Below are 57,671 nucleotides of genomic sequence, written 5' to 3' on the forward strand. Positions count from 1 at the left end.
TGACAAGTGAAATTTTACAAGGCAAAACTTCGCCAAGCAGTCGTGATAAATAGCAACCTAGGCAAGAATTATGATATAAAAATTTTACTTCCTATTACAACCTATCAGGATAAATTTAAAGACATTCCATTTTTTTATAAATTAAAAGATTCTGTTGAACTGGGACTGGATAATGTTTCTGCGGTTAACTGCTTTCAAGTGAAGTCATTTTCTAGTGAGAGATTTAAGCATAAACTCGGCAAGGTTGATAGCAAAACGCTTTATGAGCTTCAAATTCACTAGCATTTTCTAAAAATATCTCTTAACAATACCGAATTTATCGGCATTTGAGTGGCATATTGTACCTTGGTACAATTGATTAAACTTCCGTAGCTAGGTATAATCAGCTAACTTTTTTAGTAAGGAGAGAAAATGGCAACACAAGTAGGGATCGTCAAGCAGGCGACCGGTAGCGTTATCGCAGTAGATGCGAATGGCAACCAAAGAATTTTACACGTAGGCGATGCTATTTTTATGGGCGAAGTCGTTAAGGCGCAAGCTAATGCTAGCACAGTCTTATCAATGGATAACGGCAGCGAAGTAAGCGTTGGTGCTAATGATGTTATAGCTATAGATAGTAGCGTATCACAAGGTCAAAGCTTTGGAGATGAGTCAGTTGTGGCTGATTTATCTGATTTACAAAAAGCTATTTTAAATGGTGCAGATTTAACAAATTTAGAAGAAACTGCAGCAGGCGGTAACGCAGGTAGTGGAGGTGCAGGTGGCACAGCCCAAATAAATCAAGCATACTTTGCTGATGGCGGACACTACTCAAACATAAATGTCAGATACAGAGAACTTGGAGATAATAACTTTGGTGAATTATCGCCATTTAACGGCGTAGATGGTGCTCCAGGTGACGGCGAAACGCTAGCTACAATAGCACCTATAAATCCACCAAGGGTTATATCAATTGATAACAAACATCCATCAGCTCCAACAAACGATACTACACCAGCTATTAAGGTGGACATAGATTTTGGTAAAGTACCTGCTTTATTTGATAATAATGGTAACTTTATCCCAGCTGACACGACAGATAATGGCGATGGCACTTGGACTTTAATACCAAAAGATGCTATTGATAATCCAAATAATTTAAATGTAGCCGCAACCGATCCAAATACAAATAGAGAGTCGATCCCAGTGCCTGTTAGACCGAATATTGACGTAACACCTCCAAACCTAACAATCGATCTAATCAAAAATGGCGATACAACAGTAACTGGAAAAACAGAACCAGGTGCACAAGTAGAAGTAACATTCCCTAACGGAGAAAAAGTTTCAGTTACAGCTAATGATGATGGTAGCTACACAGCACAAATTCCAGATGGTGTAACTCTAAGCGATGGCAACAAAGTAACAGTAGTCGCAAAAGATGAAGCAGGCAACACAACAACACCAGTAGAGACAACTATTGATAGAGTAGCGCCAGACGTAAAAATAGACATAATCAAAAATGGTGATACAGCAGTAACTGGAACAACAGAACCAGGTGCAAAAGTAGAAGTAACACTTCCTAACGGAGTTAAACTACCACCAGTTACAGCAGATGAAAAGGGTAAATACTCAGCAGAGCTTCCAAAAGATTTAGTATTAAAAGATGGCGATAAAGTAACAGCAGTTGCAACAGATCCAAGCAACAACACAACAAATACACCATCTCAGACAATCATTGATAGAACTGCACCAGTTGATATAGAATTTGCAACTGAAATAAGAACAGGTGATCACGTAAATCCATTTGGTAGACCAGTAACTATAACACTACAAGATAAAGAAGTCGATGCAGATAAATTTGCTATTAAGATTAAAGATGAAAATGGCAATGTTCTATTTGACTTTACAAGAAATATATCAACTGATGGCAAAGCAACATTTACATTCTACACAAATGGTGATGATCTACCACGATTACAAAACATCAACCTAGAAGTTGTAGCTATGAAAAATGGCAAACCAGCAACAGACAACTCAGGCAATGAAGCTAGAGTTAGCAAGGTATCAGAGGCTGTACAGATTGAGGCACCAGTTATCACAAAAGCTCAAGATAATGTAGGTAGTAAAACAGGTGATTTAACAAGTGGAGCAAAAACAGATGATACAACTCCAACTATCCAAGGCACAACAAAATACCCACACTCTACAATAGGTATATTTGATAAAGACGGTAACCTAGTAGGCGAGGGTAAAGCAGATCCACAAGGAAATTTCAGCATTGAGCTAAAAACTCCATTAACAACACAAGGTGAAAACCCATTAACAGCTGCTATAATCAACGAAAGAACCGAAAGCTTCTCAAACGATCCAGTTAAATCAGTATCAAACAAATCAGGCACATTTAATGTTAATGTTGATACGGATGCTCCAAACAGCATAACAATCGATCTAATCAAAAATGGCGATACAACAGTAACTGGAAAAACAGAACCAGGTGCAAAAGTAGAAGTAACATTCCCTAACGGAGAAAAAGTTTCAGTTACAGCTAATGATGATGGTAGCTACACAGCACAAATTCCAAATGGTGTAACTCTAAGCGATGGCAACAAAGTAACAGTAGTCGCAAAAGATGAAGCAGGCAACACAACAACACCAGTAGAGACAACTATTGATAGAGTAGCGCCAGACGTAAAAATAGACATAATCAAAAATGGTGATACAGCAGTAACTGGAACAACAGAACCAGGTGCAAAAGTAGAAGTAACACTTCCTAACGGAGTTAAACTACCACCAGTTACAGCAGATGAAAAGGGTAAATACTCAGCAGAGCTTCCAAAAGATTTAGTATTAAAAGATGGCGATAAAGTAACAGCAGTTGCAACAGATCCAAGCAACAACACAACAAATACACCATCTCAGACAATCATTGATAGAACTGCACCAGTTGATATAGAATTTGCAACTGAAATAAGAACAGGTGATCACGTAAATCCATTTGGTAGACCAGTAACTATAACACTACAAGATAAAGAAGTCGATGCAGATAAATTTGCTATTAAGATTAAAGATGAAAATGGCAATGTTCTATTTGACTTTACAAGAAATATATCAACTGATGGCAAAGCAACATTTACATTCTACACAAATGGTGATGATCTACCACGATTACAAAACATCAACCTAGAAGTTGTAGCTATGAAAAATGGCAAACCAGCAACAGACAACTCAGGCAATGAAGCTAGAGTTAGCAAGGTATCAGAGGCTGTACAGATTGAGGCACCAGTTATCACAAAAGCTCAAGATAATACAGGTAGCAAACAAGGTGATTTAACAAGTGGAGCAAAAACAGATGATACAACTCCAACTATCCAAGGCACAACAAAATACCCACACTCTACAATAGGTATATTTGATAAAGACGGTAACCTAGTAGGCGAGGGTAAAGCAGATCCACAAGGAAATTTCAGCATTGAGCTAAAAACTCCATTAACAACACAAGGTGAAAACCCATTAACAGCTGCTATAATCAACGAAAGAACCGAAAGCTTCTCAAACGATCCAGTTAAATCAGTATCAAACAAATCAGGCACATTTAATGTTAATGTTGATACGGATGCTTCTGATGTTGACGTAGTAGCCAATAGAAACGGCGATGTAAGCGTAGTAGTTTCAAACAATGATGGAGAGAGGCTAACCATATCTTACACAGCGACTGATGGCTCTAAAAAAGAGGCTGTATATACAAAAGGTGCTAACGGCGTATGGAGCACTACAAGCACTGATGCAAATATTGACAAAACATCAGTTGCCAACGCAAACGGCAACCAGGTTATTAACATCAAAGACGCTGGAACACAAAATGGCACAGAAGTTAAAGCAACTATGGTTGATTCGACTGGTAACGAAGGTAGCGATCAGGCGACAGCTAAAACTCCGCTTCAAGCACCTACTATCACTTACGGCGAAGACACCGACACTAACGGTTCTCTAACAAGAGATGAGTCATCAAAAGATGGCAACACAGCTAAAACTACAGCGACTGTTACACTATCTAACGAGGCAGCAGCTGGAGATGTCCTAACTATCAAAGATGAGTTAGGCAACGTGATCGGTAAATATAACGTAGTTGATAATAACAATGGCAACCTAGAGCTACAACCTGATAATTCAGTCGATAACAGCCAAAACAAAGTTGTAAATGGAAAATCTGTCGAAGTTCCTGCTACGTTTAATATAACTGGAAGCAACACAGATACATCTGCAAGTATCACAGCTGAAATTTCGACAACAGATGGAAGCAACATAACTCAAAGCTTGACAAAAGCTATTAGCACAGAAAAACTTGGCGATATATCACTTGACTTTTATGAGGGCGATCATAAAATGCCTTATGAGGATTGGCAAAATGGCGGTGCCACAAAAGAACAAGCTAAGTCTGACGGCGATATTAAAAACGCAACAGCTAAGATCACGCTACCGACAAATATTGCTACTGGCGATGTTATAAATATCAAAATAACTGATAATGTAGACGGAACAATATCTGGCACAACTCTAACGCCTAATGTTGTGGATGTTTCAGTTAAAGTTACTAAAAATGCTGACGGCACATTTACATTTACTGAAACTACAAACACAGGTAAAGTGGGCACTAAAACGATAGCACCTAGCAACGGTTCTATTGTGCTAGATGTAGAAAAAGTTCCTACACACTCTCGTGATGAAGTGGTAAATAAATTTAAAGATAGCGGACTTGGAAATAGTCAATTTAGCACGAGCGTCAAAGTAGATCTAGTTGGAAGCGGTGGTGAAGTTAGATCAGCTACTAAGTATCATCAGATCATGAAAGATATGAATGAACTTAAGATCAGCTACGAGGACGACACTAACAAAGATGGCACACTATCTGTGACAGAGAATTTCAAAGACGGCGATACGACTAAGACAAATGTCATAATCGACCTACCTTATGCTGCAAAAGTAGGCGATGTCGTCAATGTGGAATTTAAAGTTGGTGATGAAGTCAAAGAAAATAAAACCATAACTATAGATGCGGATATGAAAAAAGCCGATAAGATCACACTACAAGCTCCTGTCGAGAGTGGTAAGAGTGCTGAAACTAGTGTATCTATCACAACTAAAGATGATAAGGGTGTCAGCCAAACTCACAAAGCTAACGCAAGTGTAAATGTAGACGCCGACACAGCCCCTGAAAAACCTGTCATTACAGAGATAACAGATGATGTGGTAGGTGGAGTTGCAAATGGCAAGATAGGTAAAAATGGTGTTACAAATGACGCTACTCCAACCATCAAAGGCACTGCAACAGCAGGAACTGAGATCAAAGTATATGACGGCAATACACTAATAGGCACTACAAAAGCTGATAATAGCGGCAACTGGACGCTAAGCACATCTGCTCTAAAAGATGGCTCACACAACATCACAGCTGTTGCTGAGAGCCTAACTGGCATAAAATCTCCTAAGTCTGATGCTTATGATATCAATGTAGATACAAAAGTTGGTATCGAGATCAAGGCTGACGGCGAAGTGGTAACCACAGACGCTGGTAACGCAAAACCTGTGGTTACCGTAGACGGAAAAGTTGTAACGTTAGAGAGCAATAATGGCAAACTTTACATACCAAAAGGTAGCCTAAATGCAAATAGTAAAATTTCAGCAACAGTGACAGACGAAGCTGGAAATACAGCGAAAGTTGATACAACAGTAAAAGTTGCTACTAAGTATGTTGATGCCACAGATGAAATTCCTGAAACACAAAATGGCTTAACAGGAAAAATGTGGTCTTGGGGCGGTGTTGCAAACAACAATCTATCAACATTTAATACACACGCAGATAATCACAATGTTGAGATTAGAAACCAAATTGCAAAAACTGGTAACGATTTAGGCACTACATATAGTGGTTGGAATATAGTAAGATCAGTAGCTCACAATACAACTCAGGTATATTCATTTGGTGGCACTACACTAGTTAAAGGTGCTAAGATTGAAAACGGCAAGAGCAAAATGTATGTTGAGTATTTAAGTGCTAATGGAACACCTGCTAGTGGTAACGAAGTTAAATTGATTGTTAAAGTAGATGGCAAAGAGGAATTTACAAGTGTTGGATGGTCTGGTTCTTCATCTTCAAACGGTGGCGGTTGGGTAAATAACATCATATTTGATGTTCCAAATCTAAACGGCAAACACGACGTAGAAGTAGTTGTTGGTGTATGGAATCCACAATATAATAGAGCTGTTGTTGGTATAATTGATGAAAATGGAAACAAAATTCCATTAGGTCAAGGTGGTGGTACAATAGAAACGAAAGTATATACTGAGCCATTTGATGATAATGGTTTAGTGTATGATGAGAACACTAATACTTATAAAAAACCTATTAGTGAAGTTTCGTTTGTTACAGATTCAAGCAAAACAGGCTATGACGTAGACGGCACAGACAACGTTGATACTATCGATCACTCAAGCTCTACAAAAGGCGAGTATATCGACGGCAAAGGTGGAAACGACACTATCAAAGCTGGTAGCGGAAACGACACCATAGACGGTGGAAATGGTGCTGATACTATAGACGCTGGTGCTGGTGACGATAAGATCGTGTTTGATCAAGACGATACCAAAGTAGACGGCGGAGCAGGTCGCGATACTCTAATCATCAATAAAGATATCGACTTTAGCAATATATCAAATTTGGATAATAAAGTTGAAAATATCGAAGCTCTACAACTAGGCGGTGATGGTAAAGCTGGTGCAGTTAAAGTTACGCTAGATGCCAATGCTGTAAAAGCTATCAAAGATAGTTCAGGTATCCTTGAGGTCAACGGTGATAGCGATGATGTGCTAAATCTAAAGGGCTTTAGTAAGCTTACAGGACAAAATGATAAGGCTGAACTAGACAAAGTCGCTCAAGACAACAACGTAGATCAGTCTACACACGATGTATATAAATCGACTTCGGCAGGGGAAACCGTGTATATCGAAGTTGATAAGATGGTCAAAGTAGAGGACGTCCAGTAGGGTGTTCTTTGATATTTGGGCAGCGTAAGTGTAAGTCCCAAATGCTTCTTTTGCTTGCCACCTCGCGTGGCAGGTTTATTTAAAAGGTTGCGTTTCACAGGGCAAAACCTACGAAGAAGCATTAGTTAATATAAAAGAAGCAACAGAGCTTTATTTGGAAAGTTTAGATGATGATGAGATAATTTTGCTTAAAAATAAAATTTCATCAATCGTGCCAATCGAAGCAGCCCTAAAATACGGCGTTTATAAAAGGTAAAGTTTTATTTTTTAAGCTCTAAAAGCTTAAATTGCAAAAATCTCTTAAGATTTAAGATGTTTCACGCTCTTTTTAGATCGAAACTTAATTAAGGTTCAATTGTGAAACGCTATCAATCTTTATTAGTTTCACACTCCCATTCATTGGCTTTAAAAATGCCTAAAATGTAAATTTTTCATCCACTATCTCATAAGGTATCGTGTAGCCTTTAAAAATAAAATCCCTTTTTGCTATCATCATCAAAATATAAAGATTTACGATACATAAATGGGTTATTCTCTATATTTTCTAATTTTTTAATTAGCTCTGATATAAAATTATTTGCTCTATCCTTGCTGTCTTGCTTGATATAACCATATATGCGTTTTAGTTCATCTTTAAACTGACTTTTAAAGATTACCATTGTTCTATCTCTGTTTTTAGCTCGTTAAGCGTAATAACTCCTATCCCTTGCTTTGCTTCATTAGCTCTTTTGTGTAGCTCTTTTTTTAGTGTCTGTTCGCTTACGCTTTGGAGCTTACCATTTATCACTATCTGATAGGCTTCATCGTTTGCAATAGTTTCTAAAGTCTGATTATTTGCTTTTGCTAATGCCTTGCTTATCGCTAGGATTTGATTTATGAGCGTTTCATTTGCTCTTAGTGTGATTGTTTGCATATCGTGCCTTTTGTGTTGATTAGGCTATTTTAATACTTGGTAGCTTATGATTAGCTTTTTAGTTCATTTATAAAAGCCCCCTACGCTAAATATAGAGAGCTTTAAATCCCTCTCTTTGTTTTAATAGTGTCATTGTTTCTTATGTAAAGCTTAAAAAATGGCTAACCTTGATTTTAAGGTTAGGCTGGTTAAATTATCAATTAGGGGGTTATATTGAGAGTTGAATTGTAAACAACTAGGGAGTGCATTAAGGGGTCGAAAACTTAAAGTTGTTTGTATGTCTTAGCCTGTGTTCGTTGCTTGTAGCTTAGATTTGATAGCTTTGTGAGCTTTTTGTCTATTTACTGGTCTTGCTTTGTGATTTTCACGATATTATCAAAATCCTGACACGCCTGAAGTATTTGAGCCCCTATGCGTTCATTACGTGTCAAATATCTATCTTTTGCATTGTAGCCTATAATAGGGGCGGTAGCTTCTATCCTAAAAAGCTTTTGAGCCAGGCTGTTTTTAAATGCTTTATCATAAATGCAAATTTTAGCAAGGCTTGGCAGCCAGTCAAGGCGGTTAAAAGATACTCTAAGCCGTTTTGTAAAGCTTCGTATCTAATGACTTCTATTGGTTTAACTTGGTTTTTTAGGTGGATACAATCGCTTAAAAAATCGAAAAATATACTTAGATTTGTAACTCGCTCCATTTATTCACTCCTTTTTTTAAATTGTCAATGTAGTCGCTCCAAAATTGCATTAATTTAACCCTTTCGTCTAATCTTTGACTTTTATCGTATACGGCTTTTACTTCGTTTCGTTCTTTATGGTCCAAGCAAAGCTCTATAATTTTGCTATCTAGCTTATGCACTGGTATTAACTCATTTAAAAGCGTGGACGCTGTATGCCTTAATCCGTGAAATACTAACTCGCTGCCAAAACCGAGCCTTTTTATAGTCGATATAATCCCATTTTAAACATCTGACATTATTGGAGCGTAAAAAGGTATGCACTCCAAAAAGTAAAGCCATTTGAGTGTGTATCGAGCCGTTATAGCTCTCTAATGCTCGTAAAAAATCGCTTAACCTTGACGGCTCTTTTATGCTTTTATAGTTCGTTTGTTTTGAAGTTATAAAAACGTCGCTAAAATTTATCTCTCTTATCGGGTTAGTTTGGATATAGTCTTTTGTAGTGCGTTTTTGATTTATCGTTTCTTGGTAGCGGTAAACAAAGGTCTTGCTAAGCCCTTGCTTGGTGCGTGAGATATTAACGTATAAAAATGGAGTGGAGCTATCTTTTAAAAGCTCTCTATCTTTGTCTAGTGGTATTTTGTAGCGAGGTTCTTATAATTAAGGCTTTTAAATGCCTATATTTTAGAATATTATAAATCTTTACAATTCACTATATTTAAGCAAATATCATATAAAAATGGCTTTTGGAAAGTTACTATTTGCAAAATGGTTTTGTTTTTCTTAGACAAAAAGGAAACCATAAAATTTATTTTAACGGCACAATTAGACAAGTTTTACCACACCATGCAGGCGAAATTTTACACCCAAAAATAGTCAAAGAAGTTTTGAAAATATTAAACAATAAAACACTAAAAATGTTTCGCCCAGAAGCAAAACCTGCTAGTTTCGTGGCATTAGTGATCGCCACATCACGTGGCAAGGTTTTTAAATTTAGGGCATATAATATATAATTAAAAAACATCTCAAATGAAATGAAATTATAAGGATAAAAAATGAATGCCGTAAATATCAATATGACATTAGAAGCTTCAAATTTTGAAAAACTACAAAGCTTCATTTTTGAAATTGACCCAAGTGCTGAAATTAGAGTTTCAAATTTAGAATTTAACATAAATAAAGATGATATTAAAAACTTAAAAGAAGTGGTTGATAGAGTGCAAAACGGCACAGAAAAACTTTATAGCTCAGATGAATTTAAAGCTATGAGTAAGCAAAAATTAAAAGAGCTTAACGCATTATAATGCAAATCATCTATACCCAAAATTTTCAAAATCGATTTTTTGATTTATTAGCTTATATTGCAAAACACAGCCTGCAAAACGCCGTAAATTTTGAAGCTGAAATTGAAAAAGATGAATACGACTACAATGCAATTTTAAAGGATTAAAAACGGCGGATTCTCTTACGAATGATGAGATACGAAAAGAGCGTCTTACACAAGTATTAGCCGATGGAAATTTGGATGAGCTTAGACACGCTTTGTTTGACATTGCTAGAAGTCGTGGCATAGAAAATGTCGCTAAAAAGGCTAATTTAAACAGAGAGTTTTATAAAATGTTTCGCCCAGAAGTAAAACCACGCTTTGAGAGTATTTTTAAGGCTATGAAAGCTCTTGATATAAAACTTGCTTGTGTGTGAAAAAGTTATACTATAAGCTCTAGTCGCTGTAGAATATTTTTGTTATCTTGCATAGATAGCGTCCTTAAAGAAATCATCTTGCAGTTTTTTAGCTGATGACGTTGTGCATATATCGACTGACTTTTTAAATTTATTCGAAATTTTTAATCTCAATTTGTCAAGATATGCAAATGACCCAAGACCGCCAAATTTTTCTAAGAATTTGCTGTTGGTAAGTAGTATTATGTCGATGTCCGAGTTTGTATCTGCGTTATCTTTTGCATAGCTTCCAAAAAGCCCTATCTCGTCTATGCCGTCATTTTTCAATCTTGATTTCATTTTGGACATATAATCTAGTATAGTTTCTTTTGTCAAAATAGCCATATTAAGACCTTGCGTTTTTAACTACCGTATCAATCAAAGAGTATGCAAAAGCCACAATGCCAAATATAATCGCTGAAAATACTAAAATTTCCATTTTTTACCTTTGTATTATTTTGGCATTATAGCATTATTTAAAAGTGTATTACAATAAACCAAGTGGAGTTTGGCTATTTGGTGTAAATAGTTAAATTGTGTTTAAAAATTGCAAGTATTTCTATTGTGTCACTGCTTATTGAAAAAGGGATTGTGTATCCTTTAAATATCAAATCTCTTATGTTTTCCCTATTGATTGCTTCATTTTTGCGATATGAATATGGCATTGTCGGCATCAGAGTATTTTTTAGATAGGCGGTTAGAAATTTCATCGTCAGAGTAAAATTTCAACTCGCCATTATCAAGTCGCTTGACTATATTTTTTAATTTTATCGTATCAGCCCTGCTTAGCTCACTTTGTAAGGCTTCAACCATATCATTATCAAGCTCTATGACGTTAATCTTTTCGCCAAAGAGCTGTTTCATAGAATTTATAATTTCACTCGTTAAAATAAAACCATCTTTTGCTTGAAGCATAACTGCACTTGCCATTTTTGCCCCTTGTTTTTTCAAAATTATATCATCATTCGTAGGAAAATAAAAACCGACCCCAAGCGGAGTCGGCTAAATTTTACGCTAAAGCAGCGTATATCATCATAAACAAGAATACAAGCCCTGTTATTAACATCGCAAAACCTGCTAGTTTTGCTATGAGTAAATATGAGCTAGATTTTTCGTTTTTATCTTTTAGCTTATCTAGCATTTGGTTTTTAGCTAGACGCTCATACCATTTTAAACGCTCTTGTTTTATCTCTTCTTCTGTTAATGAACCACTAAAGATAACCATATCCATAGGGAAGCGGTCAGCCCTAAAGTGGGTATTAAAGAAGTGTATCGCAAAGATAAATCCAGTCGCAAGCAACGCCTCATCTGAATGCACAAGTGTGCTTAAATTTATCATCCAGCCTGGCATAAAACTTGCAAAGAACGTTGGGAACCATAGTACAAGTCCGCTAAATCCGATGATAAACATACCCCAGAATACTGCTAAGTAGTCAAATTTCTCCCAGTATGTCCAGCGATCAAATTGCGGTCGTTCGCCTTTGCCTATAAACCACATAAAGTGTGCTTTCATATCCCTAAAGTCTTGCATTCGTGGCATTAGCGAATCCGCGTCAAACAGGCGTTTAAAGAATCCACTACCCTTTCTGGCTTGAACGATGATAATCTCTGCTATATGGCTAAAGAATACAGCAAACATAACAACAGCTGCTACGTGGTGTATTAGCGTTGCCATCTCTATACCGCCCATTAGATCTATCATACCAAGAGCCCACGAAGAGTCGTAAAATTTCTGTGGCAAACCTGAGAATGCTAGTGCTAAGAAGCTTGATGCCATAAAGAAGTGCTGAATGATATGTAATGCACTAAAGCGTTTTACTTTAATGGCGTCATCGTGTCTTGCCTCTTTTGCTTTTTTCCAAGCCTCTGGATTTTCAAGCCTTGTTTTTATAAGCTTGATAGACCAAAGCAGAGTGTGTAAGCCAAAGAATGCAAATACTCCTATAACTAGGCAGGTCATAAATACATACGCTGCGTGAAGTTCTGGGAAATTTCTACTATCCGTATGGTCAGCGTGAGCTATGAAGCCTGTGAAATTTAGATTTGAATTTGGGTGGCACTCGCCACAAGTTTTTACGCGGTTGTCAACGTGAATTCTTGAGCGTTCATTATCAAGTGGCAACACATCGTGAGCACCGTGACAATCAAAACACGCAGCCACTCTAATAGCGTCCCCCGGGCTATTTAGCAGTAGTGCTTTGCCGTGAAATGTCCTATGATAAAGCTTTTGCTCTTTTTCGTGACAAGTACCGCAGTTTTGCTCGCTGATCTGTTTTAGATCTTTGCTTACTCCAGCTTTGTCAACTATGTGTATAGCGTGACAATCGGTACAATTAGGTAGCTTTTGCCCCTCTTTTAGCTCCTTTGTCATCTTAGCTGAATGCACACTCATATCAAAGTCTTTTTTTACATCTTTGTGACAAGCTTTGCAGTTATCATTCACAAATTCTTTATCTCTAAAGAGTTTTTCAAGCTCCTGCTTTGACGCAAAGATTACCTTTGGTGAGCTATGGCAGTCACGACAAGCTGGCATATTGTTTGCAAAATGAAGCCTTGAGTGAATACCATCGTGGAAATTTGTTATTTCCTTTTGCGTTAGTTTATCCGCCTTTTTGCTTGACTCGGTAGCTCTACCTGAGATTACCCAGCCCTCTATGCCTTCTGTGATGAGGTATAGATTTTTATAGCCATTTTTTTGTGCTATGAGTGCAATGTCATTTGCACTAAACGATGATGAGTTTTGTCCGTAAAAAACAAGTGTAGCCTCTTTATCTTTTGGTAACAAGCCCAAAGTTGTGTTCTCATCTACGTTTATAGCTCCTGGTATGTGCCTTAGGTTGTAATTTTCTTTTGTTGTTGTGTCAAGAAAATATACATTGTTTTGCTTTTTTAAATTTTCAGCTTGGCTCATACTAATAGGAGTCATACCATCTATACCAGTGTTTAAATCAGCCGGCATAGACGCAAAGGCACTAGAAAAACTAAAAGCAATAAAAATGATAAGTCGGGCAAATTTTAACATATAGCCTTTCTCCTTTCTTTTATTGTTTTAGGGGCATAAAGCCCCTTTTGTGCCTATTTGCTTTTACCGTCTATGATCTCTTGTGCGTGTTCTACATATACAAGAGCTTCATTGACTAGTTTTTGAGCATATTGAGGTCCGTGAACACCCCAAGAGCCGTCTTTTTTGAGTATATCTAGGTTATCTTGAGCCTGTTTTGCAAGGGTTAAGATCTTAGATTTTTGCTCTGTTGATAGCTTTTTGGTTTTATCATTTATGCCTCTATCTACTTTTCTAAGAGCGAGTTCAACCTTAGCATATCCCTCTTTTACAGGGTTTTGCCACTTCATAACATCGTTGTAAATTCCCTCTTGATTTGTGTAGTGTAGCTCTTTTGGCAATGTTGATTGTATCGCACTATGGCAACCGCTAGCACCTGGTTTTACTAGGTTTGGATCCTCAAACGCAGTTCTACCGCAACTCCACATTAAATCCACATAGAAGCGTCCATTCTCACGTGATAATCTCCAGCCTTTTGTCTTTTTAGGATCTCTATCTTTGCCCTCTGGAGGGTTGATTGATTTTTTATCTTTATCAACTAAAATTTTCCAAATATGTGAAGCACGAACGTTGTCAAATCCGCCGTGATCAGGGTCTTGGATAGCTGGGAAGTTTTCACAACTCATCATATTTGGCATGTGGCAACCCGTACAGTTATCTTTTGCGTGAGGACCACCAAATTTAAACATCTCTTTTTGTGGCTCGTGGCAGTCTTGGCAAGTTTTTTTGATATTGCTTAGAGTGTATGGATCTTTCCAGTCGTTTTGTGTGACTTCGTGTGGATCGTGGCAAGTAGAGCATCTGATGCCTTTGTCATAGTGGGCAGAGTTATAAAGCTGTGAGCCCTCTGTTCCGCAAGACGGACAAGCTGATTTAAAGTAAGAGTTAAACGGCTTACTTGGATTTATCTTGCTGTCATCTTCGTGATATTGGAACCTTTGGTGACATCTTTCGCAGTTACTAGGCATACCAGCACCCCTTGCACCATATAGGTGAGCACCTGCTCCGTGACACTCCTCGCAAGATATACCACGTGATATAGTGTGTTTTCTTAACTCTTTTGCGTTACCAAGCGCAGCAAAGAACTCATCTTTTGACTTAAAGTCAAATTTGAACGTATGGCAGACTTCGCAGTATGCACTTGCTGGTTGGAATTTAAATTTCTTTTGATAGCTAGCACCATAAGAGTTCATACCCCATATATGTGAGCCGTTTCCGCCAAAATCCTCCATTTTTGTAGGGAAATTTGGGAAGATTTTTTGAATTTCAAGAGATCTCTCAGGTGTTATGTATTTTGTCCAGTTTACTGAGAACTGGTTTCCGCCTGCTACGATTTTTGAATTTGGATCATCAAGTGTTCCGTCAATTACGTGGTATGTTCCACGCACTAGCCATTTATCTAAAAAGCCGTATTTTGTGCGAGGTGTTCCAATAATTCCGTATGTATCATCAGGACGTATGCCGGTTGTTAAGATAGGTGTGTTTGTGCCATACATACCTTGTTTTGGATCGCCATTAACCTCTTCAAGCTCCTCAGGCCATCTTATGGTCTTTGCGTGGCGTGATTTGCTCCAAGCTTCGTATTGTGCAGGGTGGCACTCGCCACATTTTTTCTCACCTACGAATTTGTTTGGAAAGTCAAGGAAGCTTTCGTAAGCCAAGCGATATGTAACAGCCGTAGGTCGTCCAACTTTCTGCGCATACTTTTTACCGCCACCAAAGTCGACAAACTCCTCATCGCGGTCAGAAATTTCATATTTGCCGATGAGTCTGCCCTCTTTTTCAAATTTAAATACTGGGTGATTTTGTTTTAAATACTCCCAATAGTCCTTATCTCCCTCAACCACGTCTAGTAGCGTTCGTGGTTTGTAACCATCGTTTTGAAAGGTTTTTTCAGCTTTATCGTCTTGCACTCCTGTTTGGTTTGCATTTAGCCCCAAACAAAACATTGAAGCACTGAGCGCAAAGATACAGGTTGAAAGCTTTAGGTTAAACCAACTCTGTTTCATAAAACACTCCTTTGATTGATTTTGAAATTTTTGGTAGAAGCTACCATTTAAGCACCTTTTTTACCTCCAATTTGTTTTATTAATGCTTATTAAATGCGATTTTAATACTTTATCTATAAAAGAAAACTTAATAAGATTTAATTAGTATTAAAATTTAAGTTTAGTATTTTTAAAATTTTACTTTGTTTTTACTTTAACAGCTTTAAAAATGCGTTAAATACGATATATTTACCATATTTTTACGTTGCAAAATAAATTTTTAGAAATTTTATAATAGTGTGTAAATTTTTCAATATTGATACTTCTATGATAAATTTTACTATTTTTCCTTAAAGTAAATTGATTTTAAATTTACGTTATTTTTATCTATGAGATGTAGAATTTTCGCATATTAAAAATTTTGTATTTTAGACGATTTACGCTCAAAGGTTAAAATTTGAAAAGTAAAATTTGCGGTATAGATGAGGCTGGGCGTGGATCTTTGGCTGGGCCATTGGTTGTTGCTGGTTGTGTTTTAAAAAGAGAGTTTGATGAGTTGGCTGACTCTAAAGAGCTAAGTGCTAAAGAGCGTGAGAGAATTTTTGCAAAACTTCAAAACTCATCTAAATATCTTGTTGTTTATTTTGATAATGTTTTAATAGATGAGCTTGGTCTTAGCGAGTGCTTGAGGCGTTCGCTTGAGTGTATAAAAAGATATTTTGATGGCTATGAGTTGCTTTTTGACGGCAATACAAACTATAAAACAGGCATAAAAACAATGATAAAGGCCGATGCTAAAATACCAGCAGTAAGTGCAGCAAGTATCATAGCTAAGGTTAGCAGAGATAGGCTAATGAGTGCTTATGACAAGATTTATCCAGGATACGGATATGCTAAACACAAGGGATATGGCACAAATGCACATATACAGGCTATTGTAAAACTGGGGCAAAGCCCGTTATCTAGGCAAAGTTTTAAGTTAAAGCCAAAGCAGGGGAGCCTTTTTTAAGGTTACGTGTAGTAATATTTTATTAAGTTACGTGATATTAAAAGGCAAAAATGGTATTTGACTCAGTAAAAGGCGGTAGTAAAACTATATCTAAATTTATAGCTTTAATTATAATTTTTATATCGTTAGTGGCAATGTGCTTTGTGAAGTTTTTTGACTTTTTGCAAATATATACAAATTTGGACGAGCAGGTCAAAATAAGGCAAAATGAAATTTTAATACAAAGAAAACAGAGCCTAAAAAACAACGTTTACGAGATGTATTACGACATTAACAAAACCTATCAAGACGAGCTAGTAAAACTACAATCTGAGCTAAAAAGCCAAATTTATAAAAAAATAAATTCTAATATAGACAGCTTAGATAAGCTAAAGTCCATACTTAAGTCGTCAAATTTTGCGTTTTTAACACCAAATGGTGAAATTTTATCAGGCAAGTTAGAGGCTAAATTTTTAGCACCGACTCTGCTTAGTATTGTAAATAAAGATGACGCTATTTTCGTGGCAGACGATAGTGTTATTTATGCTAGTTTTTACTATCCTTTAAATATCGTTATCGTTTATAAAACGGATTTAAGTACCTTTAATTTAAATTTCATCCAAAATTTAAAACAGCGACTACTTGCTAGTGATATGTTTTTGCTAAGCAAAGAGGGTTTAAAACAGAGTCAAATTCTACAAGGCAATGCTAAAATTAGCGAAGATAGATTTAAAAGCATTATGGGCTTGGTAAAAAATTCTGACAAAGAGGGCTTTTATGTATCTCCAAATTTAGATGATAGTGGCGAAGTAATCTTTGCAAAAGATATAAACGCATTCTCGCTAGTTTTGGTTGCTAGAGCTAGGCTAAGCGATATTTATAAAACCATCGCAGATGAGAAAGCCAAGCTAAATACTGAAATTTTAAATCAGCTATTTTTATCGATTTTTTATTTTATAGCACTTTTATCAGTCGTGGCAATACTGGCATTTTTTGTGAAAAAATGGCTCTCAGATCAGTTTGCTAACTTTTTAAACTACTTTGATAAAGGCGGAAATGAGCATATCTCAAAAGATGAATTTGACTTTGATGAGTTTAGGGTTTTAGCTAACAAAATCAACTATCTAGTCGATGAAAAGATATGCCAAACAAAGCAAAAAGAGCAAAAAGCACTACTTCTAAGCCAGTATGAAAATACTCTAAACAGCTTGGCTATGGTGTTTAAATTTGATGATAAAAATCGCATAATTTACGCAAACGACTCACTTTGTATGGCACTAAAAAAGAGTAGGCAAGATATAGTCGGTAGCGATATTAGCGTTATTTTTGATAAAGTTTACAAAGATGAGGTGCAGAAATTATATAGCGATATTAAAAACGCAAAATCTTGGAGCGGAATTTTAACCATAAACGCAAAAGACGCTCAAAAATATGCAAAAACTACGCTAACTCCGCTCGTAGATGTAGACGGCTTTTTGGGCGAGTATCTTGCGATATGCTATGATATAAGCGATTTTATGAGTCAGCAAGAGCAGGTTAAGAGACATTTAAAAGATCCGCTAACAAAACTGCCAAATCGCCAAGCACTACTTGATCGTATTGCAAATAGCGATGAATACGCATTTATATCGAGTTTTGATATATTAAGATTTAAGCACATAAATGAGTATTATGGCTTTGATATGGGCGATCGCATACTTTTAGAGGTAAGTCGTCGTGTGCTAGAGCTTATAAAGTTTAAACACCTTGAGCTATTTAAGCTTACAAATGACAACTTCGCACTGCTTGGTAAGCGACACAAATGGGACGCAAATAGCTTTAGTGCGTATGCGAGAAATTTGGTAAGCGAGTTTAAAAATAGACCTATTATTTTAGATGATGTCAAATTTTCAATCGGTCTTACGTTTGGTATCTCGTCTGAAGTTTCAAATCTTATCAGCTCTGAGATAGCAAAGGACTACGCAAAGCAAAATCGCGAAATTGTCGCCATTTTTGATGATAAAAAGGATATGTTGCTTCATACTATAAATCTAACTCAAACGATAAAACGTGCTATAGATGATGAACGTATAGTGCTTTATAAGCAGGGTATTATCGATAATGTTAGCAAAAAGACTATAAAATACGAGTGCTTAATTAGAATGATAGATGATGACGGCAAGGTTGTTTCGCCATTTGAGTTTTTAAATATCGCAAAACACTCAAATTTATACAAAGAGCTTACAAAGATTGTCATCACAAGCTCGTTTGAATATTTTTCAAAAAATGACTTTAGCTTTAGCATAAACTTAGCGATAGATGATATATTATCTCCTGAAATTTTGGAGTTTTTAAAAGCAAAACTAACTGCATTTAGCGGTATTGGAGAGCGTTTAACGATAGAAATTTTAGAAGATGAGGGGATTAAAAATTTCCAAAAGGTAAATCATTTTATCAATGAGGTTAGGAAATTTGGCTGCAAGGTTGCCATTGATGATTTTGGCACGAGGTATTCAAATTTTGAGTATTTGATGAAGTTAAAAGCGGACTTTATCAAAATAGACGGCTCTATGATAAAAAATATCGATAAAGATAGCGAGAGTAGACGAGTGGTTGAGCTTATGGTCGAGTTTAGCAAACGGCTTGGTATAAAGACTATAGCTGAGTTTGTCCACTCTAAAGATGTTTCAAGTATTATTAGCGACATCGGTATAGATGCTTCTCAGGGGTTTTATTATGATGAGCCAAAACCGCTAAGCGCTTGATTTAATAAAAATTTTACATTTTTTTACTAAAATTGCGTTTTTGAAAATTCATATCAAGGTTATCTGTGATTTTTAAACGCAATAAATTTATTTTTAATCTCCACTTGCTTCTTACGTTTTTGTTTGCCTTGCCTTTGCTTGTAGTCACACTTAGTGCACCATTTGCACAATACAGAAACGAGATTGCACAGCTTATAAATTCCTATAATGTTAATATAGCAAAAAGTGACGCCCCTTATCTAAAAATGAGTGAAATTTTAGCTAAATTTAGCCAAAATTTTGGCACTATCAACCTAGTTGCCTTGAATATACAAAGCGATAAAAACAAAGCGGTCAAAATATCTGTTTTAAATGATAAGCAACTTCAAAAATTTTTCATAAATCCATATAACGGCGAAGCTGTTTTAGAAAAAGGCTCTAGTGTTGCTAAGGCGATACTCTCTGTGCATAGAAATTTAGGACTTGGTTTGCTTGAAAGCAAGGAGCTTTTAAGTCTTGGTAAAAATATAGTTGCTATTAGCTCGATAGGGCTATTTGTGCTGATTTTAAGTGGTTTTTGGCTTTATTTGCCTACCATAAAAGGTGGCATAAAAAAGGCTGGAATTTTAAATTTTAAACGCAAAGGTTATGGCTTTTTGTATCAACTTCACGGAGTTCTTGGAATTTGGCTGTCACTTTTGCTTTGCGTTATGTGTTTAACTGGGCTTTACTGGTCTTATGATTTTGTTAGAAGTGGTGTAAATACGGCATTTGGCGTTGACGCAAAGCCTGGTAAAAAACCGCAACCTAATGCCATTAAGCTAGAAAATTTTAGTCAAATTGATGAAATTTTAACTAGTGTTACGGATTTTAAAACTCTAACGATTTACGCAGAAAATGACACTCTTAAGTTTAAAAAAGATAACAACACAACTTTAAAAAAACCGACAAATGGGCTAAAATTTCAAACTCCACGCGATGTTAGCAGATTTTGGCTTAGTATTCATCAAGGAAGTATATTTGGCGAAGTCGGTAGAGTGATTTACTCGTTTACTAGCACTCTTTTTGTGCTTTTTGTCATTACTGGTTTTATGATGATGTCGTGGCGTTTAAATAGACGAGCTGGTTAAAATTTATGTTTTTTAGATAAAATTAGCCAAATTTTATTAAGGAAATATGATGGATAGAAAGAGAATTTACAACCCAAGCTCAAATGAAACGCTTAATGATAGACGCGTATTTAACGGCAATCCACACGGAATTTTAAATTTTACAAAGGCAAAATATGAGTGGGCGTTAAAGCTTTGGGACTTAATGGAGGCAAACACGTGGTTTCCAAAAGAGGTTGATACAACCGATGATGTTAGGGATTATGCCTATAATTTAACCGAGGCTGAAAAGCGTATGTATGATTTGGTATGGAGCCAGCTCATCTCAATGGATAGCTTTCAGACAAACAACCTAGCCGATAATATAAATCCTTATATTACAGCACCTGAGATAAATGCCTGTTTGGCACGTCAAGCCTATGAAGAGGCAAATCACAGCAAGTCTTATGCGGTTATGGTTGAAGCGATTTGTGATAACACCGATCTGATTTATGAGATGGAAAAACACGATGAGGTTTTACGCGAGAAAAACGACTACATTTCAAGCGTTTATGAAGAGCTTGCTGGCGATGTAACGGACGAGAAGTTGCTTCTTGCAATGGTGGCAAATCAAATTTTAGAAGGTATTTATTTTTACAGCGGATTTACCGCGATTTATGCCCTAGCACGTGCTGGTAAAATGCTTGGTAGCGCACAAATGATACGCTTTATCCAGCGCGACGAGATCACTCATCTTTTGCTCTTTCAAAATATGATAAACTCAGTCCGCAAAGAACGCCCTGACCTTTTTACGCCAGAAGTTGAGACTAAAATTTATGATATGTTTAAAAAGGCTGGCGAGCTTGAAATAAAATGGGGCAGATATATCACGCAAAACCAAATTATGGGCTTTACTGATGATATTATTGGCGAGTATATCCATTATCTAATAGATCAACGCTTGGTGGCGATTGGCTTAAAGAGAATTTATAACGCAAAGCACCCGATAAAATGGGTTGATGACTTTGCAAAATTTAACGACCAAAAGTCAAATTTCTTTGAAGCAAAAGTTACAAACTACTCAAAAGGTAGTATAAGTTTTGATGATTTTTAAAACTTTATAAAATCTTTGTAAATCCTTTTTAAGGGTTTGCATTGATTTGTCTTGCAAAATTTAGTATAAAATTTATCGTATCTTTTACATTTTTTTGGATAAATTCCATAATTTTACTAAAATTCTCACTTTCACCTACGCTCTCTAAAGCCTCATAATACTCCGTCCTATCATCTTTTTTTATAATCGCCATAGGGTATCCAGCCTTAAGTAGCTCCGTATTTAGCAAAAGCCTTGCCGTCCTGCCATTGCCGTCGATAAATGGATGAATTCTTACAAATTTAGTATGAAGCACGGCTCCTCTTATTATCGGATTTAGATTTTGATTTAGTGCCTCATCGTGCCACACCAGCAAGTCTTCTATGCTCTTTTTTATCAAAAAAGGCGGAGTGGTTTGATAACTTGCTCCAGTTATAGTCACTGGCGCCTTTCTATAAATTCCTGCGTTATCTGAATTTTCGGTCCCCTTTAAAAGCAAGTAGTGAAAATCCAAAATATCTTTTTCACATAAAATTGACTTTTGACGTACTAAATTTTCTAAAAATAAGATAGCCTTTTGATGATTTATGATATCTAAGTGATCCTTAAATGGCTTTCCCTTTGCCGTAAGTCCATTTTCAAGCAAAACTTTAGTTTCGTATATGGTTAGGGAATTTCCCTCTATTGCGTTACTCTCTTGATTATAAACAAGCATTAAATGCCTCTTTAGAGAATTTGCGGTTTCTTGTGGCAGGGGTCTATAATTATCAAGCTCTCTTTTTAGCTCTTTAAGCTCGTTATCTATTTGATAGTCATACATTGTCATTTCTCTTGAAATTTTACCTTAAATTGTATCGTATTCTAATTACATTTGTGTTTTTTGTAAGGTTGTTTAAAGTAAAATTAGCATTTAAATTTTATTAGGATTTGATTTTGACGAGTTTAGAACAGGTAAAATGTAAGGCACTGGCTGATGATATTGCAGATAATGTGGAGCTAACTCCAGCCGTGTTTGACGCATTTGCAAATACTCAGCGTGAAATTTTTGCCCCTGTTGCTCGTTACGCTTATAGTTTAGACGCACATCCAATAGAGGGCGACCAGTGGATTAGCTCACCCCTGACGGTTGCAAAGATGACATTAGCACTAGAGTGTGAAAATGTCGATAACGTCCTAGAAATCGGCTGTGGCAGTGGCTATCAAGCGGCGATTTTATCAAAACTGGCTCACAGAATTTTTAGCGTGGAGCGGATACAAAAACTAGCAAATGAAGCTAAAAAACGCTTTGAAAAAATTGGTATAAAAAATATTCACGTTCGCTTTGATGACGGAAATATCGGCTGGATTAAGTATGCACCTTATGAGCGTATAATGCTTAGCTGTGCTTGTAAAGTCGTGCCAGATAGGCTTTTTGATCAGCTAAAAGAGGGCGGAATTCTCGTAGCTCCCGTAGAAAAAGACGGCAAACAATACATCTGCAAATACACAAAAATAGACAACAGCATAACAGAATACGTGCTAGATCAGTGCTATTTTGTCCCACTTCTTGACGGCACTCAATCTTAAACACTTACTTTATTAACTAACAATTTTTTGTTTTATTTATACTAGACTTTTTATTATTTTTATAAAAATATACTTAAAATATAAAAAAATAATCCATAAAATATCTTTTTTGTAGAAAAATTTTATAAAAATAAGTATTTTTTATACAAAAAATTATATTTTTTATTTTAATTTAATAAACAAAGTTATATTATTTTCTTAAATAAGCTTATTAACAAATCCAAAATAAAGGATAAACAATGGAGTTTTTACAATTAGTTTTATTCTTTATCTCGGCTCTTGTGATGTATATAAGACCTGAGAAAAAGGGAGTGGCGGTGTCTTGCGCGATTGTTGGATGTGCTTTGTTGGTCGTGCTTGAATTTTATGTGAATTTATGGGTTGTTATGCCTATTGGAAATTTATAAGGAGTCGGTTATGCAAGAGAGTGAAAAAAGCTTTTTTAATCTTATGTCGCTAGCGGTCATAGCACTTATACTTTTGCCAGTTGGTATAGCTTGTGTTGTGCTTGGTTTTGGTATGGATGATAGTCCTTGTGTTATGTGTTGGGCTGAGCGTATTACGATGATAGCCATTGCGTTAATCGCACTTTTAATGGTTAGATATGGCATTAAGCGAAGCTATCTAGCGGCTCTTATACTTATGGCGTGTTGGGGGCTTTTTAACGGATTTATACATTATAGTATAGACGGGACATTTGGTGGATATCTTGATATAAAGCAGGGTTTTGGTTTGGAAATTTTAGGTGCACATACTCAGTTTTGGGTAATGGTTGTTGATTTTTTTGTGCTTGTGTTTTTAGCAATCATTTTGCTATTTAGTAAAAATTTGGGTGCCATAATGCAAAAATCTGAAGAGGGCAAATACGGCAAATTTTTAGCCTATCTGCCACTTGGCAAATTTGCAAATTTGGTATTTTTAGTCATAGTTGGTGCTAACTGCATTCAAGCATTTATCACATCAGGACCACCACCTTATTTTGGCTCATCTACGCCACCACGTATGAGTATGGATACTAGCAAGTGGTTTTGGGAGATGGATCACTGGCAGAGTGGATTAGATTTTAGATTTGACTGGAACCCAAAGCTTCCAGACCTAGCAAAGTAAGGAGCAAACAATGAAAAAATTAGTTACATTTACGCTTAGTGCTATCTTTGCTTTTGGCTTTGATTTTAATCCCGACTTTAATGCTGGTGCCGTAAAAAACATCAAAGATTTAGGTGCTTCTAGTCAAAAGATTGCCATAAAACTAGAAAATGATAATGCACTAACTGGTGCGGATTATGATGCTAAGAGTGGTAAATTTGCAGTATCTTCAAATGACAATGAGTTTTACATACTAGATACAGACTTTAAACCGCTTAGATATGGCAAACACGACAGGCATTTTATAATGGAAATGGAAGACACTGTAGGTGCTACTTGGTATAAAAACGAAGTTTCAGTCATAAGCTACAACAAAACATTTGTATCATACGAGCCAGTTGATATTAGCGATAAAGATGAGCAAAATAGCCAGTGGCGACACCTTATAAGCGGATATGATAAGTGGAGGCTAAATGACTTTGGCAACAAAAATCGCTTCTTTACGCTTAGAGCAAAACAGCAGTTTATACTTGACTTTGACTATGATGAGGCGAGTAATAAATTTTTAATCGCATCTGTGCCAAATGATGTTAGAGCTAACTGGTCGGTTGGTGTTTTTGATGGCGATGATAAGATGATTTTAGAGGAATTTGTGCCAAGCTTTGGTGCAAATTTACAGATAAAAGATAATAGAAATTTAGATGATTACTATATCACTGGCATTGAGTTTAGTGGGGATTTTGCATACCTGCTTAGCAAAAACTATTCAAGCATTTTAAAGCTAAATTTAGCCACAAAACAAATTGATGAAGTTTTTGGTTTTAGTGGTGTTTTAAACCCAAGAGCTATCACGATAAAAGATAATAAATTTTATATCTTTTCAAGAGAAGGTAAGCAAAATTTAGTTTTTGTTTTTGAAAAATAGACCTTAAAAAGGAGATAAATATGCAAAGACGTTCGTTTTTAAAAGGTGTTGGTGCAGGTCTTGCAGTTGCAGGGACTGCTCCAACGCTGTTTGGAATGCAGCAGTATGAAGTGGATTTTAATCCAAAATCATACAAGGGCGATGAAAACGTAGAGTATCATCACCTAACCTGTCCTAGAAACTGCCGTGACGCTTGTGCGTTAATCGCTGAGGTAAAAGACGGCAAAATGGTTGGCATAAAGGGCGATCCAGCTCATCCGCTTACTCAAGGAACCGCCTGTGTTAAAGGTCATACTTACGCTATGCACCTTTATAACCCAGATCGCATTATGTATCCGATGAAAAGGGTTGGTAAAAAGACTGAGGGCAAATGGGAGCGTATAAGCTGGGATCAGGCTTTAAAAGAGATAGCCGCAAAGCTTACTGATATAAAGGAAAAATTTGGCGGCGAGGCATTAACTGAGTTTGTTTATTCAGGCAACGAAGGTCATATCTCAAAGACTATTTCAAGTGGAAATTTCTTTGAAAAATACGGTGCAACCAGACTTGTTAGAAACCCTTGCGACTGGCCACGATATGCTGGAACACCTAGTGTTATAGGGACTGATTACTCAAAAGACGCACTTGAAGTAGATGAGTCAGATATGTATATAAGCTGGGGTTCAAATGAATCATACACCGCTGTTCACTGGGTTAGATTTGCTCACAGGGTTAAAAAAAGAGGTGGCAAGATAATCGTAATAAACACCATACGTGTGCCTTTGGCAAATCAAGCTGATATGTTTATACAGCTAAAACCATCAAGCGATCCAGCATTTTGTTTGGCGGTTTGTAAGGTTTTAATAGAAGAGGATCTTTACGATCACGAATTTGTAGAAAAATACACTATGGGTTTTGAGGATTTGGTTAAAGAGTGCTCACTATATACTTATGGTGAACTTGCTGATATGTGTGGTGCTAGTGTTGATCAAATCAAAGTTTTCGCACGTGAATACGCTCACGCAAAAGCTCCTGCCATTATGCACGGAGATGGCGGACAAAGGCACTTTAACGGTGCAAGGCTAGTGCGTGCTGTTACGTTTTTGCCTGTATTAACTGGCGCTTTAACTAAACTTGGTGGGGGACTATTTTGGGCTTATGTTCACGTAAAAGGGTGTTTTAACTTTGATAATTGTATGCCTGACTTATCGCCAAAAGATAAAAATGGCAACAAAATTCAAAGACAAGAGATTAGCTATGTTGAGTTTGGAAAAGGGATACAAAAAGAGGGTGCGACATATCTTGATAAACCAGTTCCAGTGCCTATAAAAGCCTGTATCCACTATAACTCAAATATGATGGTTGTCGCACCAAATACAAATTTAATCAAAAAACGCATTATGGACGATGACTTTTTCTTAGTGGTTATAGACCCTTATGATATAGACACTTGCGATTACGCTGATTATGTGTTGCCTGGCGTTACATTTATGGAGAGTGAAGATATACAAAATGACCAAATTTCAGGCTATGTTTGTTACAACGCACAAAGCGTAAAACCTCTTGGAGAGGCTAAGACAAATTTAGAGTTCTTTAACGCTCTTGCAAAGGCTATGGGCTATACAGAGGAGTGCTTTAATTGGGATAGCGAAACTGTTTGCAGACGCTTTTTGGATACTGAATTTGCTAAAAAGCAAAATATCACCTATGAAAAGCTTAAAAAGATTGGTTGGATAAAACCTCACAGAACGCCTGAAAGCATGAAAGATCAGTTCCCATACTACCCTTATGCACCAAAAGATAAGCTGGTATTTGGCACACAGAGCGGTAAATGTGAGCTTTATTCTAAAACGTTTAAAGACGCTGGATATCATCCTGTTATAGATCTTGGCGATGATTGGGATTACTATAACCAAAAATTTGGTAAAGATTACATCAAAAAATATCCGCTTTATTTTATGACTCCAGGAACACAGCTTCAAGATAACTCAAACTGGGGAAATATGCCATATATAGTAAAACGTGTTATCGTAAAAGGAAACGCTGAGTTATTTATGACAAAAGAGGATATGGACGCTAGGGGCATTAAACACGGCGATACAGTTGAAGCGACAAATGAGAAAGGCACAGCGGTATTTACAGCGATAGAAACAAACCAAATGCAACCTGGAATTTGCTATGCTTGGAATAACATTTGGGTTAAAGTAACAAAGTCAAGAACAGGTGCAAATATGCTTTGTTCTGACGGCGTAAGCGATCTTGGCAACGGCTCTACTTATACTGCTACATTTGTAGAAGTTAAAAAAGCTGCCAAACAAGAAGTAGGAGCGTAAAATGCAAAAGAGAAAACTTGGATTTTTATTTGATTACAATTTTTGTATAGGTTGTTTAGCTTGTGAAGTGTCTTGTCAGGTTTATCACAACCAACACCCAGATATAAACTGGCGTAAAGTGGATAATCTTTTGATTAATGAAGATGGAATTTCAAAAGATATTTTCATCTCTCACTCTTGCCACCACTGCGACAATCCAGCTTGTATGGATGTCTGTCCAGTTGGAGCTTATATCAAGCTAGATAATGGCGTAGTTCAGCCACTTCACGATAAGTGTATTGGTTGCGGATATTGTATGCTAGGTTGTCCTTATGGTGCGATTACTAAAGGCTTTGACGGCAAGGCTCAAAAATGTAATCTTTGTGCAGAAAAGTTAGAGCGAGGCGAACAACCAGCTTGTGTTGAAGGCTGTCCGTGTGGGGTTTTAAAGCTAGTTGATACCGATGTTAGCGATAGCGCAGGTATGAATAAAGAGATGCCAGGCTTTAAACACTTCTTTACCAAGCCAAATATTCGTTTCTATCCTAGAATGAAGCGAAACGAATTTATCCATTAATAAGGATACAAAATGGAAATTTTAGCTCAAAACACTATAAAAAATAGTCTTTTTGTAGAGGATTTTTTAAGGCGTATATTTTTACAAGAGCTTAAAAAGCAAGAATTTAGCGAAATTCTAACGCTATGTGAGGAATTTGAGCCTAAATTTAAAGAACACGCTTTTATAAAAGAGCTTTGTAAAATCTCTACCGATGATATATTGCTTGATGATTTAAGATATGAGTTTAACAGGCTTTTTGTCGGTCCTCGTCGCCCAAAAGCACTACCTTATGAATCCACATATTTTGACTATAAAAATATGTTTGGCACACAGACTTTTGAGGTTAGAGAGTTTTATAAGAGAGCAGGGCTTAGGGTAGATGATGAGCAGTTTGATAAATTTCCAGATGACTATATAGGATTTGAGCTTCAATATCTTTATTTTATGAGTTACAATATGCTTTCTTGTGCGGATGATAAGGCAAAATTTGAAGAACTAGCAGAGCAAAAAGCGGAGTTTGTTAGTTTGCATACTATGTGGTTTAGAGATTTTGCTAAGGCTTCATCAGAAGCTACAAAGCTTGTTGTATGGAAGTATTTTGGGGAGTTTTTAAATTTATATCTTGAAAATGAGATTGTAAATTTAGCCCCATTTAGTAAAAAGTAAAAAGGAAAGACAATGTTACAAAATACTTGGGGATGGCTGATTGTCGTCTATCTATTTTTGGGTGGTCTTGGCGCTGGGGCGTTTGTGGCTTCGGCACTTGCGTATAAGGGAGTTTTTGGCAAGATAAATGAGAGATTTTATAAATTTGGATTTTTGTTAGCACCAGTTGCTGTTGTGATAGGAACGGCACTTTTGTTGCTTGATTTAGCACCAAGTGCAGCTATAAATCCGCTTAAAATCATAAATTTATACACCGAACCTACATCTATGATGAGCATAGGAACGTATCTGCTTACATTTTTTATAATCATAAGCGCTCTTGTGTATTTTAAAGCGTTAAAAGAGGGCAAAATTTGCGATCATATGCTTATGCTTGGTATCGTTTTAGCCTTTGGTGTTATGGGCTATACTGGACTGCTTTTATATGTGGTTAAGGCAATTCCGCTTTGGGCTAGTATTTGGGTGCCAGTAATTTTTGTCATATCAGCACTCTCAACTGGCATAAGTGCAAATGCTATCGTTACTTTAAACGCCGGACATTCGCTCACTCATAGTGTGCATAAATTTCACACTATCTTAGTGGCTTTTGAAATTTTTGCGATTATTATGTTATTTGGTATGGTTAGTAGCGAGGCTGCCGGTTTTGCTAGTATTAAGCACATAACTGCTGGAAGTTTGGCTTTTGTATTTTGGATAGGATTTGTAGGACTTGGTTTGCTTGTGCCACTACTTAGCGGTGCAAATTTATTTTTAAATAGAGCTTGTGCTACTAGTGATGGCAGTGTATGTCAAGTGGAGGCAAAAGGCAGTGTTGCTAGTGAAATTTGCGTGTTAGTTGGCGGTTTTTGTTTAAGAGCATTTATGATTTTTGGTGCTTTTTATATTTTTTAAGTTTCGTTTTTCCCTTTAAATTTAGTAAGGTAGGGTATAATAGCCCTACCTTTTTTTATGGAGTTTGGCTTGAAGTTTAGTCTATTTAGGGAGCGTAATTTTGCAAATTATAACTTTTTTGAAGCAGATGAAAAGAGCTATAAGGATTTTATAAAATTTGCATTTGATGAGTTTAGGCTTAAAAATACCGACACTCCTTGGTATTTAGCACTAGATGACAAGGTTTTTAACTCATATCCAAATTTTACACAAAAGCACCAAATTTGCATATCTCACGTAGATTTTAAAGATGCGATTTTTCAGTTTAGGATTAGCTCTGAAAATAGTGTAAATTCACTTGGCTATAGGCTTTTTATAAACCTTGATGGCGTTCATAAAGATTTTGTTAGTAGCGATATCACACAAACCGATAAGGTTGTCATTAAGATAAAAGATGAAATTTTAAAAGAGTTTGATTGTCTTTCAAAATGCGGTTGGTGGATAACTGACGTTTGGCGTGATATGTTTGAAATAAAGCAAGACAGCGATAGTTTTGATTTTATAAACGAGATTTTAAGTCACGATTATACGGCTGAAATTTTAAAAATCAACCAAACTCTTTTTAACGCACAAATTAATGGCGAGTTAGATGATTTTGTAAGCAAATTGGCTGTTTTAGATTAGACAGCTTTTATCCGAGTGATACGAAGTAAGTCCATAATCAGGCGACTCGACATCCCAAAGGTCCAAATTTGCCCTTTTTGAGATGATATACTCAAATCCTTTTTGATTTAGCTCTACGTGGATAGTGAAATTTTCGCTACTTTTACTGCACACTATGCTTTCAAAAAAGTGCGAGAAATACTCAATTTGTGAATTTTCTTGCTGAACTGACCTGTTTAGCATAAGTTCTAAGTTACTTAGTGCTTTAAATACAGCCTGCGATGACGAAAATGAACCAAATCTTTCGTAGTAGGTTTTTAAATTTTTATCGTTTAAGATTATGTTTTTTGTGTAGTTTTGCGTTACTTGCGAGTATATGATTGAGTAAAGCATTATAAACGCATTTTGATTTTCTGCTGATTTTAGCTCGGCATTTTGTGTGACTACAAAGCCGTCTTTTACGCAGTATTTTTCATTTTTATAATAAAATTCCAAATTTGTAATCTCTTGCTCAAATCTCTTTTTTCTACTAAAAGGAATGTAGTCAAAAACTCCCATTTTATCAAGTATAGCAGAGCTTTTTACGCCACCGTCAAGTTCGTGTTGCATAAAATACCTAATAAAACTACCCTGTTCAGCCTCAAAGCTATTTAAATACTCAATCTTATCAAGATAGTTGCAACGATATAGTTTTACAAATTCTTGATTTAAGGTTATCGTTATCTCATCTGGTATATCGCTGTATTTTTCACTCTCTTTTGTGCTGATGTGAGATATTATGTTTAGTGATTTTTCTATCTTATCTTTGACAAAAATGCTAATTTTTACCTGCTCTAACTCGTGCAATCTTTTTATCGTTTCTGTCGCACTTTTTGTTATATCGGTTTTAAATTTCTTAGCAAGTTCGGATTTTTTTATGCTAAATGAAAAGTCCATATTTTTTAGCTTATTTTGCGAATACAAAATATAAAGACACTCCTCATAAAGCATAAGGTGCGAGTATGTCAAAAATATGTTGTCAATAACGATGTTGTAGTAGCATCTTGTTATGGAGTAGCGTCTATTATTTTCTAAAAAATCGGTATATACTTTCCCGCTATTGTTTGGGTAAATTTTAAAAACATCATAAGATTCTAAAAAGATATTTTCCATAGTTTTATGCCTCTTTTTTGTAAAAATATTATATTTAAAAAACATTAAAAATTTTTAAAATTTTAAGTTTTATGGTGCTAAAATGGATTAATTTTATTTTTTAAGGGGAGAAAATGAAAGGTAAAATTTTATGTTTGGCGATTGCATTTTTATCTGCTAATGCTTTTGCTCAGTTTATGCAAAAAGATACGACATCTAGTGGTGTAAAAATAGACATTTTAACTCCAGTTGAAGTCGTTAAAACTACTGATAAAACCGCAAATATCAAGATAAAAGGCGTGGTGTCTGAAAACCATAAAACGCAAATTTTAAAAAGTATGAAAGAGCCACAAATTTACGCTACGTTTGATAAAGAGGATGATAAGAATTTCAAGATTATCAAAAATTTAGAGGATGATTATGGCGAAATTTGGTATGAAGTAGAAGGCATTTATGAAGTTGATAAAAGTGCTATCACTAACGATAAAAACGCACTTTATGAGAGTGCAAAGAAAATTTATGAAGAGAGCTGTTCGGCTTGTCATAGGCTTCACGAGCCAGAGAGCTTTACGGCTGCTCAGTGGCCAGCAAATATCAAAGGTATGGTTGATGCTGGATTTATTGCGCTTGATGAGAGTAGCTTAAATTTAGTCATAAAATTTTTACAACACAATGCGAAGAAAAGTGAATAAAAATCTTTTTATAGGGGAGAAAAATGAAAAGACGAAATTTCTTAAAGGCTTCGGTAATGGCGGCGACTACGCTTAGTGCAAGTAGAATTGAAGGCGTAAGTCAGACTATTTTTGATAACAAAAGAGTCTTTGGCGCAAATAGATTTGGGCTATTTTGGGCTAATCTAAACTCAGGTCAGGTCGTTTCTGTTGATAGTTTTGAGGGCGATAAATTCCCAAACACTATGAACTACTCTTTGCCTGACGTGGTTCAAAACGAAAACAGAGTGCTTTACCCTATGGTAAGAAAGAGCTATTTAAAGGCAAAAGGTCCAGCTAAGAGCGAACTTCGCGGCAAAGATGAATTTGTGCGTGTTAGCTGGGACGTGGCACTTGATTTAGCGGCAAAGGCGTTAAAAGAGAATTTTGACAAATACGGCAGCGAAGCGGTTTATGGCGAGTGCTACTGGTGGGGCGGTAGCGGTAAGGTAAGCTGGGGCAGAACGGTCGCTCATAGAATGCTAAAAGTGCTTGGTGGATACGTTGAAGAGAGTGGTGATTACTCAACTGGTGCTGGACTTGTCATAATGCCACACGTTGTAGGCAGTAGCTCGGTTTATGATACGCCTACAAAGTGGCGTGCTATTGCAAAGAATGCAAAAAATGTCGTATTTTGGGGCACAGATCCGCTTGTAACTGGACAAATCTCTTGGGTGCCACCTACACACGACGGATATTTGGGCTTACAGGAGCTTAAAAAATCAGACGCAAAAATTTACAGCGTAAATGTAATGGTAAATGAAACGGCAAAATACTTTGGCTCACAAAATTTAATCGTGCGTCCAAATACCGATACCGCAATGGCTATCGCAATGTGCCACTACCTTTATACAAACAACCTTTATGACGCCCTGTTTATCAAAAAATACACCGTTGGCTTTAATAAATTTAAAGATTATTTTATGGGTAAAAATGACGGCGTTGAGAAAAATTTAGAGTGGGCGTCTAAAATTTGCGGACTTGACGCTAAGTCTATGGCGGATTTAGCCACAAAACTAGCCAAAGAGCCAAGCACGATAATAATTGGCCGCGCACTTCAAAGGGCTGATCACGGCGAACTTGCGTTCTGGTCGCTTGTAACGCTAAGTGCGATGCTCGGACACATCGGCAAAGAGGGACTTGGCTTTGAATACAACCTTTATTACTCAAACGGCGCAACCGATAAAATCGCCCCAGCCCTAAAAGGCATAAGCACAAGGATAAGCGAGAAATACGACAGCGTTGATAACGCTCCGTGGCGAACGACAAAAAATATCACAATCCCGTCATCACGCTCAATACAGGCACTTTTAAATCCGGGCAAAGAGATAGATTATGACGGCACAAAAATAAAACTGCCACATATGAGAGTTGCGTATATGGCTAGTGGCTCGATGTTTACGCGTCATCAAAATGTAAATAACGCTGTTAAAGCGTGGCGTAAATTTGACACCGTTATCACAGCTGAGCCATACTGGACTAGCACGGCAAAATTAAGTGATATCGTATTGCCTGTTGCCATTGAGATTGAGCGTGATGACATAAACCAGACCGCTCCAACAGGCGAATATATCGTAGCAAACCGCCCAATTATAGAGCCAATGGGCGAGAGCAGAAGTGATTACTGGATCTGCCACGAAATTTGCAAACGCTGGGGCAGAGGCGATGTGTTTAGTGAGGGCAAAACCGAAAAAGAGTGGGCAAAAGAATTTTACGAAGACGCACAGGCACAGGCTAAAAATATGGGGCTAAGTATGCCAAGTTTTGATGAGTTTTGGCAGGTTGGCTATGTGCAGTTTAAAGAGGATAAAAAAGAGAGCGAGTATTACACAAGATTTGCCGATTTTAGGGCTGATCCGGCTAAAAATAGGCTAGGCACGCCGTCAGGTAAGATTGAAATTTACTCGCCAGTGATTGCAAAATTTGGCTATGATGACTGCCCAGCACACCCAGCGTGGATTGAGCCGTTTGAGTGGCTAGGTAGCAGTATGGCTAAAAAGTATCCGATACACGTTGTTAGCCCACACTCACGCTACCGACTTCACTCTCAGCTAAATAACTCAATTATTAGAAATTTCGCCGAAGTTAGCGGTCGTGAGCCAATGCTAATAAATCCAAAAACGGCTGAAATTAGGGGCATAAAAACTGGCGATATCGTGCGAGTATTTAACGATAGGGGCGAAATTTTAGCAGGTGCTTTGCTAACAGATTTAGTGCAAGAAAACGTGGCGATAATCTGCGAAGGTGCGTGGTATGACCCTGAAATTTGGGGCGAGAAAAGCCTTTGCCAACACGGCTGCGTCAATGTGCTAACAAACGACAAAGGCACATCAAAACTAGCCCAAAGCAACACCGCTCACACGACTTTGGCACAGGTTGAGAAATTTAAGGGCAAAATCTTGCCTATCAAGGCATTTTCAAAACCAAATATCGTGCAATCTTTATAAGACTAAGCCCCGAATTTCGGGGCTTTTTTAAATTTAAAAATGCACTTTAAATTTCGCCCAATAGTTTCGACCACTCTCATAAACTCGCTCACTATTAGATATGCCAAGCTGTGAAATTTCTACACCACGCTTTGCGATATGGTAGCTGTATTGCTTGTTTGTAAGGTTTTCAGCACCAAATAAAAACTGAAAATTTTTATACTTATATCCACCATAAAGCGAAAGTGTTGCAAACCCCTTACTCTCGCCCAAATCAGTCCCTGCAACGTTGCCAAAGCCCTGTGCTACTCGCTTTTGTCTGCCGTGAGCTGTGACTACATTTTTTATAAACCAGTCATTTTTTTCAAGCCCAAGCTTAAATTTTGCCTGTAAGGGTGCGATTTGCGGAAGCGGATCGCCACGATTTAGGTATTTATTTGACATTGCTTTTTTATTTTCTATGTCTTTTAAATTTATACCTTTTGTATATGAAAGTCCACTACCAAGCCTTAAGATATCAAAAAATTTCACACTCGCATCAATCTCAAAGCCGTAAATTTTAGCGTCCGTGTTAAATGCCTGGTTGTTTGTCATTAGGATATAATCTTGAAATTTTGCATAAAATAAATTCGTGCTAATCTCGCCATTTTCTAGCTTAAAAACCCCGCCAATATCAAGCTGGTTATTTTGCTCTTTTCTTAAAAGGTTTTCTTTGTTGTAGGTGCTATTGTTTGCAAAACCATAAACTTTGTTTATCTCCCAAAAATCAGGAGCTCTTTGGGCGTGTCCAAAACCAGCATAAAGTGTCGCATTTTGTAAGTAATGCTCGTAGCGTAAAAATGCCGAGTTTAGAGTGTATTTGTGGCTTGGTTTGTTAAAAAGCGGATACTCCTCCCAAACTTTGTCAAAAAAATCGTAAGCCTTAACGCTCTCTTTTCTAAAACCGCCAAAAATTCCACTCTCGTCTAAATAATACTCGCCTTGCACAAAAACGGCTTTATTTTTAAATTTTAGGTTATTCTTAAACTCTGCATTTTTGGCTTTGTTTTTTACCTCACTCTCGCTTTTGCCATCTATTTTGCGAATTTTGTGTAAGTCGGTGTATTGGTTAAAGCCAAAATATCCCTTAAAGCTATCAAGCGTTAGCTCGTTTTCGACTCTAAAACCCTTAATCTCGCGTTTTGGATTACTTAAGCGATAATTATTTGCTATGACTGGACGACGAGAGAAATTATCCATTACGTGATCTATTTTGTGGTTAAATAGCGAGAAATTTAGCTGATTGTGGGCGTTTAGTGACTGCTCTAGTTTAAAGCCAAATGAGCGTCGATCAAATTTTGAGCCGTCCATTCCTCTATCGGCGTAAGAGGCCTCGCCCTTGCCAAAGTCACCGCTAAACTCGACTGCCGTGCCTTCAAGTGGTGTAAGGGTGGCTATCACACTTGCGTTTTTTCGCTCGTAGGCTGAGTGGATAGTGTTTTTTAGGGCATCCTTGTAGTCATCACTTTTGTAGCTTCCTGCAAAGACTTGCAAACTCCCAAGCTCATTTCCTGCTGTTAAATTTAAACTCGTATCGACGTGAGCGTAAGAGCCGTAAAGTGCGTTTAAGTTGCCACTAAATGTAGGCTTTTCAAGTCTTAAAATTCCACGCTCAAACAGCACACCACCAGCGATTAGCGATGAGTATCTGACATCTTGTGGGCCCTTTATGATACGAACTGAGCGGTAGTTTTCAGGCGAAATGTATGTGATAGCTGTGTCCATTCTACCGACACATCCGCCAAAAATTTGCGATCCGTCAAGCATAATGGGTAGCCGTCCGCCACCTTGTGAGCGGTAGAAAATTTCGCTTCCACCGCCACCCTTCCTCATCATAGAAAATCCAGTCACATTTAAAAATGACTTTGCGACGTCGCCGTATTCTAAGAGTGTATTTTTGCCGACTATCTCGACCTTGCTTGGATCATTAATTAGCTCTTTTTGGCTACTTTGTGTAACAACTATTTTATCAAATTCCAAATTTGTAACTGCATTTGCAGTGATTGCAAACGCACAAATAACAGATATAAATCTCAAAATTCCCCCAAAATTAATGATTTATAAATGTAAAGTATAGCATAAAAAATTGATTTTTAATATCATTTTGATAGAGGATAGGAAGCAACGTGTAGGATTAGAAATTTTTAGGGCGATTTGCCCTAAAAATTACCCTTTTTTAGGAGTCACTAGCATATTGACGTAACGCCCCTCAATGTTAGGCTCTTTATCGCGTTCAGCGTGGTCTTTTACCATCTCCCAAACTTTGTTTAAAATCACGACACCAGCCTCAGGAGTGCTCATCTCGCGACCTTTTAAAAAGACGCGAAATTTCACGTGTTTGCCTTCGCTTAAAAATTCAAGAGCGTGTTTGACTTTGAAATTTATGTCGTTTTGTGCGATTTTGACTGAGAGTTTTAGCTCTTTGATCTCAATGACCTTTTGCTTTTTCTTAGCCTCTTTTTGCTTTTTTTCTTGCTGATAGCGGAATTTGCCGTAATCCATTATCTTACAAACCGGTGGCTTTGCATCAGGTGCGATTAGCACCAAATCAAGCCCTAAATTACCAGCAATTTTTAAAGCTTCATTGCGTGAAATAACGCCATAAGCCGTTCCGTCATCTCCGACACATCTAACCTCAACCGCTCTTATATCTTCGTTGAGCAATACCTCTTCTTTACTCAAAAATGCACCTCACTAAGTTTCTCCTTCGTTAAATTTATAAAATCCGCCAAGCTCATATCGCTTTGCGTTCTAGCCTGTCTGTCACGTAGTGCGATTGCTTCGTTTGCCACTTCGTTATCGCCTAGCACGACTATCATCGGCACTCTTTGTTTCTCAGCCGTTCTAATTCTTTTGTTTAAACTCTCATTTTTGCTTGAAATTTCACTATCAACGCCGACTTTTCTAAGCTCACGTGCTACTTTTTTTGCATAATCTAAATGTACGTCAGAGATTGGCACAATCACAACCTGTGTAGGAGCTATGAAAAATGGCAACTCACCAGCCGTGTGTTCAAGCAAAATTCCAATAAATCTCTCAAAGCTACCAAGCAAAGCCCTATGAAGCATAACTGGACGCTTACGTTCATTGTTGCTGTCAATGTAGCCTAAATCAAAGCGTTCTGGAAGGTTAAAATCAACTTGGATAGTTCCACACTGCCACTTTCGTTTTAGTGCGTCTGTGATTTTTATGTCAATTTTTGGTCCATAAAAGGCACCGCCACCCTCGTCGATGCCGTATTTAAAGCCATTTTCATCAAGTGCTTCTTTTAACGCCCTTGTCGCTGTCTCCCAAATTTCATCATCGCCGATAGCCTTTGCTGGTTTGGTTGAAATTTCCATCTCGTATTCAAACCCAAAGCTTTTCATGATCTTGCTTGCAAATTCTAAAATTTCAAGGATATTTTGCTTGATTTGGCTTGGCATACAAAAGATGTGTGAGTCATCTTGTGCGAACTCTCTAACCCTAAAAAGTCCGTGCAAAACACCGCTTTTTTCGTGGCGATGAACCACGCCGTACTCAAAAAATTTAAGCGGTAAATCGCGGTAACTGCGAATATCTGTCTGATAAACCTTAATGTGTCCCACGCAGTTCATCGGCTTTATGCCGTATTCTTGCTCATCAATGGTTGTAAAATACATATTTTCTTTGTAGTTTGCGTAGTGACCCGATTTTTTCCACACATCAGCCTTTAAAAGTTCAGGACCACGAACTGGCTCATATCCACGCTCTCTGTGGGCTTTGTAAAGTAGCTGTTCAAGTTTGCTTCTTAAACGTCCGCCGTTTGGCAACCAAAGTGCAAGTCCGCCACCGATCTCATCATCAAAGCTAAATAGCTTCATATCCACGCCAAGTCGTCTATGATCTCGTTTTTTAGCCTCTTCAAGGATGTGTAAATGCTCTTTTAGACTCTCTTTATCAGCGTAAGCCGTGCCGTAAATTCTATTTATCATCTCGCGGTTTTCATCACCAGCTAAATACGCACCAGCTACGCGAGTTAGCTTAAAAAAGCGTAGAAATTTTGTATTTGGCAGGTGCGGACCACGACATAAATCCTCAAAATCGCCCTGAGAGTAGCTTGAAACCTCGCCCTCAGGTATGCGTTTTAGCACCTCTTGTTTTAGCTCGTCATTTTTAAATTTATCCGTCATAAATGCTTTTGTTGAGCTTGTTTTTATTATCTCTTGTTTTGCTTCGGCTAGTTCTTTCATCTTAGCTTCAATGGCTGCTAAATCATCATCGCTAAGCTTTGTGTTTATCTCATCAACCTTAAAATCGTAATAAAAGCCGTCATCTACATTTGGACCGACAAAAAATTTAGCGTTTGGGTAGATTGATTTGATAGCTTGTGCCATTAGATGAGCACAGGAGTGGCGAATGACATTTAGCGCGTCGGCTGAATTGTCAAAATATATTGGCTCTGCTTCGTTTTGGCGGCTGCCGATACTTTGCGTATCAACGATTTCGCCGTTTAGTTTATATGCGATAATCTCGCTCATTTATATCCTTTTTACTGATCTGTCTTTTTTACATTAAAAGAACGTTTTAAGATTTTATCTAAATGGATATTAAGCTTAACTTAATATTTATACAATCTTTAAAATATGTTAATATATATTTTATTTATATAATTTATTATATTTTAAGCTGTATATCGTTAATATTACAGCCATAAATGATTTCGTCTTTGCATTATTCGAAATTCATTTTCTCCCAACGATTCTTGTGCGGGGGTAAGATCTCCGCACGAATTTTATAAATAAAAACTAAATTTTGTCGATTTTGTTTAAAATTCATTAAATGGGGTTTGCAATGAAAATCGATAGCTACAACATAAATATGTACTCAAATCACTTTTTATACAATGCCACAAGCGATACTTTGGGAAATAGCTCAGAGAGCGCTAGTCTAAATATCGAAAATAGCACATTTAGTGGCGGTAAAAGTAGCCACACGCCAACTACCAATAAGATATCTCAAAATTTAGATGATTTGGTGAGTGAGCCTGAGAAAATGATGATGATTGCTAAAATGGCACAAGAGGCTATCGATATGCTAAAGGGTATCAAAAAAGAGCAAAATAGTGAGCTAATTAGCTTTAATACCGACCCATTTTTAGTAACTCAAAAACGCTCAGAGAGTGAAAATTTAAAGCTACAAACAACTGGGATTATCAAAGCTGGTTCAAAAGAGATAAATGTTTTAATAGATATAAATCTATCAAAAAGCTTTCAAGAGATTTCGCAAATAAAAGTCGAGCCAAGATTTATAGATCCGCTCGTAATTACGCTAGATGGCAATATGCCAAAGGTTTTAGAAGATAGATTTGAGTTTGATATAGATAGCGATGGAGAGATTGATCAAATTTCGCGTTTAGGAGCGAATTCTGGCTTTTTAGCACTTGATAAAAATGGCGATGGCAAGATAAATAACGGAAGCGAACTTTTTGGTGCAAATAGCGGAAATGGATTTGCTGATTTGTCGCGATACGATGATGATAAAAATGGCTGGATAGATGAAAATGATAAAATTTTTAATAAGCTTAGGATTTGGCACAAAAGCGGTGATAATGAGCGTTTGGTTGCGTTAGGAGAGGTTGGTATAGGCGCTATATTTTTAGGTAGCACATCTTCGGAATTTAGCCTAAAAGATAGCCAAAATAACGAACTTGCACAGCTAAAACGTAGCGGATTTTTCTTGTATGAAAATGGCAAAAGTGGCATAGTAGCCCAAATGGATTTTGTAAAATTCCAAAACAAAGATGAGAGTGATGAGAGTCTTGTTGGCGTAAAGATTGAGGGTGGGGCTCAGGTGCGTAATGAAGATAGAAAGGATAAAAGTTTGCTTGATATTTTAAAACAAAGATTAGCCTCTCTTCAGTCACAACTAAGCGGGGCAGATCCGCAAACGGCAGCCACTTTGCAGATACAAATCGCCTCTATAAACGCACAAATCGTCGCTTTGATGTCTAGCGGACTGGCGTAGCTGTTCTTTCTTTTTTCGTTTCATTTTGCTATACTTTTTAGGAAATTTTTTAAAGGAAATTTATGGATATATTTTCGTGGATAAGTTCGCCAGAAGCGTGGCTTTCGCTAGTTACTCTTACTGGACTTGAGATAGTTCTTGGTATTGATAATATCATTTTTATAGCTATTTTGGTAGGAAAACTACCAGCAAATCAGCGTGATAAAGGGCGGGTTATCGGACTTGCTTTGGCTATGATTACTCGTGTATTGTTGCTTTTATCGCTATTTTGGATTATGAAGCTTACAAAACCGCTATTTGATGTATTTGGTTTTACGATTACTGGACGTGATTTGGTGCTTATTTTGGGAGGACTTTTTTTAATCGCAAAATCAACCACCGAAATTCACTCAAGTGTCGCAGGAGAGGAGCACTCTTATCAAGATAGCAAAGGTGCTGCAAGTTTTGCGTTTGTTATAACTCAGATAGCTATTTTAGACATCGTGTTTTCTTTAGATAGCGTTATAACTGCTGTTGGTATGGCAAATCACATTGAGATTATGATTTTAGCGGTTATAATAGCCGTTGGAGTAATGATGTTTGCCTCAAAGGCGATCTCAAATTTTGTTGATAGTAACCCAACTATTAAAATTTTAGCTCTTGCGTTTTTGATACTTATAGGTTTTTCACTCGTTGGAGAGGGGCTTGGCTTACACGTTCCAAAAGCATATATTTATTTTGCAATGGCGTTTTCTCTTGCGGTTGAACTTATTAATATCTATGCTAGAAAGAGGGCTAGAAGTCACTAAAATTAGGAGGATGTATGGCGTATCAGGAAAAAATGTGGCAGAATTTTTATGAGAGGGCTTGGGCTTATAGAGCCGAGTTTATGCGAAAATGCTTGCGGGGGGGGGCGAATAGTTGCCAGGCCATAGGCGAACTTGCTAAAATGGAGCGCACTCACGTTTTAAGTATGAATGATAATAAAGATGTGAGTTGGGAAAAACTCAACATAGAGGGTGGCAACTCTTTATCATTTGCAAATGTGCCTATTTTGCAATATAGCTCAACTAACGGAAAAGAGATTATTATCCCGTATCACACAAACTATAATTTTTCTGATTTTTTAATTGACGTCTTTGATGGCAGTGGCGGATATGATTGTATAGTTGAGCTTGGTTGCGGATACGGTAGGAATTTGTTCCATATTTTCTACAATGGAGGAGCAAGAGATGTGCCATATTTTGGCGGAGAATTTACACAAAGTGGTGTAGGGATAGCGCAAGATTTAGCCAAAGCTACGCCAGGTATGGATGCTACATTTTTTCATTTTAATCACTTAGAGCCAAACGTCGATATTATAAAAGAGCACGGTTTTAAACGAGCTTTTGTTTTTACTTGTCACACTATCGAGCAAGTAAAGGCTATATCTGATGACTGGTTTGGCGTGGTTGCAAGTATGGCTAAACATGTGCGTTGTGTTCATTTAGAGCCGTATGGATTTCAAGCAAAGCACATTGGTGATGTTAGCTTAAAACACCAAAATTTTATGATACAAAATGGCTGGAATTTAAACTTTTTTGATACTTTAAAAAATGCTGTGGCAAATAAACAAATAGTGCTTGATGATACTATCCTAGAGATTGGTTGCTCAACAGATCCGTATAATCCAGGCTCTATTGCTTGTTGGCATAGTGATATAAAATAGATTTTATGTCAAGGATTGTAAAAATTCTTGACATTTAAAAATTTTTTAGATATTATACGGCTTTTTAATGAGGTAGTGGCAGATAACTCACGCTACGGGGTGTAGCGCAGTCTGGTTAGCGCATCTGGTTTGGGACCAGAGGGCCGAAGGTTCGAATCCTTTCACCCCGACCATTTCAGATGGTGAGTGTAGCTCAGTCGGTTAGAGCATCAGATTGTGGTCCTGAGGGTCGTGGGTTCGATTCCCATCACTCACCCCATTTTGGGCGCTCGTAGCTCAATTGGATAGAGCGACAGACTTCGGATCTGTAGGTTATGGGTTCGACTCCTATCGGGCGCGCCACGTAATTAAAATGCGCTCATAGCTCAGCTGGATAGAGCAACGGCCTTCTAAGCCGTAGGCCTCAGGTTCGAATCCTGATGGGCGTACCACCTTACTATTGTTGCGGATGTGGTGAAATTGGCAGACACGCCAGACTTAGGATCTGGTGCTTCACAGCGTGGAGGTTCAAGTCCTCTCATCCGCACCACTTTTATTTAGAATTTATCTATCATTAATCGCAATTTTATTTATCTTTAAAAATTTTACCTTATAATTTGCTGTATTTAGAATCGACTCAAGGGAGAGAACGTGTTAGTAGATGGATACGGACGAGTTGTTGATTATTTGAGGATTTCTGTAACTGAGCGTTGCAATTTTCGTTGTAGATATTGTATGCCAAAAACCCCATTTGAATGGATACCAAAAGAGAATTTGCTTAGTTTTGAGGAGCTATTTTTATTTGTAAAAGTTGCCATTGACGGCGGTGTGAAAAAAATTCGTCTAACTGGCGGAGAGCCACTTTTGCGTAAGGATTTAGACCAGTTTATAAAGATGATAAACGACTATAAACCAGATATTGATTTAGCACTTACTACAAACGGCTTTATGCTTCGTCACTACGCAAAAAATTTAAAAGATGCAGGGCTAAAACGCATAAATATGTCGCTTGATAGTTTAAAGCCAAAAGTTGCCGAGCAAATCGCTCAAAAAAGCGTCCTGCACGAAGTTTTAGCAGGGTTTGAGACAGCAATTGATGTGGGATTAAAAGTTAAGCTAAACACCGTTGCCTTAAAGGGCGTAAATGACGATGAGATCATTAATCTGCTGGAATTTGCAAAATTTAGAAATTGCCAGATTAGATTTATTGAATATATGGAAAATCACCACGCAAACGATGAGCTAAAAGGGCTAAAATCAGATGAAATTTTAAGCATAATCGCCTCAAAATATGAGTTTAAAAAAGATGAGAAGTTGCCAAATGCACCGGCTAGCCTTTACACGCTAAGTGATGGCTACACATTTGGCATTATTGACCCACACAAGCACGATTTTTGCGAGAGTTGCAATAGAATTCGCCTAACCGCCGAGGGCTTTTTAATCCCTTGCCTTTATTTTGAAGATGCGATGAGTATTAAAGACGCCGTTAGAAAGGGCGATATCGTGGGGGCTAGTGAAATTTTACGCAAGGTTTTAGCCAATAAGCCAGAGAAAAACAAGTGGGAGCTTGGCGAAAAAAACGAAACTTCAAGCCGTGCGTTTTATCAAACGGGTGGCTAATGCTTGAGGCTGTTGAGAGTTTTTTAAGCATTCAAGGCGAAGGTAAATTTCAGGGGCATTTGGCCATTTTTATCCGCCTTTTTGGGTGCAATCTAAACTGCTTTGGCTTTAATGTAAAGCAAATTTCGCCAAAAACGAACGAAATTTTAACTGGTTGTGATACAATTAGGGCAGTTTTTAAGTCGCATTTTAGTGCTAAAAAGTATAAAAATGCTGATGAGATTATGAACCTAATTTATCAAAAATGTGAAAATTTAGGCACTAAGCCGATAATTGTAATTACTGGCGGAGAGCCGTTAATTCATCATAAAAATGAAATTTTACTTGAAGTTTTAGAGCGTTTAATCAAGCAAAATTTTATCGTTCAGTTTGAAACAAACGCCACGATAAAAGTTGATTTTGCTAAATTTGGCATTTATAAAAAGTGTATTTTTGCAATGAGCGTAAAGCTAGAAAATAGCGGCGAAAGCAGGGCAAAACGCATAAAAACAGAGGCGATAAAAGCGATAAGCAAAAATGCAAAGTGCTTTTATAAATTCGTGCTTCGTGGCGATGAAAATGAGCTTAGCCAGATTGATGAAATTTTAAAAATCGCACAAAATGAGGTTTGGCTAATGCCAATGGGGGCAGATATTAACGAGCTTGAAAAAAATGCCTTAAAAGTAGCACAAATAGCGATAGCTAAGGGCTTTTGCTACTCAGATAGGCTTCACATTAGACTTTGGGATAAAAAAGAGGGTGTTTAATGATTATTAGAAAAATGTTTAAATTTGAAAACGCACACATAGTTAGGGATTGTAGCTCAAAAAGGTGCAGGACCAGCATTCACGGACATAGCTACAAGGCTGAAATTTTGCTAAGCTCAAACTACCTTGATAACGCTGGTATGGTTTATGATTTTGGGCTGATGAAGCAAGGCATTAAGTGCATAATTGACAGCTTTGACCACGCCACGACGATATTTTCAGGCGACAATGATGAGTATAAAAATGACCTAAAAAAGCACTCAGAGCGTTGGATAGAGATCCCGTTAAATCCATCTGCTGAGCAGTTTTGCAGGATTTTTTTTGTCATCATTGATAGGCTACTTAGTGCTACAAAAATGCAAAACGGCGAAAGAGATGTGAAAATTCACAGCGTCATAATCCACGAAACCGACACCGGCTACGCCCAGTGCTTTAAAGAGGACGCTTATAACGCTAAAATGGGCGAAATAAATCTAAATGAAATCATCTTTTCAGACGCAATAATTAGCGAGTGGGAGGATAAAAAACTCTTTGAAAAGATAAAATTTAAAGATGAAATAGTAAATCCAAAGGACGTTTAATGGCTCAAATTTTTAAAATTCTCACGCTTTTTGTGCTATTTTTTAGCGCGTGTAGCGATGAAAAGCCACAAATCGTGGAGCAAAGCGAAACAATCCCAGCTGACGTGCCAATCTCACAAAGCGAAACGAACACGACAATTGATGAAAATTTTCCACCAGAACCAGTAATTGAAGGCGGACAATGAACGAAAACCTAGCCCCACTTTACGCACAAGCCCTGCCAATTCATAGTGGCACAATGCACCTGCTTTTAACGCTAGTTGCGATCTATCTTATTCTTACGCAGTTTGGGCTAAATACCAAAAATTACGTGCTAAGAATTCGCTACTTTTTGCCAATCTATCACGCAATTTTAGCAGTCATTATTTTTAGCGGACTTTTGCTTTTATCAGCTCTAAATTTTGGTATTTCAGAGCGAATTTTGCGTATGATTTTAGCTGTTGTTTTACTAATCGCCCTAAGTGCGGTTGGCTTTAAACGGCTAAAAATTTATGCAAGGCAAAAAGAGCTGTTTAAATTTAGAAAATTTGCCCTTTTTCAGGGTATTGCCGAGATTTTTTTAATCCTTTTTGCTGGACTTAGCTAATGCAATTTTTATACGATAAAAACGCTGGCGATGAGCGACTTTTGGTGCAAAATGAGCCGTTTTTACACTTAAAGGCAAGGCGAGTTAAAATCGGCGACAGACTTGAAGTAAGAAATTTAAAAGACGGCAAAAAATACCTTTATGAAATTAAGCAAATTGAGCGAAAAAGTGCTGATTTAGAGCTTGTTTTTGCTAGTTTAAACGAGCGTGAGAGCTATGATTTTAGCGTGGCTTGGGCTGTTGTTGATCCAAAAACGATTGAAAAAACCCTGCCATTTTTAAACGAACTTGGAGTTGGTAAGCTAATCTTTGTTTATACGAAATTTTCACAGGGCGATTTTAGGCTAGATTTAGAAAGGTTTAGGCGAATTTGTGCGTTATCTTGCGAGCAGTGTGGGCGAGATAGCTTAATGGAGTTTGAAATTTATAAAAGTGTTGATGAATTTTTGGCAAATTACAGCAATGTTGCGATGATAAATTTTGACGGCGAGAGTTTAGAAAATTATAAAAATGAGCTACTTTTTATCGGTGCTGAGGGCGGTTTTAGTAGTGATGAGGTGGCTAAAATCAGGCGTAGTTTTGGGCTAAAAAGTAAAAATATACTAAAATCACAAACTGCTATAACCGCCGTTGCTAGTAAATTTTTAGCCTAAATTTATATTTGTTAATGTATAATCACGCCTTACCTAAATTATAGCTTATAAAACACCAAAAAGGAAAGATTATGAAAAAAGAGATCCACCCAGAATACGTTGAGTGCGTCGTAACTTGTGCTTGTGGAAACACATTTAAAACTGCTTCAAACAAAAGCGAGATCAGAGTTGATATCTGCTCTGAGTGCCACCCATTTTTTACCGGTAGCGAAAAAATCGTAGATAGTGCTGGTAGAGTTGAGAAATTTAAGAAAAAATACGCTTTAAAATAAAATTTGATATATTTTATCCCCACGCCAATAGGCAATTTAAAGGATATCTCGCTTCACGCACTTGAAATTTTGCGTGATTGCGAGATAGCACTTTGCGAGGATACAAGAGTTAGCAAATCCCTAATAAATCTACTAAACGAACGTTTTAATGCCGATATAAAAATTAAAAATTTTATCTCACTTCACACACACAACGAGAGTGAGTTTTTTAAAAATTTAGACACCGATTTTTTTAGTAAAAATGTTGCCTACATAAGCGACGCTGGCATGCCCGGCATTAGCGACCCCGGCGTTAGCTTGGTTAGATATGCTTTAAAAAACGGCATTGAGTATGAAATTTTAAGCGGAGCAAACGCAGCACTCTTAGCAGTTGTCGCAAGTGGTTTGGTGGATAAGGAATTTATATTTTTAGGATTTTTGCCAAACACTGGCAAAGATAGAGTCCTCGCAATCCAAAACGCCCTAAATAACGCCTATCCTTGCGTGATTTATGAGAGCCCAAAACGCATAATCTCGTTGATTGATGAAATTTTAAAAATTGATGAAAATAGACAAATTTTTGCCATAAAAGAGGCGACAAAAAAATTTGAAGCAAAGTTTAAAAATACCCCAAAAGCCTTGCTAGATGAGCTAAAAAATGCGAATTTAAACGGAGAGTGGTGCGTTGTCGTTGATAAAAGTCAAAATTTAAGCACACAAAAAATCACGATTGATGAGATAAACCAATTAGAAATTCCACCCAAAATCAAGGCAAAATTGCTAAGTAAAATAACTGGCGAAGATGTCAAAAAAATCTACAATAAAATAATAAAATAAGTTAGTTTTTACTTGCTTTTTGCTATCATCACGAGATGATAATTTACGGAAAACAGCTATTTTTACACATTTTAGACAAGCACCCAAAAAAGATAGAAGAAATTTATCTTGCAAAAGAGTGCGATAAGGCGTTATTTTCACGCATTGCGCGTGTTGGAGTGAAAATTTTACGCGTTGATAACCAAAAGGCACAAGCACTCGCTCACGGCGGAAATCATCAAGGATTTTTAGCCAAGGTAAGCGAGTTTAAATTTGCAGATGTTAGTGAGCTAAAAAAGCTAAATTTTATCGCTTTGCTTTGGGGGGTTAGCGATGTGGGCAATATCGGTGCTATCATTCGCTCAGCCTACGCACTAGGTTGCCAAGGTATTGTGCTAGTGGCTAAAAATGCAAACATTGAGGGGATTTTACGCACTAGTAGCGGTGCTGCTTATGAGCTACCAATAGCTGTTTTTGATGACGGACTTAGCCTTATAAATGAGCTAAAACAGATTGGTTTTGGCATTTATGCCACGGCAAAAGGCGGTAAAAGCGTGAGCGAGATAAAATTTAATGATAAAATCGCACTTTTAATGGGTAGTGAGGGCGAGGGGCTACCAAATAAAGCCACTCAAAAAGCCGATGAGTGTATTGGTATAAGGCTAAAAAACGACTTTGACTCGCTAAATGTAAGCGTTGCGTTTGCGATAATTTGTGATAGGATTATAAATGAATGATTTAAATATTTTAAAAGAGGTTGGACTAAAAGAGGTTGCGAGAAAGACGCATATTGAGCCTGAATTTTTGCAGTATATCATCAATAAAGACTTTGATAAATTGCTTAGGCTTAATGTCAAAGGATATATAAAAATCATTGAGCGAGAGTATGGCATAGACTTTGAGTCCTGGTTTTTAGAATTTAATGAGTATAAAAAACAAAATTTTGTTGATGACGGCAAAAAACCAAAGGTAAATCCGAAAATTCCAGCCTATACAGCAAATGGTGAACCAGCTAAAAAAGTCAGCGGAGGTGTGCTTGGCTGGGTACTTTGGTTGTTTATTATGGCGATGTTTTTTGGACTTGCTTACTATTTTGACGCACACAAATACATAGAGCAGTTGCCTAAAATTTTTGATGATGAAAATGCGAGTGCTAGCTATTCGACCACTAGCGTCGTGCAAGAGGTGAAGAAGAATATGAACGTCGTAGAGCAAAACACAACCTCAGTCATCATCAAAAAGGATGAAAATACAAGCATTCAAATATCTATCACGCCAAAATCTTTAGAGCAAAACTCAAGCGATACAAATTCCACACTACCCCTATTAAATACGCCAGAGCCGTTGGCAAAAGATAAAAATTTAACCAGCGAGGCAAATTCTACCCAAACACATCAAGCCGATTTGGGCAAATTTTTGCTAAAAGCCCCTAGTGTTACATTTGCTCCACGTGCTAGTATTTGGGCTGGTTTTATAGATTTAAATAGTGGCAAAAAAAGTTCAAAAACAAGTAGTGAAAGCTACGATATAGATACGACTGGTAGGTGGCTGGTTGTTTTTGGCAATGGCAACATCGAGCTTCGCTCAAAAACACAAACCTTGAAATTTGATCCAAATAGGGCTGTTAGATTTTTAGTGCAAAATGGAGAGGTTAGATCTCTTAGTTACGATGAATTTGTTGGATTAAACAAAGGTAAATCGTGGTAAAAAAAGCCGCACTTTTGGTATCCTTGCTCTCTTGCCTTTTTGGTAGCGAAGTTGAGAGTTTTACCTTTAAGACAGACAATACACCGAGTGCAAAGCTATTTGTAAAGGCGATTTTAATTAGCATTGAAAATTTAAACGCAAATGTCACAAACGTAAATGAGCTAAATTTAGAAAACGGTGTGATTTATGGGCTAAGTGTGCAAAAGGATGGCGGAGTTGATGTGGCTGAGCTAAAAGAGGCTTTGGCTAAAAATGGTTTAGTCATAAAAACCTTAGAGCGTGAAAGTGACAGTGTTTATATCGTGCTTGATAGCTCGGACATACGCCTTGATGTCACTCAGATTCAAATAGATACTCAAAGCAAATTAGATAGAACAAATTCCGCTTATTTTATAGGCGTAGATAGGGTACCAAATTTATTGATAAAACCTGCCCAAAACAGCACTTGGCTACCACTTATTTATGGGTATGATAGAAATTTAAATCAAATTTTTCAAATTAAAAAAGATGAAGTCGCAAGGGAGCTTAAGCTTGATTTAACAGGGATAAAATACCTGCTAATAGGCGATAGCGTGGATATGAATAATATTAAAGGTGGGCTTTTGCTAACACCAGAAAGGTGAAAAATGTTTGATGAAATTCGTTTTAATACCATTGAAAGGCTTCCAAATTACGTATTTGCCGAAGTAAATGCCATAAAAATGGCAGCCAGACGTGCTGGTGAGGATATCATCGATTTTTCTATGGGAAATCCAGAGGGTCGCACCCCGCAACACATAGTTGATAAACTTTGTGAGAGTGCTGGGAAGGATAAAACTCACGGTTACTCAGCAAGTGCTGGAATTTACAAGCTTCGTCTTGCGATTTGTAATTGGTATAAGAGAAAATATGATGTAAATTTAGACCCAGAAACCGAAGCAGTTGCTGTAATGGGCTCAAAAGAGGGCTTTATACATCTAGTTCAAGCCGTAGTAAATCCAGGCGATATAGCCGTCGTGCCAGATCCTGCATATCCGATACATACACAGGCGTTTTTATTTGCCGGAGCAAGTGTTGCAAAAATGCCACTTGTTTATAATGAAAAATTTGAGCTTGATGAGAACAAATTCTTTGAAAATTTAGAGCATACGATACACTCAAGCACACCAAAGCCAAAATTTGTGGTAGTAAATTTCCCGCACAATCCAACAACCGTCACTGTTTGCAAGAGCTTTTATGAGCGTCTTGTTGCCATGTCAAAGAAAGAGAGATTTTACATTATCTCAGATATTGCTTATGCGGATTTAACCTTTGATGGTTATAAAACCCCAAGCATTTTTGAGGTTGACGGAGCAAAAGATGTGGCTGTTGAGTGCTATACACTCTCAAAAAGCTATAATATGGCTGGTTGGCGTGTCGGTTTTATGTGTGGAAATAAGCGTCTTTGTGCGGCTTTAAAAAAGATAAAATCGTGGGTGGATTATGGTATGTTTACCCCTATTCAAGTTGCAGCTACTATAGCGCTTGATAGTGACCAGAGCTGTGTTGAGGAGATAAGGCAAATTTATGAAAAACGCCGTGACGTGATGTTAGACGCATTTGAAAATGCTGGTTGGAAGATGAATAAGCCAAGCTCTAGTATGTTTATTTGGGCAAAACTGCCACCGAAATTTTCTCATCTTGGTAGCCTTGAGTTTTCAAAACAGCTTCTTACAAAGGCTTGTGTCGCGGTTAGCCCTGGTGTTGGTTTTGGCGAGGGCGGAAATGATTATGTGCGTTTAGCACTCATAGAAAATGAAAATCGCATACGTCAAGCCGCAAGAAATATAAAGAAATTTTTAAAAGAGGGATAATGAGAGTAGCGATACTAGGTGTTGGAACCGTTGGCGAACAGGTTGCTAAAATTCTGATACAAAACGCAGAACTTATCAGTGCAAGAAGTGGCAAAAATATAACTCCAGTTGTTGGCGTTGTTAGAAATTTAAACAAAAAACGCGATGTAAATTTTGAGCTAACAGACGATATAAACTCGGTAATATCTCGTGATGACATCGATGTTTTTGTCGAACTTATGGGTGGTGTTGATGAGCCTTATAAAATTGTAAGTGAAATTTTAAAACGCAAAAAGGCAGTTGTAACAGCAAATAAAGCACTTTTAGCATACTATCGCTACGAACTTGCAAATATGGCTGGTGAGACGCCATTTGGCTTTGAGGCTAGTGTAGCAGGTGGCATACCTATCATAAAAACGCTTCGCGAGGGTCTTAGTGCAAACGACATACAGAGCATAAAGGGCATAATAAATGGTACTTGCAACTACATACTAACTTCGATGATGCGTGATGGTGCTAACTTTAGCGACGTTCTAAAAAAGGCACAAGATTTAGGCTATGCCGAGGCCGATCCGACATTTGATGTTGGAGGTTTTGACGCTGCCCACAAGCTTTTGATATTAGCTAGTTTGGCATACGGTATAAACGCACGCCCAGAGGATATTTTAATCGAAGGCATAGAACGCATAAACGACGCTGATATCTATTTTGCTAATGATTTTGGTTATACGATTAAGCTACTAGCAATCGCTAAAAAAACCGCAAATGGCGTAGAGCTACGCGTTCATCCAACTCTAGTCCCAAAAGATCATATGATAGCTAAGGTTGATGGCGTGATGAATGCTGTAAGTATCGTAGGTAACGCTGTTGGCGAGACTATGTATTATGGTGCTGGTGCTGGTGGAGCAGCAACCGCAAGTGCTGTTATAAGTGATATAATCGACATCGCACGTGGTATAAGCTCCCCTATGCTTGGCTATAAAACGCAAAATGCGGTATCGGAACTTAAACTTTTAGATAAAGATGAAATTTTAACGCACTATTATATTAGACTAAAGGTCGAAGATAGGCTCGGAGTTCTTGCTTGTATTACAAATTTGATGAGTCAAAATAGTATCTCCATAGATAGTTTTTTACAAACTCCAAATTTTGATGATGGCGATATGACTACGCTATTTTTTACGACTCATACGAGCCGTGAAGCAGATGTTAAGCACGTATTAGCCCTTTTAAGAGATCAAGAATTTATAAAAGATGAGCCTTTTATGATGAGAATAGAGCAGTAGTGAGGCTTAGCTCATATCTTTTTGGCAAAAGTAGCGAAGATAGGGCTTGTGAGTATTTAAAGACTCTTGGATTTAGAATTTTAGAGCGAAATTTTAGATCTAGGTTTGGCGAGATAGACATAATCGCACTTGATGAAAACGATATACTTTGTTTTGTAGAGGTTAAGGCTAGTGGGATTGGCTATGACGCAACATTTAGGCTGACTAGGCAAAAATACTCTAAAATTTTAAAAACGATCAATTTTTACCTGCTAAAAAACGGAGCAGATTATGATTTTGAAATTTCACTACTTGTAATAAATAACGATGATTTTAATTTAATAAGAAATCTTAGTTTATAAAAATTATTATTTAGCTAACATTTAGAATTCTTAATGTATAATTTGGCATTTAAAAAATAAAGGAGAAAAAATGGGAAAATACATAGAACTTACATCAGAAAATTTTGATGTTGCAAAAGAGGGCGTAGCTCTTGTAGATTTTTGGGCACCTTGGTGTGGACCTTGTCGTATGCTTGCTCCAGTGATTGATGAGCTTGCTGAAGAGTTTGACGGCAAAGCTAAAATTTGCAAAGTTAATACAGATGAGGTGCAAGATCTTGCTGTTGAGTTTGGTATCCGCTCGATTCCAACCTTGCTATTTTTCAAAAATGGCGAAATAGTCGAGCAAATGGTAGGTGCTCAGTCAAAACAAGCACTTGCAGATAAGCTTAATTCACTTCTTTAATGAAACAAACAGATAGGAGGAGTTTACTCCCCCTAACTTATATCTTTGGCTCGTTTATAGGTGCAGCGATGATTGCCGTCGTTTTTGCCTACAACAACTACCGCTTTTCAAAATACAAATTTGTTGATTTTTCGCAGATGACTTTTTACGAAAAAAGTGATATTTTTAGTCCAAAGCATGATAAATATCTTTTGATTGTCTTTAGTTCAAATCAAATGCCACTTAGTAAAATTTTGGATAAAACTAATACAAATTTGCCAATTATAGCGGTGGATATGTTTCAAAAGAGATATGATACAAATTCTAGTTTGAGCTATGTAAGCTCTGATATAAATACGATTTTAAAGCTTATAAATACACTAAATATTACTCATATTCCAAGTTCGGTTGAGCTTATAAAAAGTAGTGATGAAATTTATAAGCAGGATTCAAAAATAGAAAAATTTTAAAGGAAAAATTATGTTAGATTTAGCGATTATCGGTGGTGGTCCAGCTGGGTTAAGTGCCGGACTTTATGCTACAAGGGGCGGTTTAAAAAATGTTGTAATGTTTGAAAAAGGAGAGCCTGGCGGACAAATTACTGGAAGTTCTGAGATAGAAAACTATCCAGGGCAAAAAAATCCTGGCGAGAGCGGATTTGATTTTATGAGTACGTGGTGGACGCAATGTAGCCACTTTGGGCTAGTTCATAAGTGGGCAAATGTCGTGCAAATCACGCAAAATCAAGATAAAACATTTACAATTAAAATAGAAAATGGCGAGAGTCAAATAGCAAAAGCTGTGATAGTTTGCACTGGTTCGGTGCCACGTAGGGCTGGATTTGTTGGCGAGGATAAATTCTTTGGCAGAGGCGTTAGCACGTGTGCAACTTGCGATGGATTTTTTTATAAAAATAAAGAAGTTGCCGTTCTTGGTGGAGGCGACACGGCTGTTGAAGAGGCGATTTATCTAGCAAATATCTGCTCAAAAGTTTATCTAATCCACCGCCGAGATGAGTTTAGAGCAGCTCCAGTGACGTTAGAAAAAGCCCGCAAAAACGATAAAATTGAGTTTATAACGAGTGCGACAATAAACGAAGCTTACGGAGATAATGCTGGGCTTAACGGTCTAATCCTAAACACAAAAGATGGCGAACGCGACCTAAAAGTGCCTGGAGTATTTACCTTTGTCGGACTTGATGTGAATAATGGAATTTTAAAGCAAGATGACGGCTTGTTTTTGTGCGAAATGGACTCAAATGGACAGGTTAAAGTCGATCTAAAAATGAGAACAAACGTGCCAGGTCTTTTTGCGGCTGGCGATCTTCGCATAGACGCTCCAAAGCAGGTCATATCAGCTGCTGGTGACGGTGCAGTAGCCGCACTTTCGGCCCTAAATTATATTGAAAATTTGCATTAATTAATGCTGGTTCATATTTGCTGCTCGGTTGATAGTCACTATTTTTTACAGCGTTTGCGTAAAGAGCTTCCAGATGAGCCATTAGTTGGCTATTTTTACGATCCAAATATTCATCCTTATGGCGAGTATGTTTTACGTTTTAATGACGTAAAACGCTCGTGTGATAAGCTTGGGATTGAACTTATAATGGGTGAATATGACTACGAGGCGTGGCTTGGTGGCACAAAGGGGCTTGAAAACGAACCTGAAAAGGGCAAAAGGTGTGAGTATTGCTTTGATTTTAGGGTAGGAAATAGTGCAAAAAAAGCGGTCCAATTAGGACATAAAAGTATCACAACTACGCTTTTAATGAGCCCAAAAAAGGATTTTACTCAGCTTACAAACGCCCTTAAAAATGCTGTTTTGGGGACAAATTTAGAAATTTACGCAGTTGATTTTAGGATAAATGGTGGCACAAACGAGCAGTTTGAAATGGCAAAAAAAGATAAGCTTTATCATCAAAATTACTGCGGTTGTATATTTGGACTTAGTAAGCAAAGAGAGGCACAAAAACTGCTTAACACCGAGCTTATGAGCGATATATACGATCGTGCTTTGCCAGGCAGTATCAAAGAGCGACTATCTTTGTACGAGCAGGTAAGAGAGTGCGAGAGGCTTGGGGTAAAATTTGAGCTTTTTAGAAAATATATTTTAAATTATAGACTGCTTAGAGGCGTTGTAAAATTTGGCGGAAGTGCCGTAAAAAGTCATTTTTTAGCCTACTCAAATTTCAAACGCCAAAATGTAAAATTTAGCCTATCAAATCAAGAAAAAATCGCTAGAAATTTAAGGGACGGCGTAGTGATTGTGTCGGTTGAATTTGTCAATGAAATTTCTAAAAACAGCTATAAAAATTTAGATGAAATTTTAAAAAGCGAGTTTGATATGGAGTTTGAGCTTGATTTGCGTGAGAAAATTTCAGGTCAGATGAGCCTAAACCCTATAATAATTTTAGATGAAGTCAGGGCCGGAAAATATGAAATTTACGCTAAAAATGAGCTTTATAATGATAGCATTGAGGTACTGCGTCTGCTAGACTAATTTATGTAGTTTAAGCACCAGCTCGACCCTGCCAACCCCAAGACGTAGGTCTTTTGCGATATTTTCGATACTCTTTCCCTCGCTAAAGAGCCTTACTATCTGCTCGTCCTCATTTTGACTATTTGGCGTGATTTTATTTATCTCTCTTGTGCGTTCTTCTAGGTTAAACATCCTATTTTGTTGCTCGTTTGTAAAATCATCTATCACACTTTCGATATTTTTAAGAGCTAAGAATATAGGCGAAATTTTGCTATCTATTTGGGTTTGCACACTTTGATTTATACGCTCTTCTAGGCTGTTAATGTTTATGTCGTCTGTGCTTTTTATATCTAAATTTTCTAGCATATCAAGCTGTTTTTGTAGCGTAAAATTCTTTTGCATTAAGGCTTCAAGTGCCTTTTCATATCTATCAAAACGCCTGTTTGACTCTTTTTCTTTTATGATTAAAAATATAAAAAATATCGCTAAAACTACAATAACGCCGATTAGTAAAATATCTTGCATTGCTAGTCCTTATGAATTTGCACGAATTTGACGTATCATCACGCGCTCTCTAGCCGTGACATAGGCGTTCCAGTCACTCTCGTCATCTTCGTGCATTTTTGTTATTTTACAGGTTTTAGTATCTATGGCATAAAGATATATCGCCATAACTCGCTTTGGAAATATAGGCAGTGTAATCCTGCCATAATAAACATCATCTTTATCAAACACATCTTCGTTTGAGTGTATGTACTCAAAGCCGACAGAGTCTATATCTGCTTTGCCTGTAAGCTTTATGCGGTCTTTTGTTTTGCCGCTTAAACGCTCGTTTAATTCGTCAAATTTTCTATGTAGCTCTGTAACTAGCGTTAGTAAAACTTGATCGCTATCTTTGGTTTCGCCTTTTGCTTTGGCACGTTTTAGCCACGCACCAAGCGGATCTTCATCATTTTGAGTAATTGCATTAAACTCTCTAGCAAAGCTCTCATCATTGCTTCCGTCACGCTCAAATTCCAGCTTTAGTTCAGCAGGTATTAGTCTAATCTCACTCATATTACACTCACTAAAATAAATATAAAAAATAGTATGCTAATGTATCCATTTAGTGTAAAAAACGCCCTATCTATCTTGCTAAAATCGCGTCTTACTATCCTATGCTCTTGCACTAGTATAATCGCACTTAAAATCACTCCAAAAAAGGCGCTAAATCCAAGCCCCGCCGCCCATACAAAAAGTAGCCAAAACAGCGTGGCTAGTGCGTGAAAAATTGCCGAGATAAACATTGTAGATTTTTCGCCATAAATAGCAGGTATGCTAAAAAGCTTATGCTCTTTGTCAAATTCCATATCTTGCAGTGAGTAAAGCAGGTCAAATCCAGCCGTCCAAAATACAACACCAAGGCAGAGCAAAACGCTCCAAATAGTAATCTCTCCCGTTACAGCAACAACCCCAGCTATCGGTGCTAGTCCAAGACACAAACCAAGCACAAGGTGAGCTAACTCACTAAAGCGTTTAAACACCGAGTAACCTGCTAAAACGCCTAAAATTGGAAAACTAAGCCAAAATGCAAGGGAATTTATAAAATAAGCCGTTAATATAAAAACTAAAGCATTTGCGATGATAAAAAGCTCTAAATTTCGTCTTCCTACCCTACCGTCAACACTTGGACGACTTGCTGTGCGAGGGTTTAACTTATCTATATCCTCATCTTTGTAGCGGTTAAATGCCATTGCAAAATTCCTAGCACTTACAGCACAAATCACGCCTAAAAATAGCAACTTAATCCCAAACCAAGCCGAGTCATTTACCTGTTTACTTGCTACAATCATCGCAGTAAAGATAAACGGCAAAGCAAAAACAGAGTGCTTAAAAACGATAAGTTCGCCTATATCTTTTAAAATTTTTATATATTTTTGCATATTTTTCCGTATAAAATTTTTATAAGATTTTACACTCTTTTGCTTTAAATTTAAATTTATGTTGATATAATTTTATAAAAACTAAGAAAGGTAAAAAATGAGCAGTATTGTAGTTGTAGGCGGTGGTATAGTAGGACTTTTAAATGCTTATGAACTTGCAAAAAATGGCTTAGACGTCACACTTGTAAGAGATAGTACAAGTATAAAAAGCAATGAAATTTTGCCCGTTAAAGAGCCTTTTGATAATATTTTTCGCGAATTTAAGCAGACCTTTGAGCCAAGTTATGAGTTTTTAAAGTGGGGTACTAGGCAAATTTTTAACCACTTTAATTTACCAAAAAATAGAATCTTGCTTAAAAAACTCGCACAAAGAAGTATGAAAATTTATGAAGAGCTTGGCGTAAAAGTTAGTAAAAATGGCACATTGTCACTTTTTAGTGATGAAAAACATTTTCAAAAATACCTTGAAAATTTAAAGACAAATGACGCTTCAGAGGCTATTTTTAGTTTGACTCAAAATCGCGATAGCCTCGGACTTTTTAGCGATTTTAATGGACACTGTATCCTTAATGCAGACGACTGCACGATTGATGTAAAAAGGCTCATAGAAATTTTAGAAAAAGAGCTTTTTAATATGGGCGTAAAAGTTTTTGACGATGA

The 57,671-nt window shown here is 37.1% G+C and carries 58 protein-coding genes, 5 tRNA genes and 2 pseudogenes (2 of these 65 cut by a window edge); 50 read left to right on the forward strand and 15 right to left on the reverse strand.

The genetic code is table 11. The features are described 5' to 3' along the window. From CMCT_RS09400 to CMCT_RS00295, 4 genes and pseudogenes are all read left to right on the forward strand, one after another. A protein-coding gene (locus tag CMCT_RS09400; RefSeq protein WP_257791971.1) for a hypothetical protein crosses the window boundary here: on the forward strand, positions 1 to 10 show its 3' end. 125 nt of this gene lie to the left of the window's left edge; only the last 10 of its 135 coding nucleotides appear in the window; its start codon lies off the left edge, out of view; its stop codon occupies positions 8 to 10. Beyond that, positions 7 to 282 carry a type II toxin-antitoxin system PemK/MazF family toxin gene (locus tag CMCT_RS00285; RefSeq protein WP_082198672.1) on the forward strand — a complete coding sequence of 92 codons (276 nt, stop codon included), beginning with the start codon at positions 7 to 9 and terminating at the stop codon, positions 280 to 282. The genes CMCT_RS09400 and CMCT_RS00285 overlap by 4 nt, the downstream gene beginning before the upstream one ends. A gap of 129 nt (positions 283 to 411) precedes the next feature. Next, positions 412 to 7,020, forward strand: coding sequence for a retention module-containing protein (locus CMCT_RS00290; RefSeq protein WP_176324956.1), 6,609 nt, complete (start codon positions 412 to 414; stop codon positions 7,018 to 7,020). A 79-nt stretch (positions 7,021 to 7,099) separates the two neighbouring features. Beyond that, a pseudogene (locus tag CMCT_RS00295) lies at positions 7,100 to 7,276 on the forward strand (type II toxin-antitoxin system HicB family antitoxin); the annotation flags it as partial. 208 nt (positions 7,277 to 7,484) lie between these two features. On the opposite strand, the gene CMCT_RS00300 reads toward CMCT_RS00295, so the two are convergent. From CMCT_RS00300 to CMCT_RS00310, 3 genes are all read right to left on the reverse strand, one after another. After that, positions 7,485 to 7,679, reverse strand: coding sequence for a type II toxin-antitoxin system RelE/ParE family toxin (locus tag CMCT_RS00300; RefSeq protein ID WP_034970282.1), 195 nt, complete (start codon positions 7,677 to 7,679; stop codon positions 7,485 to 7,487). Beyond that, positions 7,673 to 7,933, reverse strand: coding sequence for a hypothetical protein (locus CMCT_RS00305; protein ID WP_034970276.1), 261 nt, complete (start codon positions 7,931 to 7,933; stop codon positions 7,673 to 7,675). Before CMCT_RS00305 ends, CMCT_RS00300 begins: the two co-directional genes overlap by 7 nt. 475 nt (positions 7,934 to 8,408) lie before the next feature. Further along, a complete protein-coding gene (locus CMCT_RS00310; protein WP_034970273.1) occupies positions 8,409 to 8,627 on the reverse strand; it encodes a hypothetical protein in 219 nt (72 codons plus the stop codon). A gap of 725 nt (positions 8,628 to 9,352) precedes the next feature. Between CMCT_RS00310 and CMCT_RS09260 the strand changes: the two are divergent. From CMCT_RS09260 to CMCT_RS00330, 4 genes and pseudogenes are all read left to right on the forward strand, one after another. Continuing rightward, positions 9,353 to 9,499 (forward strand): annotated as a pseudogene (locus CMCT_RS09260) (type II toxin-antitoxin system HicA family toxin); the annotation flags it as partial. A 162-nt stretch (positions 9,500 to 9,661) separates the two neighbouring features. Next, complete coding sequence (locus CMCT_RS00320; protein WP_034970270.1) at positions 9,662 to 9,910, forward strand: hypothetical protein; 249 nt, start codon at positions 9,662 to 9,664, stop codon at positions 9,908 to 9,910. Next, positions 9,910 to 10,056, forward strand: coding sequence for a hypothetical protein (locus CMCT_RS00325; RefSeq protein WP_176324958.1), 147 nt, complete (start codon positions 9,910 to 9,912; stop codon positions 10,054 to 10,056). Before CMCT_RS00320 ends, CMCT_RS00325 begins: the two co-directional genes overlap by 1 nt. A gap of 29 nt (positions 10,057 to 10,085) precedes the next feature. Continuing rightward, a complete protein-coding gene (locus tag CMCT_RS00330) occupies positions 10,086 to 10,307 on the forward strand; it encodes an addiction module antidote protein (RefSeq protein WP_244948667.1) in 222 nt (73 codons plus the stop codon). A gap of 42 nt (positions 10,308 to 10,349) precedes the next feature. Here the strand turns inward: CMCT_RS00330 and CMCT_RS00335 are convergent, their stop codons facing one another. The 4 genes from CMCT_RS00335 to CMCT_RS00350 form a co-directional block, all read right to left on the reverse strand. After that, a complete protein-coding gene (locus CMCT_RS00335; RefSeq protein ID WP_034970264.1) occupies positions 10,350 to 10,670 on the reverse strand; it encodes a nucleotidyltransferase family protein in 321 nt (106 codons plus the stop codon). Between the two features lie 294 nt (positions 10,671 to 10,964). After that, the gene (locus CMCT_RS00340) at positions 10,965 to 11,255 is read right to left on the reverse strand and encodes a hypothetical protein (RefSeq protein WP_034970263.1); all 291 of its coding nucleotides are present in this window, start codon (positions 11,253 to 11,255) and stop codon (positions 10,965 to 10,967) included. Positions 11,256 to 11,334: 79 nt separating this feature from the next. Further along, positions 11,335 to 13,347 (reverse strand): rhodanese-like domain-containing protein, encoded by a 2,013-nt coding sequence (locus CMCT_RS00345; RefSeq protein ID WP_034970260.1) that lies wholly within the window; start codon positions 13,345 to 13,347, stop codon positions 11,335 to 11,337. A gap of 53 nt (positions 13,348 to 13,400) precedes the next feature. Continuing rightward, positions 13,401 to 15,395 (reverse strand): cytochrome c3 family protein, encoded by a 1,995-nt coding sequence (locus CMCT_RS00350; RefSeq protein WP_176324959.1) that lies wholly within the window; start codon positions 15,393 to 15,395, stop codon positions 13,401 to 13,403. A 436-nt stretch (positions 15,396 to 15,831) separates the two neighbouring features. Here CMCT_RS00350 and CMCT_RS00355 point away from each other — a divergent pair, with 436 nt between their 5' ends. The 4 genes from CMCT_RS00355 (at position 15,832) to CMCT_RS00370 (ending at position 21,287) form a co-directional block, all read left to right on the forward strand. After that, positions 15,832 to 16,383, forward strand: coding sequence for a ribonuclease HII (locus CMCT_RS00355; protein ID WP_034970258.1), 552 nt, complete (start codon positions 15,832 to 15,834; stop codon positions 16,381 to 16,383). A gap of 143 nt (positions 16,384 to 16,526) precedes the next feature. Continuing rightward, entirely contained in the window at positions 16,527 to 19,106 is a 2,580-nt protein-coding gene (locus CMCT_RS00360; RefSeq protein WP_176324960.1) for an EAL domain-containing protein, read from the forward strand. A 65-nt stretch (positions 19,107 to 19,171) separates the two neighbouring features. Beyond that, entirely contained in the window at positions 19,172 to 20,215 is a 1,044-nt protein-coding gene (locus tag CMCT_RS00365) for a PepSY-associated TM helix domain-containing protein (protein ID WP_034970255.1), read from the forward strand. 49 nt (positions 20,216 to 20,264) lie between these two features. Beyond that, a complete protein-coding gene (locus tag CMCT_RS00370; RefSeq protein ID WP_169752661.1) occupies positions 20,265 to 21,287 on the forward strand; it encodes a ribonucleotide-diphosphate reductase subunit beta in 1,023 nt (340 codons plus the stop codon). A gap of 28 nt (positions 21,288 to 21,315) precedes the next feature. On the opposite strand, the gene CMCT_RS00375 is transcribed toward CMCT_RS00370, so the two are convergent. Beyond that, positions 21,316 to 22,086 carry a Fic family protein gene (locus CMCT_RS00375; protein WP_034970252.1) on the reverse strand — a complete coding sequence of 257 codons (771 nt, stop codon included), beginning with the start codon at positions 22,084 to 22,086 and terminating at the stop codon, positions 21,316 to 21,318. Positions 22,087 to 22,199: 113 nt separating this feature from the next. On the opposite strand from CMCT_RS00375, the gene CMCT_RS00380 reads away from it, so the two are divergent. The 9 genes from CMCT_RS00380 to CMCT_RS00420 all read left to right on the forward strand — a co-directional run bounded on the left by CMCT_RS00380 (position 22,200) and on the right by CMCT_RS00420 (position 29,913). Continuing rightward, positions 22,200 to 22,832, forward strand: a complete 633-nt coding sequence (locus tag CMCT_RS00380) for a protein-L-isoaspartate(D-aspartate) O-methyltransferase (protein WP_034970250.1) — start codon at positions 22,200 to 22,202, stop codon at positions 22,830 to 22,832. Between the two features lie 239 nt (positions 22,833 to 23,071). Then, entirely contained in the window at positions 23,072 to 23,239 is a 168-nt protein-coding gene (locus CMCT_RS00385; RefSeq protein WP_169752659.1) for a hypothetical protein, read from the forward strand. Between the two features lie 10 nt (positions 23,240 to 23,249). Then, the gene (locus CMCT_RS00390) at positions 23,250 to 23,939 is read left to right on the forward strand and encodes a disulfide bond formation protein B (protein ID WP_051654935.1); all 690 of its coding nucleotides are present in this window, start codon (positions 23,250 to 23,252) and stop codon (positions 23,937 to 23,939) included. A 10-nt stretch (positions 23,940 to 23,949) separates the two neighbouring features. Next, positions 23,950 to 24,843: a hypothetical protein gene (locus CMCT_RS00395; protein ID WP_034970248.1), complete on the forward strand. Its 894-nt coding sequence runs from the start codon at positions 23,950 to 23,952 to the stop codon at positions 24,841 to 24,843. Positions 24,844 to 24,863: 20 nt separating this feature from the next. After that, on the forward strand, positions 24,864 to 27,155 hold the full coding sequence (locus tag CMCT_RS00400; RefSeq protein ID WP_034970245.1) for a molybdopterin-containing oxidoreductase family protein: 2,292 nt from the start codon (positions 24,864 to 24,866) through the stop codon (positions 27,153 to 27,155). 1 nt (position 27,156) lies between these two features. Then, on the forward strand, positions 27,157 to 27,711 hold the full coding sequence (locus CMCT_RS00405) for a 4Fe-4S dicluster domain-containing protein (RefSeq protein ID WP_034970244.1): 555 nt from the start codon (positions 27,157 to 27,159) through the stop codon (positions 27,709 to 27,711). 12 nt (positions 27,712 to 27,723) lie between these two features. Next, positions 27,724 to 28,359 carry a TorD/DmsD family molecular chaperone gene (locus tag CMCT_RS00410; RefSeq protein WP_034970241.1) on the forward strand — a complete coding sequence of 212 codons (636 nt, stop codon included), beginning with the start codon at positions 27,724 to 27,726 and terminating at the stop codon, positions 28,357 to 28,359. Between the two features lie 12 nt (positions 28,360 to 28,371). Next, positions 28,372 to 29,250, forward strand: coding sequence for an NrfD/PsrC family molybdoenzyme membrane anchor subunit (gene nrfD / locus CMCT_RS00415; protein ID WP_034970238.1), 879 nt, complete (start codon positions 28,372 to 28,374; stop codon positions 29,248 to 29,250). Positions 29,251 to 29,319: 69 nt separating this feature from the next. Then, positions 29,320 to 29,913, forward strand: coding sequence for an effector protein (locus tag CMCT_RS00420; RefSeq protein WP_034970237.1), 594 nt, complete (start codon positions 29,320 to 29,322; stop codon positions 29,911 to 29,913). Here the strand turns inward: CMCT_RS00420 and CMCT_RS00425 are convergent. Next, the gene (locus tag CMCT_RS00425; protein WP_034970234.1) at positions 29,905 to 31,044 is read right to left on the reverse strand and encodes a hypothetical protein; all 1,140 of its coding nucleotides are present in this window, start codon (positions 31,042 to 31,044) and stop codon (positions 29,905 to 29,907) included. The two genes, CMCT_RS00420 and CMCT_RS00425, sit on opposite strands and share 9 nt — an antisense overlap. Positions 31,045 to 31,157: 113 nt before the next feature. Here CMCT_RS00425 and CMCT_RS00430 point away from each other — a divergent pair, with 113 nt between their 5' ends. Next, complete coding sequence (locus CMCT_RS00430; RefSeq protein ID WP_034970233.1) at positions 31,158 to 31,715, forward strand: hypothetical protein; 558 nt, start codon at positions 31,158 to 31,160, stop codon at positions 31,713 to 31,715. A gap of 23 nt (positions 31,716 to 31,738) precedes the next feature. Continuing rightward, complete coding sequence (locus tag CMCT_RS00435; protein ID WP_034970230.1) at positions 31,739 to 34,180, forward strand: molybdopterin-dependent oxidoreductase; 2,442 nt, start codon at positions 31,739 to 31,741, stop codon at positions 34,178 to 34,180. 33 nt (positions 34,181 to 34,213) lie between these two features. Here the strand turns inward: CMCT_RS00435 and CMCT_RS00440 are convergent, their stop codons facing one another. From CMCT_RS00440 to thrS, 3 genes are all read right to left on the reverse strand, one after another. Continuing rightward, entirely contained in the window at positions 34,214 to 36,235 is a 2,022-nt protein-coding gene (locus CMCT_RS00440; RefSeq protein ID WP_051654934.1) for a TonB-dependent receptor domain-containing protein, read from the reverse strand. A gap of 129 nt (positions 36,236 to 36,364) precedes the next feature. Beyond that, positions 36,365 to 36,880, reverse strand: a complete 516-nt coding sequence (gene infC / locus CMCT_RS00445) for a translation initiation factor IF-3 (RefSeq protein WP_034970227.1) — start codon at positions 36,878 to 36,880, stop codon at positions 36,365 to 36,367. Continuing rightward, positions 36,877 to 38,697 carry a threonine--tRNA ligase gene (thrS, locus tag CMCT_RS00450; RefSeq protein WP_034970225.1) on the reverse strand — a complete coding sequence of 607 codons (1,821 nt, stop codon included), beginning with the start codon at positions 38,695 to 38,697 and terminating at the stop codon, positions 36,877 to 36,879. Before thrS ends, infC begins: the two co-directional genes overlap by 4 nt. A 313-nt stretch (positions 38,698 to 39,010) precedes the next feature. Between thrS and CMCT_RS00455 the strand changes: the two genes are divergently transcribed. From CMCT_RS00455 to CMCT_RS00580, 26 genes are all read left to right on the forward strand, one after another. Beyond that, positions 39,011 to 40,183, forward strand: coding sequence for a hypothetical protein (locus CMCT_RS00455; protein WP_176324961.1), 1,173 nt, complete (start codon positions 39,011 to 39,013; stop codon positions 40,181 to 40,183). 68 nt (positions 40,184 to 40,251) lie between these two features. Next, complete coding sequence (locus tag CMCT_RS00460; RefSeq protein WP_034970287.1) at positions 40,252 to 40,971, forward strand: TerC family protein; 720 nt, start codon at positions 40,252 to 40,254, stop codon at positions 40,969 to 40,971. A gap of 14 nt (positions 40,972 to 40,985) precedes the next feature. After that, positions 40,986 to 41,870: a hypothetical protein gene (locus CMCT_RS00465; RefSeq protein ID WP_176324962.1), complete on the forward strand. Its 885-nt coding sequence runs from the start codon at positions 40,986 to 40,988 to the stop codon at positions 41,868 to 41,870. Positions 41,871 to 41,965: 95 nt separating this feature from the next. After that, positions 41,966 to 42,043, forward strand: a tRNA-Pro gene (locus tag CMCT_RS00470). 9 nt (positions 42,044 to 42,052) lie between these two features. Then, positions 42,053 to 42,129: transfer RNA gene (locus CMCT_RS00475), tRNA-His, on the forward strand. A 6-nt stretch (positions 42,130 to 42,135) separates the two neighbouring features. After that, positions 42,136 to 42,212, forward strand: a tRNA-Arg gene (locus CMCT_RS00480). Between the two features lie 12 nt (positions 42,213 to 42,224). Then, positions 42,225 to 42,301: transfer RNA gene (locus CMCT_RS00485), tRNA-Arg, on the forward strand. 13 nt (positions 42,302 to 42,314) lie between these two features. Further along, positions 42,315 to 42,399 (forward strand) — tRNA-Leu (locus CMCT_RS00490). A 101-nt stretch (positions 42,400 to 42,500) separates the two neighbouring features. Continuing rightward, a complete protein-coding gene (gene moaA, locus CMCT_RS00495) occupies positions 42,501 to 43,469 on the forward strand; it encodes a GTP 3',8-cyclase MoaA (protein WP_034970223.1) in 969 nt (322 codons plus the stop codon). Beyond that, positions 43,469 to 44,215: a 7-carboxy-7-deazaguanine synthase QueE gene (locus CMCT_RS00500; protein WP_176324963.1), complete on the forward strand. Its 747-nt coding sequence runs from the start codon at positions 43,469 to 43,471 to the stop codon at positions 44,213 to 44,215. Before moaA ends, CMCT_RS00500 begins: the two co-directional genes overlap by 1 nt. Further along, positions 44,215 to 44,796: a 6-pyruvoyl trahydropterin synthase family protein gene (locus CMCT_RS00505; RefSeq protein ID WP_034968766.1), complete on the forward strand. Its 582-nt coding sequence runs from the start codon at positions 44,215 to 44,217 to the stop codon at positions 44,794 to 44,796. Before CMCT_RS00500 ends, CMCT_RS00505 begins: the two co-directional genes overlap by 1 nt. Beyond that, positions 44,796 to 44,981: a hypothetical protein gene (locus CMCT_RS00510; RefSeq protein ID WP_034968767.1), complete on the forward strand. Its 186-nt coding sequence runs from the start codon at positions 44,796 to 44,798 to the stop codon at positions 44,979 to 44,981. The genes CMCT_RS00505 and CMCT_RS00510 overlap by 1 nt, the downstream gene beginning before the upstream one ends. Next, the gene (locus tag CMCT_RS00515) at positions 44,978 to 45,382 is read left to right on the forward strand and encodes a hypothetical protein (RefSeq protein ID WP_034968769.1); all 405 of its coding nucleotides are present in this window, start codon (positions 44,978 to 44,980) and stop codon (positions 45,380 to 45,382) included. The genes CMCT_RS00510 and CMCT_RS00515 overlap by 4 nt, the downstream gene beginning before the upstream one ends. Continuing rightward, complete coding sequence (locus CMCT_RS00520; RefSeq protein WP_034968770.1) at positions 45,382 to 46,035, forward strand: 16S rRNA (uracil(1498)-N(3))-methyltransferase; 654 nt, start codon at positions 45,382 to 45,384, stop codon at positions 46,033 to 46,035. The genes CMCT_RS00515 and CMCT_RS00520 overlap by 1 nt, the downstream gene beginning before the upstream one ends. Positions 46,036 to 46,106: 71 nt before the next feature. Next, complete coding sequence (rpmE, locus tag CMCT_RS00525; protein ID WP_034968772.1) at positions 46,107 to 46,307, forward strand: 50S ribosomal protein L31; 201 nt, start codon at positions 46,107 to 46,109, stop codon at positions 46,305 to 46,307. Positions 46,308 to 46,310: 3 nt separating this feature from the next. Next, positions 46,311 to 47,123 (forward strand): 16S rRNA (cytidine(1402)-2'-O)-methyltransferase, encoded by an 813-nt coding sequence (gene rsmI / locus CMCT_RS00530; RefSeq protein WP_034968779.1) that lies wholly within the window; start codon positions 46,311 to 46,313, stop codon positions 47,121 to 47,123. 35 nt (positions 47,124 to 47,158) lie between these two features. After that, a complete protein-coding gene (gene rlmB, locus CMCT_RS00535; RefSeq protein ID WP_034968781.1) occupies positions 47,159 to 47,839 on the forward strand; it encodes a 23S rRNA (guanosine(2251)-2'-O)-methyltransferase RlmB in 681 nt (226 codons plus the stop codon). Continuing rightward, positions 47,832 to 48,809 carry a helix-turn-helix domain-containing protein gene (locus CMCT_RS00540; protein WP_034968788.1) on the forward strand — a complete coding sequence of 326 codons (978 nt, stop codon included), beginning with the start codon at positions 47,832 to 47,834 and terminating at the stop codon, positions 48,807 to 48,809. The genes rlmB and CMCT_RS00540 overlap by 8 nt, the downstream gene beginning before the upstream one ends. Then, on the forward strand, positions 48,803 to 49,432 hold the full coding sequence (locus CMCT_RS00545) for a hypothetical protein (protein ID WP_034968790.1): 630 nt from the start codon (positions 48,803 to 48,805) through the stop codon (positions 49,430 to 49,432). Before CMCT_RS00540 ends, CMCT_RS00545 begins: the two co-directional genes overlap by 7 nt. A gap of 3 nt (positions 49,433 to 49,435) precedes the next feature. Next, a complete protein-coding gene (locus CMCT_RS00550; RefSeq protein WP_169752630.1) occupies positions 49,436 to 50,641 on the forward strand; it encodes an LL-diaminopimelate aminotransferase in 1,206 nt (401 codons plus the stop codon). Further along, a complete protein-coding gene (locus tag CMCT_RS00555) occupies positions 50,641 to 51,906 on the forward strand; it encodes a homoserine dehydrogenase (protein WP_034968791.1) in 1,266 nt (421 codons plus the stop codon). The genes CMCT_RS00550 and CMCT_RS00555 overlap by 1 nt, the downstream gene beginning before the upstream one ends. Beyond that, positions 51,906 to 52,247, forward strand: a complete 342-nt coding sequence (locus CMCT_RS00560) for a YraN family protein (protein ID WP_034968793.1) — start codon at positions 51,906 to 51,908, stop codon at positions 52,245 to 52,247. Before CMCT_RS00555 ends, CMCT_RS00560 begins: the two co-directional genes overlap by 1 nt. A 70-nt stretch (positions 52,248 to 52,317) precedes the next feature. Then, positions 52,318 to 52,632, forward strand: coding sequence for a thioredoxin (trxA, locus tag CMCT_RS00565; protein ID WP_034968794.1), 315 nt, complete (start codon positions 52,318 to 52,320; stop codon positions 52,630 to 52,632). Next, positions 52,632 to 53,081: a hypothetical protein gene (locus CMCT_RS00570; protein WP_034968797.1), complete on the forward strand. Its 450-nt coding sequence runs from the start codon at positions 52,632 to 52,634 to the stop codon at positions 53,079 to 53,081. The genes trxA and CMCT_RS00570 overlap by 1 nt, the downstream gene beginning before the upstream one ends. A 10-nt stretch (positions 53,082 to 53,091) precedes the next feature. Further along, on the forward strand, positions 53,092 to 54,030 hold the full coding sequence (locus CMCT_RS00575; RefSeq protein WP_034968800.1) for an NAD(P)/FAD-dependent oxidoreductase: 939 nt from the start codon (positions 53,092 to 53,094) through the stop codon (positions 54,028 to 54,030). A gap of 3 nt (positions 54,031 to 54,033) precedes the next feature. After that, on the forward strand, positions 54,034 to 55,110 hold the full coding sequence (locus tag CMCT_RS00580; RefSeq protein WP_176324964.1) for an epoxyqueuosine reductase QueH: 1,077 nt from the start codon (positions 54,034 to 54,036) through the stop codon (positions 55,108 to 55,110). Here CMCT_RS00580 and CMCT_RS00585 read toward each other — a convergent pair. From CMCT_RS00585 to mqnP, 3 genes are read right to left on the reverse strand one after another with little or no spacing between them, the layout of a single operon-like run. Next, positions 55,102 to 55,614 (reverse strand): DUF6115 domain-containing protein, encoded by a 513-nt coding sequence (locus CMCT_RS00585; protein WP_034968803.1) that lies wholly within the window; start codon positions 55,612 to 55,614, stop codon positions 55,102 to 55,104. The genes CMCT_RS00580 and CMCT_RS00585 overlap by 9 nt on opposite strands. A gap of 9 nt (positions 55,615 to 55,623) precedes the next feature. Beyond that, positions 55,624 to 56,145, reverse strand: a complete 522-nt coding sequence (locus CMCT_RS00590) for a hypothetical protein (RefSeq protein ID WP_034968805.1) — start codon at positions 56,143 to 56,145, stop codon at positions 55,624 to 55,626. Further along, the gene (gene mqnP, locus CMCT_RS00595; RefSeq protein WP_034968807.1) at positions 56,142 to 57,011 is read right to left on the reverse strand and encodes a menaquinone biosynthesis prenyltransferase MqnP; all 870 of its coding nucleotides are present in this window, start codon (positions 57,009 to 57,011) and stop codon (positions 56,142 to 56,144) included. The genes CMCT_RS00590 and mqnP overlap by 4 nt, the downstream gene beginning before the upstream one ends. Positions 57,012 to 57,108: 97 nt before the next feature. Between mqnP and CMCT_RS00600 the strand changes: the two genes are divergently transcribed. Beyond that, positions 57,109 to 57,671, forward strand: the 5' portion of a protein-coding gene (locus CMCT_RS00600; protein WP_034968809.1) for an FAD-dependent oxidoreductase. Its footprint extends 547 nt past the window's final position; only the first 563 of its 1,110 coding nucleotides appear in the window; it begins with the start codon at positions 57,109 to 57,111; the stop codon falls past the right edge of the window.

Origin of the sequence: Campylobacter mucosalis, from assembly GCF_013372205.1 — a bacterium.
In the GTDB taxonomy this organism is placed as follows: domain Bacteria; phylum Campylobacterota; class Campylobacteria; order Campylobacterales; family Campylobacteraceae; genus Campylobacter_A; species Campylobacter_A mucosalis.

Coding starts and splice junctions, on each gene's coding strand:
- CMCT_RS00290 (WP_176324956.1), top strand. CDS start 412: ATGGCAACACAAGTAGGGATCGTCAAGCAGGCGACCGGTAGCGTTATC.
- CMCT_RS00300 (WP_034970282.1), bottom strand. CDS start 7,679: ATGGTAATCTTTAAAAGTCAGTTTAAAGATGAACTAAAACGCATATAT.
- CMCT_RS00305 (WP_034970276.1), bottom strand. CDS start 7,933: ATGCAAACAATCACACTAAGAGCAAATGAAACGCTCATAAATCAAATC.
- CMCT_RS00310 (WP_034970273.1), bottom strand. CDS start 8,627: ATGGAGCGAGTTACAAATCTAAGTATATTTTTCGATTTTTTAAGCGAT.
- CMCT_RS00320 (WP_034970270.1), top strand. CDS start 9,662: ATGAATGCCGTAAATATCAATATGACATTAGAAGCTTCAAATTTTGAA.
- CMCT_RS00325 (WP_176324958.1), top strand. CDS start 9,910: ATGCAAATCATCTATACCCAAAATTTTCAAAATCGATTTTTTGATTTA.
- CMCT_RS00335 (WP_034970264.1), bottom strand. CDS start 10,670: ATGGCTATTTTGACAAAAGAAACTATACTAGATTATATGTCCAAAATG.
- CMCT_RS00340 (WP_034970263.1), bottom strand. CDS start 11,255: ATGGCAAGTGCAGTTATGCTTCAAGCAAAAGATGGTTTTATTTTAACG.
- CMCT_RS00345 (WP_034970260.1), bottom strand. CDS start 13,347: ATGTTAAAATTTGCCCGACTTATCATTTTTATTGCTTTTAGTTTTTCT.
- CMCT_RS00350 (WP_176324959.1), bottom strand. CDS start 15,395: ATGAAACAGAGTTGGTTTAACCTAAAGCTTTCAACCTGTATCTTTGCG.
- CMCT_RS00370 (WP_169752661.1), top strand. CDS start 20,265: ATGGATAGAAAGAGAATTTACAACCCAAGCTCAAATGAAACGCTTAAT.
- CMCT_RS00375 (WP_034970252.1), bottom strand. CDS start 22,086: ATGTATGACTATCAAATAGATAACGAGCTTAAAGAGCTAAAAAGAGAG.
- CMCT_RS00385 (WP_169752659.1), top strand. CDS start 23,072: ATGGAGTTTTTACAATTAGTTTTATTCTTTATCTCGGCTCTTGTGATG.
- CMCT_RS00390 (WP_051654935.1), top strand. CDS start 23,250: ATGCAAGAGAGTGAAAAAAGCTTTTTTAATCTTATGTCGCTAGCGGTC.
- CMCT_RS00395 (WP_034970248.1), top strand. CDS start 23,950: ATGAAAAAATTAGTTACATTTACGCTTAGTGCTATCTTTGCTTTTGGC.
- CMCT_RS00400 (WP_034970245.1), top strand. CDS start 24,864: ATGCAAAGACGTTCGTTTTTAAAAGGTGTTGGTGCAGGTCTTGCAGTT.
- CMCT_RS00405 (WP_034970244.1), top strand. CDS start 27,157: ATGCAAAAGAGAAAACTTGGATTTTTATTTGATTACAATTTTTGTATA.
- CMCT_RS00410 (WP_034970241.1), top strand. CDS start 27,724: ATGGAAATTTTAGCTCAAAACACTATAAAAAATAGTCTTTTTGTAGAG.
- nrfD (WP_034970238.1), top strand. CDS start 28,372: ATGTTACAAAATACTTGGGGATGGCTGATTGTCGTCTATCTATTTTTG.
- CMCT_RS00425 (WP_034970234.1), bottom strand. CDS start 31,044: ATGGAAAATATCTTTTTAGAATCTTATGATGTTTTTAAAATTTACCCA.
- CMCT_RS00430 (WP_034970233.1), top strand. CDS start 31,158: ATGAAAGGTAAAATTTTATGTTTGGCGATTGCATTTTTATCTGCTAAT.
- CMCT_RS00435 (WP_034970230.1), top strand. CDS start 31,739: ATGAAAAGACGAAATTTCTTAAAGGCTTCGGTAATGGCGGCGACTACG.
- thrS (WP_034970225.1), bottom strand. CDS start 38,697: ATGAGCGAGATTATCGCATATAAACTAAACGGCGAAATCGTTGATACG.
- CMCT_RS00455 (WP_176324961.1), top strand. CDS start 39,011: ATGAAAATCGATAGCTACAACATAAATATGTACTCAAATCACTTTTTA.
- CMCT_RS00465 (WP_176324962.1), top strand. CDS start 40,986: ATGGCGTATCAGGAAAAAATGTGGCAGAATTTTTATGAGAGGGCTTGG.
- CMCT_RS00500 (WP_176324963.1), top strand. CDS start 43,469: ATGCTTGAGGCTGTTGAGAGTTTTTTAAGCATTCAAGGCGAAGGTAAA.
- CMCT_RS00505 (WP_034968766.1), top strand. CDS start 44,215: ATGATTATTAGAAAAATGTTTAAATTTGAAAACGCACACATAGTTAGG.
- CMCT_RS00510 (WP_034968767.1), top strand. CDS start 44,796: ATGGCTCAAATTTTTAAAATTCTCACGCTTTTTGTGCTATTTTTTAGC.
- CMCT_RS00515 (WP_034968769.1), top strand. CDS start 44,978: ATGAACGAAAACCTAGCCCCACTTTACGCACAAGCCCTGCCAATTCAT.
- CMCT_RS00520 (WP_034968770.1), top strand. CDS start 45,382: ATGCAATTTTTATACGATAAAAACGCTGGCGATGAGCGACTTTTGGTG.
- rpmE (WP_034968772.1), top strand. CDS start 46,107: ATGAAAAAAGAGATCCACCCAGAATACGTTGAGTGCGTCGTAACTTGT.
- rlmB (WP_034968781.1), top strand. CDS start 47,159: ATGATAATTTACGGAAAACAGCTATTTTTACACATTTTAGACAAGCAC.
- CMCT_RS00540 (WP_034968788.1), top strand. CDS start 47,832: ATGAATGATTTAAATATTTTAAAAGAGGTTGGACTAAAAGAGGTTGCG.
- CMCT_RS00550 (WP_169752630.1), top strand. CDS start 49,436: ATGTTTGATGAAATTCGTTTTAATACCATTGAAAGGCTTCCAAATTAC.
- CMCT_RS00555 (WP_034968791.1), top strand. CDS start 50,641: ATGAGAGTAGCGATACTAGGTGTTGGAACCGTTGGCGAACAGGTTGCT.
- trxA (WP_034968794.1), top strand. CDS start 52,318: ATGGGAAAATACATAGAACTTACATCAGAAAATTTTGATGTTGCAAAA.
- CMCT_RS00570 (WP_034968797.1), top strand. CDS start 52,632: ATGAAACAAACAGATAGGAGGAGTTTACTCCCCCTAACTTATATCTTT.
- CMCT_RS00575 (WP_034968800.1), top strand. CDS start 53,092: ATGTTAGATTTAGCGATTATCGGTGGTGGTCCAGCTGGGTTAAGTGCC.
- CMCT_RS00580 (WP_176324964.1), top strand. CDS start 54,034: ATGCTGGTTCATATTTGCTGCTCGGTTGATAGTCACTATTTTTTACAG.
- CMCT_RS00585 (WP_034968803.1), bottom strand. CDS start 55,614: ATGCAAGATATTTTACTAATCGGCGTTATTGTAGTTTTAGCGATATTT.
- CMCT_RS00590 (WP_034968805.1), bottom strand. CDS start 56,145: ATGAGTGAGATTAGACTAATACCTGCTGAACTAAAGCTGGAATTTGAG.
- mqnP (WP_034968807.1), bottom strand. CDS start 57,011: ATGCAAAAATATATAAAAATTTTAAAAGATATAGGCGAACTTATCGTT.